At 58.3% G+C, this 57671-nt stretch carries 51 protein-coding genes and 4 pseudogenes (1 of these 55 running past the window's edge); 20 read left to right on the top strand and 35 right to left on the bottom strand.

The window, feature by feature from the left end; genetic code table 11:
• The 5 genes from HY298_04140 to HY298_04120 all read right to left on the bottom strand — a co-directional run.
• Positions 1–792: the beginning of a hypothetical protein gene (locus HY298_04140; protein ID MBI3849469.1), read on the bottom strand. The gene continues 2313 nt to the left of window position 1, outside the view; only the first 792 of its 3105 coding nucleotides appear in the window; its start codon is at positions 790–792; its stop codon lies beyond the left edge, outside the window.
• Positions 793–1651: 859 nt separating this feature from the next.
• Positions 1652–2941 (bottom strand): Gfo/Idh/MocA family oxidoreductase, encoded by a 1290-nt coding sequence (locus tag HY298_04135; protein MBI3849468.1) that lies wholly within the window; start codon positions 2939–2941, stop codon positions 1652–1654.
• A gap of 16 nt (positions 2942–2957) precedes the next feature.
• Positions 2958–3290 (bottom strand): DUF4404 family protein, encoded by a 333-nt coding sequence (locus tag HY298_04130; GenBank protein MBI3849467.1) that lies wholly within the window; start codon positions 3288–3290, stop codon positions 2958–2960.
• A gap of 74 nt (positions 3291–3364) precedes the next feature.
• On the bottom strand, positions 3365–4006 hold the full coding sequence (tmk, locus tag HY298_04125; protein MBI3849466.1) for a dTMP kinase: 642 nt from the start codon (positions 4004–4006) through the stop codon (positions 3365–3367).
• 98 nt (positions 4007–4104) lie between these two features.
• On the bottom strand, positions 4105–5550 hold the full coding sequence (locus HY298_04120; protein MBI3849465.1) for a cysteine--tRNA ligase: 1446 nt from the start codon (positions 5548–5550) through the stop codon (positions 4105–4107).
• 263 nt (positions 5551–5813) lie between these two features.
• On the opposite strand from HY298_04120, the gene HY298_04115 reads away from it, so the two are divergent.
• The 4 genes from HY298_04115 to HY298_04100 all read left to right on the top strand — a co-directional run bounded on the left by HY298_04115 (position 5814) and on the right by HY298_04100 (position 14209).
• Positions 5814–6734: a serine acetyltransferase gene (locus HY298_04115; protein MBI3849464.1), complete on the top strand. Its 921-nt coding sequence runs from the start codon at positions 5814–5816 to the stop codon at positions 6732–6734.
• 392 nt (positions 6735–7126) lie between these two features.
• Entirely contained in the window at positions 7127–8332 is a 1206-nt protein-coding gene (locus tag HY298_04110) for a Gfo/Idh/MocA family oxidoreductase (GenBank protein ID MBI3849463.1), read from the top strand.
• Positions 8333–8388: 56 nt separating this feature from the next.
• Positions 8389–11604, top strand: a complete 3216-nt coding sequence (locus tag HY298_04105; protein MBI3849462.1) for a hypothetical protein — start codon at positions 8389–8391, stop codon at positions 11602–11604.
• A 19-nt stretch (positions 11605–11623) separates the two neighbouring features.
• Entirely contained in the window at positions 11624–14209 is a 2586-nt protein-coding gene (locus HY298_04100) for an acetylxylan esterase (protein MBI3849461.1), read from the top strand.
• A 106-nt stretch (positions 14210–14315) separates the two neighbouring features.
• Here the strand turns inward: HY298_04100 and HY298_04095 are convergent, their stop codons facing one another.
• The 10 genes and pseudogenes from HY298_04095 to HY298_04050 all read right to left on the bottom strand — a co-directional run bounded on the left by HY298_04095 (position 14316) and on the right by HY298_04050 (position 28100).
• On the bottom strand, positions 14316–17198 hold the full coding sequence (locus HY298_04095; protein MBI3849460.1) for a hypothetical protein: 2883 nt from the start codon (positions 17196–17198) through the stop codon (positions 14316–14318).
• A 25-nt stretch (positions 17199–17223) separates the two neighbouring features.
• Positions 17224–19662 (bottom strand): hypothetical protein, encoded by a 2439-nt coding sequence (locus tag HY298_04090; GenBank protein MBI3849459.1) that lies wholly within the window; start codon positions 19660–19662, stop codon positions 17224–17226.
• 567 nt (positions 19663–20229) lie between these two features.
• Positions 20230–23868, bottom strand: a complete 3639-nt coding sequence (locus HY298_04085; GenBank protein MBI3849458.1) for a VCBS repeat-containing protein — start codon at positions 23866–23868, stop codon at positions 20230–20232.
• Between the two features lie 387 nt (positions 23869–24255).
• Positions 24256–24659: pseudogene (locus HY298_04080) on the bottom strand (KilA-N domain-containing protein).
• Complete coding sequence (locus HY298_04075) at positions 24637–25338, bottom strand: hypothetical protein (GenBank protein ID MBI3849457.1); 702 nt, start codon at positions 25336–25338, stop codon at positions 24637–24639. Before HY298_04075 ends, HY298_04080 begins: the two are co-directional and overlap by 23 nt.
• 95 nt (positions 25339–25433) lie before the next feature.
• Positions 25434–26525, bottom strand: coding sequence for an ABC transporter ATP-binding protein (locus HY298_04070; protein ID MBI3849456.1), 1092 nt, complete (start codon positions 26523–26525; stop codon positions 25434–25436).
• A complete protein-coding gene (locus HY298_04065) occupies positions 26515–26889 on the bottom strand; it encodes a hypothetical protein (protein MBI3849455.1) in 375 nt (124 codons plus the stop codon). Before HY298_04065 ends, HY298_04070 begins: the two co-directional genes overlap by 11 nt.
• An 86-nt stretch (positions 26890–26975) precedes the next feature.
• Positions 26976–27344, bottom strand: a complete 369-nt coding sequence (locus tag HY298_04060) for a DUF5615 family PIN-like protein (protein MBI3849454.1) — start codon at positions 27342–27344, stop codon at positions 26976–26978.
• The gene (locus HY298_04055; protein MBI3849453.1) at positions 27341–27658 is read right to left on the bottom strand and encodes a DUF433 domain-containing protein; all 318 of its coding nucleotides are present in this window, start codon (positions 27656–27658) and stop codon (positions 27341–27343) included. Before HY298_04055 ends, HY298_04060 begins: the two co-directional genes overlap by 4 nt.
• 20 nt (positions 27659–27678) lie before the next feature.
• Positions 27679–28100 (bottom strand): annotated as a pseudogene (locus HY298_04050) (ABC transporter ATP-binding protein).
• 164 nt (positions 28101–28264) lie between these two features.
• Between HY298_04050 and HY298_04045 the strand changes: the two are divergent.
• Genes HY298_04045 through HY298_04020 form a run of 6 tightly spaced genes read left to right on the top strand, consistent with a single transcriptional unit; the run spans position 28265 to position 33130 of the window.
• On the top strand, positions 28265–29881 hold the full coding sequence (locus tag HY298_04045; protein MBI3849452.1) for a hypothetical protein: 1617 nt from the start codon (positions 28265–28267) through the stop codon (positions 29879–29881).
• Positions 29882–29884: 3 nt separating this feature from the next.
• On the top strand, positions 29885–30637 hold the full coding sequence (locus HY298_04040) for a diphthine--ammonia ligase (protein ID MBI3849451.1): 753 nt from the start codon (positions 29885–29887) through the stop codon (positions 30635–30637).
• Positions 30638–30663: 26 nt separating this feature from the next.
• Positions 30664–31191, top strand: a complete 528-nt coding sequence (locus HY298_04035) for a hypothetical protein (protein ID MBI3849450.1) — start codon at positions 30664–30666, stop codon at positions 31189–31191.
• Positions 31192–31218: 27 nt separating this feature from the next.
• Positions 31219–31995 carry a hypothetical protein gene (locus HY298_04030; protein ID MBI3849449.1) on the top strand — a complete coding sequence of 259 codons (777 nt, stop codon included), beginning with the start codon at positions 31219–31221 and terminating at the stop codon, positions 31993–31995.
• The gene (locus tag HY298_04025; GenBank protein ID MBI3849448.1) at positions 31923–32084 is read left to right on the top strand and encodes a DUF1289 domain-containing protein; all 162 of its coding nucleotides are present in this window, start codon (positions 31923–31925) and stop codon (positions 32082–32084) included. Before HY298_04030 ends, HY298_04025 begins: the two co-directional genes overlap by 73 nt.
• Complete coding sequence (locus tag HY298_04020; protein ID MBI3849447.1) at positions 32081–33130, top strand: cobalamin-binding protein; 1050 nt, start codon at positions 32081–32083, stop codon at positions 33128–33130. The genes HY298_04025 and HY298_04020 overlap by 4 nt, the downstream gene beginning before the upstream one ends.
• A gap of 40 nt (positions 33131–33170) precedes the next feature.
• Here the strand turns inward: HY298_04020 and HY298_04015 are convergent, their stop codons facing one another.
• Both HY298_04015 and HY298_04010 read right to left on the bottom strand, forming a co-directional pair.
• Entirely contained in the window at positions 33171–33530 is a 360-nt protein-coding gene (locus HY298_04015) for a hypothetical protein (protein ID MBI3849446.1), read from the bottom strand.
• Positions 33457–36312: a relaxase domain-containing protein gene (locus HY298_04010; protein ID MBI3849445.1), complete on the bottom strand. Its 2856-nt coding sequence runs from the start codon at positions 36310–36312 to the stop codon at positions 33457–33459. The genes HY298_04015 and HY298_04010 overlap by 74 nt, the downstream gene beginning before the upstream one ends.
• A 140-nt stretch (positions 36313–36452) precedes the next feature.
• On the opposite strand from HY298_04010, the gene HY298_04005 reads away from it, so the two are divergent.
• The 9 genes from HY298_04005 (at position 36453) to HY298_03965 (ending at position 42450) form a co-directional block, all read left to right on the top strand.
• Entirely contained in the window at positions 36453–37133 is a 681-nt protein-coding gene (locus HY298_04005) for an NERD domain-containing protein (GenBank protein ID MBI3849444.1), read from the top strand.
• 221 nt (positions 37134–37354) lie between these two features.
• Positions 37355–37633, top strand: coding sequence for a hypothetical protein (locus tag HY298_04000; GenBank protein ID MBI3849443.1), 279 nt, complete (start codon positions 37355–37357; stop codon positions 37631–37633).
• A gap of 2 nt (positions 37634–37635) precedes the next feature.
• Entirely contained in the window at positions 37636–37890 is a 255-nt protein-coding gene (locus HY298_03995) for a hypothetical protein (protein MBI3849442.1), read from the top strand.
• Between the two features lie 454 nt (positions 37891–38344).
• A complete protein-coding gene (locus HY298_03990; GenBank protein ID MBI3849441.1) occupies positions 38345–38776 on the top strand; it encodes a hypothetical protein in 432 nt (143 codons plus the stop codon).
• Entirely contained in the window at positions 38773–39465 is a 693-nt protein-coding gene (locus tag HY298_03985; GenBank protein MBI3849440.1) for a hypothetical protein, read from the top strand. The genes HY298_03990 and HY298_03985 overlap by 4 nt, the downstream gene beginning before the upstream one ends.
• 5 nt (positions 39466–39470) lie before the next feature.
• Entirely contained in the window at positions 39471–39836 is a 366-nt protein-coding gene (locus HY298_03980; GenBank protein ID MBI3849439.1) for a hypothetical protein, read from the top strand.
• On the top strand, positions 39833–41311 hold the full coding sequence (locus HY298_03975; protein MBI3849438.1) for a type IV secretion system DNA-binding domain-containing protein: 1479 nt from the start codon (positions 39833–39835) through the stop codon (positions 41309–41311). The genes HY298_03980 and HY298_03975 overlap by 4 nt, the downstream gene beginning before the upstream one ends.
• A 58-nt stretch (positions 41312–41369) precedes the next feature.
• Complete coding sequence (locus HY298_03970; protein ID MBI3849437.1) at positions 41370–41942, top strand: RES family NAD+ phosphorylase; 573 nt, start codon at positions 41370–41372, stop codon at positions 41940–41942.
• 43 nt (positions 41943–41985) lie between these two features.
• Positions 41986–42450: a hypothetical protein gene (locus HY298_03965; protein ID MBI3849436.1), complete on the top strand. Its 465-nt coding sequence runs from the start codon at positions 41986–41988 to the stop codon at positions 42448–42450.
• A 509-nt stretch (positions 42451–42959) separates the two neighbouring features.
• Here HY298_03965 and HY298_03960 read toward each other — a convergent pair.
• The 18 genes and pseudogenes from HY298_03960 to HY298_03875 form a co-directional block, all read right to left on the bottom strand.
• Positions 42960–43259 carry a hypothetical protein gene (locus HY298_03960; GenBank protein MBI3849435.1) on the bottom strand — a complete coding sequence of 100 codons (300 nt, stop codon included), beginning with the start codon at positions 43257–43259 and terminating at the stop codon, positions 42960–42962.
• A 17-nt stretch (positions 43260–43276) separates the two neighbouring features.
• Entirely contained in the window at positions 43277–44638 is a 1362-nt protein-coding gene (locus tag HY298_03955; GenBank protein MBI3849434.1) for a glycosyltransferase family 4 protein, read from the bottom strand.
• A gap of 102 nt (positions 44639–44740) precedes the next feature.
• The gene (locus HY298_03950; protein ID MBI3849433.1) at positions 44741–45367 is read right to left on the bottom strand and encodes a hypothetical protein; all 627 of its coding nucleotides are present in this window, start codon (positions 45365–45367) and stop codon (positions 44741–44743) included.
• A complete protein-coding gene (locus tag HY298_03945; protein ID MBI3849432.1) occupies positions 45367–46647 on the bottom strand; it encodes an exosortase/archaeosortase family protein in 1281 nt (426 codons plus the stop codon). The genes HY298_03950 and HY298_03945 overlap by 1 nt, the downstream gene beginning before the upstream one ends.
• 364 nt (positions 46648–47011) lie before the next feature.
• A complete protein-coding gene (locus HY298_03940) occupies positions 47012–48772 on the bottom strand; it encodes a carbamoyltransferase (GenBank protein MBI3849431.1) in 1761 nt (586 codons plus the stop codon).
• A gap of 174 nt (positions 48773–48946) precedes the next feature.
• Complete coding sequence (locus HY298_03935; protein MBI3849430.1) at positions 48947–49177, bottom strand: hypothetical protein; 231 nt, start codon at positions 49175–49177, stop codon at positions 48947–48949.
• Positions 49167–49556: a hypothetical protein gene (locus tag HY298_03930; GenBank protein ID MBI3849429.1), complete on the bottom strand. Its 390-nt coding sequence runs from the start codon at positions 49554–49556 to the stop codon at positions 49167–49169. The genes HY298_03935 and HY298_03930 overlap by 11 nt, the downstream gene beginning before the upstream one ends.
• Positions 49557–50101: 545 nt before the next feature.
• Positions 50102–50323: pseudogene (locus HY298_03925) on the bottom strand (type II toxin-antitoxin system HicA family toxin).
• Positions 50316–50567, bottom strand: a complete 252-nt coding sequence (locus tag HY298_03920; GenBank protein MBI3849428.1) for a type II toxin-antitoxin system HicB family antitoxin — start codon at positions 50565–50567, stop codon at positions 50316–50318. Before HY298_03920 ends, HY298_03925 begins: the two are co-directional and overlap by 8 nt.
• Before the next feature lie 689 nt (positions 50568–51256).
• Complete coding sequence (locus HY298_03915; GenBank protein ID MBI3849427.1) at positions 51257–51469, bottom strand: hypothetical protein; 213 nt, start codon at positions 51467–51469, stop codon at positions 51257–51259.
• Positions 51466–51813, bottom strand: a complete 348-nt coding sequence (locus tag HY298_03910) for a hypothetical protein (GenBank protein ID MBI3849426.1) — start codon at positions 51811–51813, stop codon at positions 51466–51468. The genes HY298_03915 and HY298_03910 overlap by 4 nt, the downstream gene beginning before the upstream one ends.
• Before the next feature lie 357 nt (positions 51814–52170).
• The gene (locus HY298_03905; protein ID MBI3849425.1) at positions 52171–52398 is read right to left on the bottom strand and encodes a hypothetical protein; all 228 of its coding nucleotides are present in this window, start codon (positions 52396–52398) and stop codon (positions 52171–52173) included.
• 86 nt (positions 52399–52484) lie between these two features.
• Complete coding sequence (locus HY298_03900) at positions 52485–52778, bottom strand: hypothetical protein (protein ID MBI3849424.1); 294 nt, start codon at positions 52776–52778, stop codon at positions 52485–52487.
• A gap of 512 nt (positions 52779–53290) precedes the next feature.
• Complete coding sequence (locus HY298_03895; protein MBI3849423.1) at positions 53291–53701, bottom strand: type II toxin-antitoxin system VapC family toxin; 411 nt, start codon at positions 53699–53701, stop codon at positions 53291–53293.
• Entirely contained in the window at positions 53698–53937 is a 240-nt protein-coding gene (locus HY298_03890) for a hypothetical protein (protein ID MBI3849422.1), read from the bottom strand. Before HY298_03890 ends, HY298_03895 begins: the two co-directional genes overlap by 4 nt.
• 246 nt (positions 53938–54183) lie before the next feature.
• Positions 54184–54474: a helix-turn-helix transcriptional regulator gene (locus HY298_03885; GenBank protein ID MBI3849421.1), complete on the bottom strand. Its 291-nt coding sequence runs from the start codon at positions 54472–54474 to the stop codon at positions 54184–54186.
• Positions 54471–54823: pseudogene (locus tag HY298_03880) on the bottom strand (type II toxin-antitoxin system RelE/ParE family toxin). Before HY298_03880 ends, HY298_03885 begins: the two are co-directional and overlap by 4 nt.
• An 880-nt stretch (positions 54824–55703) precedes the next feature.
• Positions 55704–56486, bottom strand: a complete 783-nt coding sequence (locus HY298_03875; protein ID MBI3849420.1) for an exosortase/archaeosortase family protein — start codon at positions 56484–56486, stop codon at positions 55704–55706.
• Here HY298_03875 and HY298_03870 point away from each other — a divergent pair.
• Positions 56476–57671 (top strand): hypothetical protein (locus HY298_03870; GenBank protein ID MBI3849419.1); only part of this gene is annotated, 1196 nt, incomplete at its 3' end. The genes HY298_03875 and HY298_03870 overlap by 11 nt on opposite strands.

The raw sequence follows: 57671 nt of genomic DNA, 5'->3' as shown, positions 1-57671 counted from the left end.
ATTATCAAACGTGCTGTCCGCGTTCGCGGTCCACTCCAGATTGAGGTTGCCGATGCCGGAAACTCCGCTGGGATGTTGCGTGCCATTAACATCGTCTCGCAGGACGGCCCTGGCGAACGGTTCCAAGAGATCAGTGCGCTCATACATTTCTTGGATTAAGAGATCTCCTGGGGCACTCTTAAAAACCAGGCGATACCCCTTGGTCCCATCGAGTTTGGGCGTCAACGCCGCACCGCCCGTACTGATATCGGGTGTGGTGGCGACGACTTCACCAGTAAATTCTACGGGCAGCAGCAGGCCCTGCACTGCAGTTGGCCCGCCGGACGCAAAGACGGTGATGTAACCAGAGGTTGTACCCGGGCCGGGCGTCGCCGTCCTCGCGATAATAAATGGAGCCATTTGGGCAGTGTCATCCCAAGTAATCACATCCGACGCGACAAAAAAATCCGTGTAGGTGGCGTCATTTCGGATGCTCGCGCCGCGGCTGAACAACCCGAGACTATTGGTCGATTGGTTGTCAAGTATCCGGTAGAAGAAACCACCTTGAGGGTCGGGTGGAAAAGAAACCTGCCTCGTTCCCGGGCTGCCTTCGTACGGCGTCCAACCCACATCATTACCGTCATTAAAATCATCCGAGACCGTCAACTGCGCTTGAGCTGTCGTGATCACAGAAAGAACGGCCAGCAAGGCAATGGCGTTTAGTTTGAGCGAACGAGTGCGTTGGTTCGAGCCGAACGGCTCCGAGACGGATTTGAGAGTCGATAATTTCAATTTGAGAGTCGATAATTTCATATTGGCAATATGCTTTTCCACCGAGTTACAGGGTTCGTGGAAAGAAAAGCGGATGGCGTGCCACAGAACCTTTAATTTTTCTTACTGCCTCTAAATCAACAAATTATTTTTTCCGAAGCTTGAATCTCGGGGAAATGGGCGGGCAAGAATCGTGCAATTTGCAAGCGCGCTTCTTGCATTTTGCAAGAGCAGAGTCCAGATCGTCGGCGAGTTCACTGCCAGCTTTCGCTTCTTTAGCAGGCAGGAAACCACAACTTCCCCTCCCACGGTGTCCCCAGTTCAGTATGTGCTGGCTAAACCCTTCCAACGTCAGCCGCACCGTTCGCGTTTGAATAGCCAGTCGTCCACATGGAACCGCTCTGCGCGAAGTGGTACACGGACTCGTGTGATCCGGCGCTGGTGTCCATGAAGGGCTGGCGACCGATGAAGTGCTCACGCGGCAGATCAAACAAGGCATTGAGAACCTCCACTGGATCAAAGGTGCAGACTCTATCCGCAGGCAGGCGCGCCGGTGGAACGCTTGACCGCGAAATCACAGCTTGTCATCCGCTCCACCTGCATTGGCCGTGTGCGCATTGCACGCCACCGCAATCCTGCTGGCGGCCAACAGCGGGGTCGCCCCCAAAAAACATCCCCACGCCCGTTATCCGCCACGTCAAACCAGGCGTCGCCACAAATGGTGTCGGTGATCTGTGTCAGTTCGCGCGAGAAGGGCTGCTCCGTTGGCCGGTCGTTTGCGGCAGCTACAATCGCTGGCTTTCGCGAACATGCGGACCAGGTGTTGTCCGCGCTCCGACGCAACGTTGACACCATGTCGGCGAGAAGCCGCGGAGTTCCCCGCACGTTGGCGACTGCGTTTCTAAACCTTCGGCTCCCAGCCCGGACGGTATTCACGCCTCCATAGTTCGGAGGCCTCGCGATCCCCGCTGATCTTGTGAGTCTTGGGATCGAGGTTGATGGTATGACCGGTGCGCCAGGCGATGTTGCCCAAATGACAGAGCAGGGTGCTCTTCTGGCCTTCCTCGATATCGGAGCGAGGACGTTTGCCGTCGCGGATGCAATCGAGAAAGTTGGCGAAGTGGTCTTTGTCATTCCACTTGCCGGGGATTTCGCGGAGGACTTTGTTGTTGAGGTCGTAGATTTTGCAATTGTTGCCCGCGATGACGAGCGAACCCTTCTCGCCGTAGAAGTTGACGCCGAATTCGGCGCCCTCGAATCCGCGCGGATGGCAACTATGACATTCCCAAGTCGCCCCGCTTTGGCCGAAGTCGAACGTGGTCGTGTAAGTGTCGGGTGTTTCCTGATCGTCGTGGAAATGGTAGCGGTTGCCGCCGCAGGTGACTCGCAGTGGATAATCCACACCGAGACCCCAGCGGGCAAGGTCGAGGCAGTGAATGCCATTGTTGCCCAACTCGCCATTGCCCCAATGCCAGTGCCAATGCCAGTTGTAATGGACGAGGTTGTCCTTGTAAGGCCGCTCGGGCGCCGGGCCCTGCCAGAGAGCATAGTCGAGCCAGTCGGGCGGCGGCACTGCTTTGCCGCGACCAATGGTACCGCGCGCGGCATTGTACCAGGAGCGGGCGAAAAAAACCTTGCCGATCTCGCCCGCGTGCAAGCGCTCAATCGTTTCGATGGTCCACGGCCAACTGCGCCGTTGATTGCCCATCTGGCCAACGCGATTGTGTTTGCGCGCCGCCGCAACCATCAACTCCCCTTCGTGCGGATTATGGCTGCCGGGCTTCTCCACATACACATGCTTGCCGGCTGCGCAGGCGAGAATCGTGGCTGGCGCGTGCCAGTGATTCGGCGCAGCGATTGACAAAGCATTGACGGCAGGGTCGTCAAGGATACGGCGAAAATCCTTCACGCCTTGCGGCTTTCTGGACTGCTGCTTCGCGACGGCAGCGACGCCTTTGTCCAGCGCGCGGCTGTCCACGTCGCAGATGTAGGCGATCTCGGTGTTCGGCAGGGAAAGGTAACTGTTGATGTGGGCCATGCCGCGGCTGTTGCAGCCCATGATGCCGACGCGGATCTTTTCATCGGCTCCCGGGGCTGCGCGCAGACTGGAAACAGCGTTGGCGACGGAAATTGCGGTTCCCAGAACGGCACTCTGCCTTAGGAATTGGCGGCGATTGACGGTGCTGTTCATGAAATTGAAGACCCGGTCAAATTCCCAGATTGGACAGCGTGTTGCTGATGGCGTTGACGATTTGCACGAGCCGGGGGTGCGACTTCTCAAAACCTTCCACGGACGATTTCAAGCCGGAAAGCGAATGTTTCAGCAGATCGGGGTTTTGCTGTTCACGGGTGGCTTCATGCGCGGAAAGTTCCGTGAAGCCAGTGATACTGCGGGCCTGGTCGGCGTTGGTCTTGGACAGATTTGCGACTTCCGACTTCAGCGTTCCAAGCAGATGCAGCAACTCGGACTTCTTGTCGCCGCTGATGGATTCGGCGTCTTTGATCTGGGCCTCGATTTTTTCAACGGTCTTCTCGATCATGGTGACTCTCCGTTCGAATGAATTCTTTCGACAAAGTTAACCAGTTCAGAAATAAAACGCGAGCCGAAACATGATCAGCGTCCAAGCAGCGTGGACACTTCTTTCCAAATCGCCGCGCTGACAGTCTGCACATCGTCCCCTGCGTCAATGACGCGCACGCGTTCCGGCTCGGCGGCGGCAATCTGTTGATAACCCTTGGCCACACGCTCGAAAAACTGGTGGTCGGCCTCTTCCATCCGGTCGCGCAGAAACGGAAGCGTCGATTGACGCGAGCGGCGACGCGCTTCGCTCGCCTTGGCAGAAATACGCAACAGCAATGTGAGGTGCGGTCGCGTCTCGCCGACAGCGAAATCAATCATGGCCTGGACCGCCTTCAAATCCAGTCCGCGTCCGTATCCTTGATAGGCCGTGGTGGAATCATAGAATCGGTCGCACAAGACAGCTTCTCCCCTGGCGAGGGCGGGGCGGATGACTTCGCGCACGAGTTGGGCGCGGCTGGCGTTCATCAGCAGCAGTTCTGTCTCGGCCGTCATGGCGGCGTTGTCCGGGCTGTGCTTGAGCGTGTGGCGGATTTCCTCGCCAATGGGCGTGCCGCCCGGTTCGCGCAGGAGTCGCACCGTGCGCCCTGTCACGCGAAGGTGTTCGGCCAGCAAGGCAGCCTGCGTCGATTTGCCGCTGCCTTCCGTGCCCTCGAACGTGATGAACAAACCTTTCATTCTCGTTGGAGTTCAAGCTTTAGCTTGCCTGAGCCTACGCTGCAATGTGTTTACACCTGACACGCTAAAGCGTGAACTCCAGCTTGTCTCGACTGTGGTCACAACTTTTTCAACTTCGGTCCTTTCGGCGTGTCTTCAATCACCCAACCTTTGGCCTTCAACTCGTTGCGAATGGCATCGGCGCGTTTGAAATCTTTGGCTTTGCGTGCCGCCTGCCGCGCCTCCAGCAGGGCGAGGATTTCGCGTGGCGCTTCGGATTCGGCGGCTGAACCGACGCCGAGGACGGAATTCACCTTCTCCCAAGCGGCGAGCGCGGCGGCAGCATCGGCAGGTGGGAGCGATTTCTCCACGAGGCGTTTGTTCGTTTCGCGCACCCAATCGAACACCGCAGCCCAAGCCGCGGAGATATTCAAATCCTCGTCAAGGGCGTCTGTGAAACGCATGACCAAGCCGGTCTGTTGGAGTTCACGCTTTAGCGTGTCATCCGAACGAGCTGAAGCTTGAACTCCAACCAGCTCGCGCAATTTGGCCACGCATTCATCAATCCGTGCCAGGGCCGTCCGCCCTCCTTGCAAGCCGTCCAAAGTGAAATTGAAAGTCTCCCGATAATGCGCGGTGAGCAGCAGATAACGAATCTCGCGTCCGGTAAAACCTTTCGCCAGCAAATCGCGCAGCGTGAAGAAATTGCCGAGCGACTTGCTCATCTTCTTGCCCTCGACCAGCAGATGCGCGCCGTGCAGCCAGTATTTGACGAACCGCTGTCCGTCCTGCTGCAACGCCGCGCCTTCGCTCTGCGCAATTTCATCCTCGTGATGCGGAAACCTCAAGTCTTCGCCGCCGAGATGCAGGTCGAAACTTGGCCCCAGGAATTTCATGCTCATGGCGCTGCACTCAATGTGCCAGCCGGGCCGGCCCTCGCCCCACGGACTCGGCCAGAAAACGTCGCCGTCGTCAGGTGCGCGGGCTTTCCACAGCGCGAAGTCCGCCACCGATTCCTTGGCGTATTCGTCGCTCTTGACGCGGTCGCCGGCGCGCATTTCATCGAAGTTCAATTTCACTAACTGGCCATATTGGCAGCCGCAACCGCGATATTTCTCGATGCTGAAATAAACCGAGCCGTCCGCCGCTTTATAGGCCAGGCCGCGCGCAATGAGTTTTTCAATCAGCGAAATGATTTCGGGAATGTGTTCGGTGGCGCGCGGAGTCTGATGCGGCATTAAGCAGTTCAGCGTCTTCAAGTCTTCAAAATACGCCGCTTCGTATTTACTGGTGAATTCCCGCAGCGTTGTTTTCGTTTCACGGACGCGCTTGATGATTTTGTCCTCCACGTCCGTGATGTTCATGACGTATTGGACAGAGAAGCCCTTAAATTCCAGAAAGCGCCGCACCAGATCGCCGAACACGAATGAGCGCCAATTGCCGATGTGCGCGAAATCATAAACCGTCGGCCCGCAGCAATACATGCCGACGCGCTTGCCCGCCGGATCGAGCGGCACAAACTCCTGCACTGAGCGCGACAGTGTGTTGAAAAACTTCAAGCCCATTTGCTGAACGCGACGCAGAGTAAGGCGGGGTCGGCGAAAGGAAAGCTGAAACTGGCGGCAACGATGCCCCTGCCGGATCTGATTCCCGGCGTACGGGATGCATTCCCCTCCAACTTGATCCGGTCCGACCGACAACGAACCTCAAACCGTGCACCACATGGAAGCGGACAAGAGTCCGGACTCCCGTGCGCCGGTGTTCTCGCCGTGACTCTGGAGTTTCCACGCCGCTTGCCTTTCTGGTGCAATTGCTAAATAGTGTTCCTGTGCAAGTCACGGTTACCCAACTTACCGAACGGCTGGTTTCCTCCTACGCGCGCGTGGGTGGCATCAACCATCTCGACGGCAAGAACCTGCCCTCCAAACGCGCCATCGCCCTGATCACCGTCGATTTGCTGCGGCTGCTCTTTCCCGGTTTCTTCGACGAGCAACCCATCCATTCGTCGGAGATCAAGGTCGAGACGGCGACGTTGATGGATTCGGTGCTCGGAAGGCTCGAGGACGAAATTTACAAAAGTCTGGAATACCATCCACCGGTTGACCTGGCTAAAAAGGACCTGCGCACCGCGGCGCACACCTTGACACTTGATTTTCTGAGCAGCCTCCCGCGCATCCGTGAATTACTCCAAACCGACACCGAAGCGGCCTACAAAGGCGATCCCGCCGCGTTGAGCAAGGAGGAGGTCATCGTCGCCTATCCGTGCATCGAGGCCATCGCGGTGCAACGGCTGGCGCATGAACTCTATCGTAAGAACATCGCGCTCATCCCGCGCATCATGACCGAATGGGCGCATGGCCGCACGGGGATGGATTTGCATCCTGGCGCGCAGATCGGCACCCATTTTTTTGTCGATCACTGCACCGGCACCGTGGTGGGCGAAACCGCGATCCTTGGCAACCACGTCAAAATGTACCAAGGCGTCGGCCTCGTGGCGAAGTCTCTCGCAGCGGGACAGGCCTTGCGCGGCCAGAAACGGCATCCCACCCTCGAAGACCACGTGACGATTTACGCCGGCGCGACGATCATGGGCGGCGACACCGTAGTGGGCGCCGGCAGCACCATCGGCGCGAACGTGTTTCTCACCAGCAGCGTGCCCGCACATTCACTCGTCGTGCAGGAAGGCGCGAACGTGAAAGTGATGAGCAAGAAAGACCGGGAGAAGAAAGAGGCGGAATTTCAGATTTGAGCCGTTGATTCGCTCATACGGCTCCGCGTCGTCGCGGAACAACGCCAACTCGAGCCGGCCTGGATTCGGCGTTCAAGCGACGCGGATGACGAACCGCTCCTGCAAAGCGCCGTCGAAGCCAAAGCGCCATTCCTTGTGACGCGCAACATTCGACCTGCCACGATGTTCTGCTTGACGCCGCCCGCGCCACCGGATAGCAAGCCTGCATGAACGGCGCTGCAGCGCAACGGGTGGGTACTGATTTGTTCAGCCTTCACACGAGCCACTCGGGCGCGCCTCTTCATCCAACAAAGCCATGCCGGGCATCCAAGGAGAATTCCAATGATCGAACTGGGATTGCGCGCGCACCATGCTCCAAGCCCACAAAAATACCTGTCACCCTTTCGCAAACCATGAACCATAATCCTCCTTCTCCCATCAATCGTCGCACCTTTCTCGCAGCCACGGCCGCTGTCGGCACCCTCACCCTGTTGCGACCATCAACTGCTTTCGGCGCCGAGGCCAACACGACAATCGAACTCGGCCTCATCGGTTGTGGCGGACGCGGCAGTTGGATCGCCGATCTGTTCGCCCAGTCGGGCAAATACAAGTTCGTGGCCTGCGCGGATTATTTTCAGGACAAAGTGGACGCCGCGGGCGAGAAGTTTGGCATCGCAGTGGGCCGTCGTTACACCGGCCTCTCCGGTTACCGACGTCTGCTCGAGAGCAAACTGGACGCAGTGGTGATCGAAACCCCACCTTATTTTCATCCCGAGCAGGCACTGGCGGCGGTCGAAGCCGGCAAACATGTGTTCCTCGCCAAACCAATCGCAGTGGATGTGCCCGGCTGCACAACGGTTGCCAAGGCCGGCAAACTCGCCACCGGGAAGAAACTTGTGTTCCTCGTGGATTTTCAGACGCGCGCGAACGAGCATTTCCGAAAAGCAGTGGGATTGGTTCAACAGGGCGCGATCGGCAAACTCGTCATGGTCGAAGCGTTTTATCCCTGGTCGGGTGGCGGACGCGGCGCGCCGCCAGCGACGCCCGAAGAACAGTTGCGCCATTGGTACTACGTGCTGCCGATCTCGGGCGACTTCATTGTCGAGCAGAGCATTCATTCGTTGGATGTCGCCACGTGGGTCATCAATGCCGATCCCATCCGCGCCCGTGGCACCGGCGGCCACAAGGTGCGCCCGGCGAACAGCATTTACGATCATTTCGCCGTGCAATACTTCTTCCCCGGCGACCTGGTGCTGTCGTTCACCTGCATTCAGAGCATTCCCTTCGCGAAAGACGAGATTCGTGTGCGGGCCTTTGGCGCAGATGGAATCTTCGACGCAGATTATTACACCGGCGTGATGATGCGCGGCAAAGAGGACGCCGTCCGTGCCATCGTCGGAGATCTTTACAAGGACGGCGCTGTCGCCAACATCAACGAATTTCATGAAGCCATTTTGAAAGGCGACTGTTCCAATTCGACCGTGGCACCTTCGGTGCGCTCGAATCTGACCGCAATTCTCGGCCGCGAAGCAGGCTACAAGGGTGGGGAGATTACTTGGAACGCCCTGCTGAAGAAGAACCAGAAACTGCAGCCAAACTTGAAGGGCTTGAAGGCGTGACAATCGCCGACCGGAAAAAAATTTGCAGCCTCGCGCCCGCCGATAACGCGAACGTCATGGAAACCAAATCTCAGGCGCGCCAGCTTGGTCGATCAGGCGTTGCACCTGGCCTAACCCGGCCCAATCCCTTGGACAAATCCGTGTTGCATATGCAACACGATTTTGTCCCGGTCGGTTCGGGGCGAGTTTGCGCGGTCAAAACCCGCGCGAGCCTATCGCCGCTCCTTCTCTTGTGCGGTCTCCTGGCACGTGCAACGGCCGGCCCCGCATTCGACGCCGCCCCATTTGGCCTGCCATTGCCCGAAGGCAACGGTGTGATGTGGGAAGACCCGCGCGAGATTCATCGCGTCATCGTCCACTTCAGCAGCCCGCCGCCAGCGCCGGACAAGGTCCACCTCGAATACTGGGGCAGTTGGTGGCCGGAGCGGCATTTGCCCAAGGACCGCGAACCAGGCGGCGCGGACATCGGCTGGATGGAGTTGGGCAACTGGTACAAATACGACTGGCGAACGGCGGACACGGACGCCGCGGCGCGAGACAGCGCGATTGAATTCACCTTTCGCCCGGTCAATGCGAAGGAATATCCGAAGGTCAAGGATTACCCAGCCGCGTTTCGTTACACACTCAAGCTGCGCGTGGTGTCGGCTGGTGCGCTGTCGGCGATCGAACGCATCGAAGCATTCACGGACTCGGTGCTCGAACCGCGCGACGTGCGCATTGTGTGGAGGGAAAAGCCTGGCACCGATCCGAAGCTGGAAGTGTTCAACGGCCAGATCAAAAGTTTGGACCGCACTTCAGCCCGGAGCGTTCGCGCGCGCGTGTTGGCCACGACGAATTCTGATCCGAACACATTTGACCGCACACTCGTCACGGTGCGCAAGGGCAAGGACGTGTTCACTTTCAAAGTGGACGACCTTGTTCAAGGTCCGCTGTTCCTGCCGCACCTCGGCGTGGCCGTTTTGCCCGACCGCGATACGCGCGATTACGCTGCCCTCGCCGCCGAGCAAAAGTCGTTGGGCGCCAAAACGCTCTACGACCGGGTCGCGGAAATGCCGGAGCAAACCTGGAGCAACGCCTGGGCCGGCATTCCGCACAAAAAATCCGACATTTATTTCCCGCTCGGACTGGACGGCGGGCGACAGCGTTTCCGGCTGCAACCGCATGGCGGAATCGATTTCCGCACCAACGACGAATTCCTTCGCCGGCGGCCCGGTGCCGACACGCCGCGGCTTAATTTGGAAGCTGGCGACGCCAGCGTCGGTTTCGGCCTCCCTGCCCGGCCGGCCTTCCGCACGTTGGAGGAGGAGAGTTTGCCCATCGTCACGACGCGCTGGGAACGCGAGGACGTGCGCATCGAACAAACCGCTTTCGTCACGGTGCTCACCGGCACCCACGCCGAGGCGCCGCCGCCGCCCGCTGACGCCTTCGCTGTCTGGTTGGCGCGGTTCGACTGTGTCAACCCCACCCATGAACCGAAGACCGTTACGTTACCAATAAACTGGAAGGCCGGCGGCAAGAATCTCTCGCTTCGCGCTGATGCCGAAGGCTTGCTCTGGGTTGGCGACAAGGTGCGCGGCCAGTTCATCGCCAACGCCGCCCCCGACGGTGACCCGACAAAGTTTCAATGGAACTGGACGCTCGCTCCCGGCGAATCGCGCTCGTTGATGCTGAAGATTCCCTACGTCGTCCTCACCGAACCCGCCGAGGAAGCTGCGTTGAAACGGCTGGACTTCGACGCCGAGCACAAGGAAGTGGCTGGTTATTGGCGGCAGCGATTGAATGAGAGCGCAAAACTCATCACCCCTGAGCCGATGCTCAACGAGTTCTACCGCTCACACGCCATGCATTTGCTGGTCAACTGCGAGCGCGAGCCGGGCAGCGACCGCCGGTTCGCCCGAGTTGGGTCGTTCGGCTACGGCGCGTTTGCCAACGAGTCCTGCATGATGGTCGTGGACCTCGACCGGCGCGGCTATCACAAGGAGGCGCAGGATTGCCTCGACGCCTGGCTGCACTACCAAGGCACGGTGGAATTGCCCGGCTCGTTCGAGTCAAAGGACGGCGTCCTCTACGGCGCGGGCGGCTACGAACACGGCGGCTACAATCAACACCACGGTTGGATTCTTTGGATGCTCGGAGAGCATTATCGCTTCACGCGCGACGAAGCGTGGCTGCGTCGCGCAGCGCCTGGCATCGTCAAGGGCGCTGACTGGATCATCCGCGAAACCGCGCGCACGAAAGTCCGCCACGAACTGGAGCGTGGCCTTCTGCCCGCCGGCAGCCTCGAAGACATTGGGGACTGGTGGACATGGCTCTCGACGAGTTGTTACACTTGGCGCGGATTGGATTCCGCTGTCTGGGCGCTCGAACAGATCAAACATCCCGACGCCAAACGCATTCGCGCCGAAGCCACCGCCTACCACACCGCGCTGCTAACCAACTTCCGCAAGGCCAGCGAACATTCCCCGGTCGTCCGGCTGCGCGACGGCACGGCGGTGCCAAAGGTTCCCTCTCACGTTCACCGCCGCGGGCGCAGCTTTGGTTGGATTTGTGAAACGCTCGAAGGCGCGATGCACCTACTCATCACGCGCGCGCTTGATGTGCATTCGCCGGAAGCGGAGTGGATTCTCAAGGACTACGAAGACAATCTTTATCTCTCCAACCAATACGGCTACACAGTGGACGACTTCGAGAAGCACTGGTTCAGTCGCGGCGGCATGTCCATGCAGGCCTGCCTGTTGCTGGACGTGGAGCCGTATCTCTACCGCGACGAACCGAAGCACGCCCTGCGCGCGCTCTTCAACGCGCAATCCGTGAGCTACTTCCCCGATGTGCGCATGAACACTGAGCACGCCGCGCCCTACTTCGACGACTGGCGAGGAGATCATTTCAAGAGCAGCGACGAAGCGAACTGCTGCGGCTGGCTGCGCTATCTTTTTGTGCGCGAGGAAGGCGACACGCTGCTGATCGGCCAGGTCGTACCGCGCGAATGGCTCAAGCCCGGCCAGCGCTGCGGTATCGAACGCACGGCGACTTACTTTGGCAAAACCAGTGTGCTCTACACCAGCGGTGAAAACCAAATCATCGCCCGGCTCGACGGTCCGACGCGCAATCCACCCAAACAAATCCGACTGCGTTTCCGCGAACCCAACGGACGCCCGCTCGCTTCGGTTACGGTCAACGGGAAGGCATGGAAGAAATTCAAAGGCGAATGGGTGGAGTTGCCGGGAAATATCGGGTCGGCGACGGTTGTGACCGCATACCGTTCCCGCTGATAGACACGCGCGCTGATTTATGAAAATCCTTGCGATGTTTCTTATTCTGGCGACGGCGCTGTCGCTACGCGCTCGTGCTGCTGAAACAAACCGCACGATGCGCTTCGCCGCTACCACATCCCGCGACGCAATTCGCTGGCAACACGACGCCCGCGAAAAACTCTTTGCCCTCATGATGGGCGGCGGCAAACCGAAATCTGTCCCACTTGACGCGAAAGTTATTCAGCGCATCGAAATGCCGGCGGGCGGGTACGTGCTCGAAGAAGTCTCGCTGCAAACGCTGCCGGATCGCCGGGTTCACACGTGGATGGCGGTGCCGAAAGACCGACGGAAAAAAGTCGGGGCGGTACTCGCTTTGCACGGCCACAGCGGCACGGGCAGCCAGATCGTGCGCGGAGAAAGTCTCTACTGGTATGGCCGCGCGCTGGCAGAGATGGGCTACGTAGTGATTTCGCCGGACATCGGTCAGCATGAATTGCAGCACACCAACTGGACGCTGATGGGCGAACGCGTGTGGGATGCGTTGCGCTGCATTGATTACCTTGAGACCCGGCCAGAGGTGGACAAGAAGCGCATCGCGGTCGCCGGCCTTTCGCTCGGCGGTGAGACCACGATGTATGTGGCGGCGATGGACCCGCGCATCAAGGCCGCGTGCAGCAGCGGTTGGCTCACGACTATTGACAACATGAAGCGCGGGCATTGTCCCTGTTGGAATTTCCCCAGGCTTGAGGAGCATTTTGATTTCGCCGACATTTTCGCGTGCGTCGCGCCGCGTCCGCTCGTGCTGGAAATTGGCGAGAAGGAGCGCGCGCCGGGCGGGTTCCCCGTGGACATCGCGCGAAAGGCGTTCGCCGAAATCCAACCTGCGTATCGGGTATTCAGGGCCGAAAAGGATTTGTTACTCGACATTCATCCGAGCGGCCATGTGTTCCACGGCGCATATTTCTGGAATCCGCTGCGGGAAAAAATCGGCGTCGCTTGGCCGTGGAGTCCCCGCACCCGTCCTGCGGACACCCTCTCCCCATCCGATGGGGAGAGGGACGGGGTGAGGGGCAAAGCTTTCACTGACGAACTTCTCCGCCGCGGTGAGATTGCCCGGCGCAATTTCTGTCGCGCTCTCGGAGTGCTGGATGGCTGGTGGGCCACACGCGACCCTGAGTCCGGGCTTTACCCGCGCCGCGTGGATCAACCCGTGTGGGCGCCGCAGGATAACGCCGCGGACATGTTTCCGTTCCTCTCGCTGACGGCTTACTTCCTCGCGCCCGAGCGGCTCGACGAAATTCTGCAAATCATTCCCAAGGAGAAAAGGCTTACCGACCACCTCGGCGTGCTGCCCGACTGGTATTCGATCACCAACCGCGCGTTCGTTTACACGAACGCAGACCTGCCGCGACTCGTCTTCAACGCGGCGGAGTATTGCAAAGACGGCTTGATCCCGATGACCGAAGTCATGGGCCGCGGCCCATGGGTGGACCGGATGATCGAACTGACCGACGCGATCTTCGAACGCGCGGCAATCAAAAGTGATTTTGGAACACTCCCGGCCGATGACACGGAGGTCAACGGCGACGTTCTGCAAACGCTTGCCCGGGTTTACGCGATGACGCGCGAAAAAAAGTATCTTGCTTGGGCCGAGCGCATTGTTGACGCGTACTGCTTCGAGGTGCTGCCGAAGAACGGGGGCTTGCCGGCTTACCGATGGGATTTCACGAAGCACGAAGCCATCAAAGACTCGCTCAATCTGAACGACCATGGCAACGAACTCATCGGCGGTCTGGCCGAGCTATATGTCATCACCAAGGAGTTTGACGCGGAAAAGGCCGCGCGCTATCGCGAGCCGCTGGCGGCGATGTTCCATCGTCTGCTCGCCAAGGCGCGCAACGAGGATGGGCTTTGGTACAACTTGATCCGATCTTCGACAGGCGAGTCGCTCAACAAAGAAACGCCGGATACCTGGGGTTACGCGCTCAGCGCCACGGCGGCGTTTGGCGCGGCGACCGGCGACAACCCGATGCTCGCGGCCGTGAAAGAGGCGCTGCACAACATTGACAAACCGCGCTATCTCGATTGGAACGGCGCCGACGCCTACGCGGATTCAATCGAAGGCGCGACTTATCTCCTCAACCGTTTCCCGACCCGCGAGGGCTTCGATTGGTTGGAGAAAGTCCTTCCGATCTTCCTCGGCAAACAACGCGAAAACGGCATCGTCGAGGGCTGGTATGGCGACGGTAATTATGCCCGCACGGCATTACTGGTCGCGCGCTTCTACACTCAAGGCACGATCTGCCGTCCGTGGCGGCCCGATCTGCGCTTCGGTACGGCGCGCGCAGGCGACGGATTGGTGATGGCGCTGCGGGCGGAGAAGGATTGGCAGGGCAACATCGTATTCGACCAGCCGCGCCACCGTCTCAACCTCAGGTTGCCCGTGAATTATCCGCGTCTCAACGAATGGTCGGAGTGGTTCACCGTCGAGGCCGACCGGCGCTACCGCGTAAGAATGGACAGAGCCAGACCGGAAACAATCGTTGGGGCGCAAATGCTTCGCGGTCTGCCATTGCAAGTGCGCGCGGGGGAAGTGCGCTGGATAGAGATTACCGCAAATTGATTGCTCGTCTGATTGGCAACCCGATCGGTTCGTTGCGAGCTTCCGGTGATGTGCCGCGATTGAAGTTCGAGCAGATCGCGAGTCTCATTCCGTTTGGAAGCCGACGCTATTGAGCCGGCACTGAGGCCGGTTTCGCGCCACGACCGCCGTGGCCGGGGCCGATTTCCAGGGCCTGCAAGAACGCCTCACCGCGCACCGTCTTGCCGCCTTCCAATCGCTCCGCGCCGGTGAGGCGGACTTCGATGATTCCGTTGCGTGGAGCGAGGTCGTTGAAGACCAGATCCACGGCGCGGTCAGGTCCGCCCGCCGTGGCGCGCACATCGAATCGCTCGACGACGCGCCGGCCATTGATACTGATGTCGAAGCAGTTCGTGCGCGAGTCCTGGCCGCGCGTCGCGGCGAACTTCAGCCGAGCGTAATACTTCCCCGGCCCGACTGTCGCGTTGACCCAGAAATTCGTCGCGTGAACGCCGTAGCGATACAACTCCGGGTCGGCGGTGCCGCGAATCGGTTCGTCCGTCGCGTGAGTCCACCAACATTCGCGGACGGAGTCCTTGAGGGAGGCCAGGCGGGTGACGAACTCGGTCGCCGGCCGCCAAAAGTGCCCGCGTGTATCACGCAAGTCCATCCGGCCGGTGTAGCCGAAAATCATCCGCTGAGTTTCCGTCGGCCCCTTGCCGCTCGGAAAATGATGCGCGCCGGTCGCCTTCGAAAACTGGATCCCGTCCACATAAACCCGCGTGCCGCTGGCGTACGGATTTTTATCTCCACGCGCCACGATCTTGAGTGTGTGCGCGCCGGCGGCCAGACCGTTCCGGTAGTAAAGCACCTGCTGGCTCCGGGGCGATGGATTCCAGCAATCAATCGGGGCGAGTTGCTTTTCACCATCCAGAAAAACATCTGCCAGCCCGCCTTGCGGATCAGCGCGGCCAATCAGTCGCACTTGATTGCCTTCGAACTGCGCTGTCAGCGTTGCGCCCGCGCTCTCCGCCACGTGGCACCGGCCTGGGAGCGCCGGCATCCGTGCCGGCGAGTTTCCCGAATTCCAACGCGCCGGCCAGGATGCCGGCGCTCCCAGGTTCATGGAGTATCCCGACGATTCCGAAATCATGCGTCGGGGCCATGAACCCACCCCTGACCCCTCCCAGGAGGGGAACTGCCGTCGCGCGTCCGTCGTTCTGCTCCCCTCCTCGGAGGGGTCGGGGGTGGGTCGGTTCATGGTGACGGAAGTTGTGTGTCTCTCAGTTGCGTCAAACGCAGGGGCGTCCGCTTCCTCCCGCCACGCGCCTTGGAAATCCAGCGCCGAATTTTCCAGCGCGCGTTGAGGATCCTTGCCGGTGACGACGATGCGTTTGGCCGCATCGTGGCGAATGGTCACCAGCGCGTCGCCATTCGGCAAACGTTTCACAGTGTAACCGTTGGCCTTCAAAACGCGGCGGGAGCGCAGTGGTTTATCGTCAGCCCGGATTTCCTTGGGCACAAACGCTAGCCGCAACACTTCCACTGTGTCCGTCGGCGCGTCGAAGGTTAAGTATTCAATCCGGCCCGCGCCGTAAATCACCGACGTCACGACGGCGGACGAGCGCATGATGTGGTTCTCCCGGCTGGCGCCGAGTTCCTCGGGCAACCAGGCCATCGCCGCCAACAGGAATCGCAGCGGCATCGGATGGGCGATGTTGAACCAACTGCCGTTGACGATGACGCCGCCGTCAATGTTGTCCTCGGTCTGACCGTTCTCGTGGCCGTCGTAGGTTTGCAGCACGACCTGGCGGAGCGCCAGTTCGCGCGCCCACGCGCTGCTGGATTGAACAGCGTATTGCGCGAAAGCCGGCGCCAAATCCAGCGGCGCGTACCAAAGGGATCGACGGCAGCAGCCACTGGATTCCGGATAAGCCCATGCACCACTGTAAACGTCGCCACTCGAATCCAGGGCGACACTGGTGCGGTTGAGAAAAACGGAGAGAATGTTGCGCGCATCCGTCCGCCAGTTCGGGAACCGCGCCGGGTGATCGAGCAGGTAACGCGCAGCATCCGGTGTAGTCAGGCAATTCTGAACAGGGTTGTCCCAATCCCAGAAGTAACGGCCCCAGGTGTCATCCACTGCCCAGGCCGGCAGCAGTTTGTCGCGGAGATAACGTTCGCCAGCCTCGCGCGCCGCGACCACGTGCGAGTCATTGTCCGTGGGGCCGAGTCGCCTCAGCTCGTCGAGAAACCCAAGGATCATTGTCACGCCGCCGGTTTGTTTGTTGTCCTTCCATGGTGAGGCTTCGGGATTCACGTAACGCGGCCAGGGATCGGCGTTCGGATTCAGGTTGCAATGCGCCACCAGCAGATCGCCCCAATGCTGCGCCGTGTCGAGCCAGCGCCGATTGCCGGTGACCTGGTAGGCGCGCAGCAAGGCTTGGCCCGTGCAGGCGACGAGGTCGAGCTGGATCATCCCGTTCGGATCGCAACGGCCATACGGCTTGCCCTTGACCGGCACGCTGATGAACACGCCGGGCCACGGATGCTCAAGCGGCGTGACGCACCAGTCCACGAGGAAGTCCGCCATGTAGGTCAGGTGCGCAATGGCCGCCGGGTCGCCGGTGTAGCGGTAGTAGTCCACGAAGCCGTTCAACACGCTGGTGGCGCGCTGGCCGATGTCGCCGTTGTCCCAGTCCTTGAGCGGGGCGGGCGTGATCACACCGTTGGTATCAATCTTCCATGCACCATTGAAAACATAGTGCGGGTAGGCCGCAACCGCACTGCTCGTCGTGGTCCACGGGTAACGCTTCAACGTTTCCGCCGCGATGCGCACGCGCCAATCACACTGGCCGTTCAGACCGCGATACCACGGCGCGATGACACCGCGCGCGTCCTCAACTGTTTCATGTCCGTAGTAACGAGGCTTAGTGGTCGCCGCGGGGAGCGATGTGATCGTGAAGAAAATCACCACGACGAACACGACTGAGCGCGCTTGCGGCAGGACTTGGAGCGCTTTGAGCCTCATGACAGAAGTAAACTTTTACCCCGCTTTAGCGGACATTCCACCCGAGCACTCGCACGGTGGGGTCCTTACCTTCGAGTTCGGACTTGGGAACGATGGCTTTTAGCGTGCGCGTCTCGCCCGGCAACAGGCTGACGTAGTTGTCGTCCCAGTACGAGGGACCCGCTTCGCGTCCGCCCGGCCCCTTCGTCACGGCCAGTTGCACGAGGAAAGCCAGGCCCGGTCCGGGATTCTTGAGCGTCGCCGACACCCATTCTTCTTCGCCGTGGGTTTCGTGGGTCGATTTCATTTCGAGAGTCACCGGTGGCAAAGTGTTTAGCAGAGTGAAATCGGCGGAGGATTTCGGTTTGGCGATGAAAGCCCCAAACTCAGGTCCTGAAGGTCCCGGGATGTCGGGCGTGGTGGAAAGCCAGTAGAGATTCTGCGACCGCAACGTTCCGGCCTGGTCGCGCAATTCGAGTTTGACGAAGAAGGTCTTGCTCAGTCCTTCCGGCCAAACGAGTTTGAAGGCCAGGGTCTTGCCGTCGGACTCGACGTTCACTATGGCCCTTTTCGCCAGCTTTTTAGTCAGGTCAAAATTGTAAACGGCCGCGGATACTTCCAGCCCGCTGAACGGTTGATAGAAGCTGTTGATGACGTAGATTCCGTCGTCGTCGTAGGCATACTGGACGTGCAACGGTTCGCAGGCCTTCTTGGCGCCGAAATAGGCGCCGGTGGGGCGCAGATACCAGTCGATATAGGCCCAGGTTGTGGCGGCAGGCCAGGCGGCGTCGTATTTCCAGGTGGTGATACCGGTGGCGGAGTATTTGTTGCGACCGTAGGCCTCGAACATGCCGCGGGCGCTGTTGTAGTTCATGGCGTAGGCCTTGTTGCAGAAATCATCGAAATTTTTGGGCGCGCCGTAGCCGCGCGCCATGGCCTTTTTGACCTCAGTGAAGTACTCCGCGCCCTGAGTAACCGTGTGAAACGACCAAGCCTCGGATTGCAGGGGCGGCCAGAGTTGGTCCTCGGGCATCATCTGACGCAGGCTGTCGCGCACGACAGTGATGCCGCCAATGCCGCCCGATTGAGCAAAGCCCCAAGCCCCGTCGTCTTTGCGCAGGTAGTAATGGGATGGGACGGCATAGGTCCACAGTTCAAGCGTGCCGGTGCGGGTGCCGCCCGTTTCCTTGCGCTCGGCGACGGCAAACGCTCCGGAGTGCGGCTGGTAGGTGCGGTGCACGCGATGGCGCTCGATCAAGTCGAGGTAGGCTTTGTTCAGCGATGGAGTGGGAAAGGTTTCGTCGTGACCGAGAAGATGCGCGAGGCTCGGGTGATTGCGGATGCGCAGCATCATGTCCTCAATGCAAGAGATGGCAAGCGCTTCATCGGGGATGTTGCGGCCGAAGATTTGTTGGGTAACCATGACCCCTAGTTCGTCGCAGCGATCATAGAAGTTCTCAGTCTCGCGGATGGAAAACCCTTCCGACCGCAACATGTTCAGGTTGGCCTCGTGCGCATACCGCACGAGCGCGGTGTAGCGGCGGTCGGAAAGGTTGAGCATCATGTCGCTCGTCATCCACGCCCCGCCGCGGATGAGGATGTCATGTCCATTGATCCGATACTTGCGCCATTCTTCGTCGTTGATAACCGTGTCGAGCTGGCGGATCCCGAAACGGACCTGCTGGGCATCCGAGACCTGGTTGTCCACGAGGAAACTCAGGTCAAGGGTGTACATCTCTGGTTTTCCCAGCGGATTGGGCCACCAGACGCGCGGGTTTCGGAGGTTCAACTGCGCGAAGGATTCCGGCTTGAAGAACACTTCCTTTGTTTCACCGGGTTTGAGCGTGACCTTCTGGGAGAATTCGCTGGACTCGATCTTGCCGACCAACTCGCCACTGACGGATCGGTCGGTGCGGTTCGTGACGAACGTAGAAACCGTCAGTGCCGCCTTATCCAGCGCTGGGACTTGCAGGTGGGTCTCCACATAGGCATTCCGCATCGTGATGGGACCCTGCACGCGAAGAAACACATCGGCCCATACGCCCAGGTTGCGGTCCGGCGGCTGCGGATTGTGATCGTCCCAGCCCGTCACTGCTTCGATTTGTTTGGTTCTGGCCGGCAGGTTCGTGAGCAGCCCAGAGGGGATCACCTGGACGGCGAGCACGTTCTTGCCGTCATAGTCAAGCTTGCTGCTGACATCAAACTCGAAGCGGCGGAACATGCCCTTCATCGTCTCACTGTCAGCGATGCGGTTGCCGTTCAGCCAGACGTTGGCCTTGTAGCTGATGCCGTCGAAATGGAGCGTCACCCAGCGCCCCTTGCTTTGGTGTGGCATGGAGAACTCCACGCGATACCACCAGGGAGCGCGAAACGGGCTGCCCTCCTTCATGATGAGCCAGTTGCCATCCAGATACCCCGGGAAAAGGCCGTTGTGGAAATGTTCTCGCCCGGAGCAGGAACCTTGGCCGACGATTGGACGGCCCATCCATCGCGTAATGGGGTCTCGGGAACCTGGCTCGCAGCTTGGCCGATAGCTTGTCCCGCCGCGGCAAGAAGAAATCCGGTGACCACCAACATTCCTGTCCATTGTGCGAACGACATGATCGAGTGCTCCATTCGGGGTTGCGGTTGCTTGGAAACTCGTTCCGCACGCCTCCCCCAGGAGTTCTGGCGGAATTTACCGAGAGTCAATCTGTCTGAACACAAAAAACCGCGCAAGAAGTTTTCCGGATGTCAGGCGGCCCACCGGCCAATGGCAGAGCTGTCAGGCAGTTTCTGCCGGCGGGCAAGCGGATTTCACAGATGATTCGGCGCGCGTGGACAACGAGCAAGGCAAACTCGGAACGTGACAGGCTTCATTGAAGCCGTTACCAATCGCTGACGATGCATGCGTCCAACACCGTTTCATGCCCGTAGTAAGGCGGCCTGGTGGTGGCCGCCGGGAGGGAGGTGATCGAGAGGAGAATCCCCACGACGAACACGACTGAGCGCGCTCGCGGCTGAAATTGGAATAACGTGCACAATATGACCTGGATAATCATTAACAATAGTTTCACCGGCTAATCGTGCCCGCCACCGCTTCCACACATTCGATCATCTCGCGGCGGAACGCGCGGATGGTCGCGTCGTTGTTGCTCGCGTCAATCACGTTTCGCCCCAACCCGCGCGTCATTTCTTCGAGGCTTTGGTCAATCATGCCAGGGAGGCTGAATTCAAGCAGGTGTTTGATCCGGTCGCGAGTGGCTGCTCCCAGTCTTGCATCGCCATCCGTCACGAGAAGTTTGCGCAGCGCCGCGAGGATGCGGTAATCTTCAATGCCTTCACGCACCGCTTCCCAACGGCGGCTGGTCACCGGCTTGGTGCGGCCCGGATAGACCAACTGATATTCCATGTCCACACGGCCCCACGGATCGCCGCCGAGGTTGTAACACCAGTAGCCAATGCCAGTGGCCCCATGCCGGAATGCCAGCAGTGCCGCGTTCCGGTAATCGCCGATGAGGTTCATGTTTTTTATGTTGGGTCCGATCGGGCGGGTGTAGGCGTAACCGCAGTTGTAAGACCACAACATCTTTCCGTTCCTGCGCACCACGTCCATCAGCGGGGTCTTCTCGGCCAGCATGTAGATGCTCGGCGTCCAGATGTCCATGACGGGCGCCATCGCCTGAAACATCGGCAACTCGCCGCCGCCATCCATGTAAAGCATGATACCGGGATTCACCGCGCGCACCTGCTTCCCGAAGGCCACGAGTTGATTGACCGCACTCCAGCCGACGCCACCTGGTTCGTCGAATGGATACAGCGCGAAATGATTCGTGTCGAAGCCTGCGCCGGCCAGGTGGGCGACCAACTCGGCGAGAAACTTTTTCAAATCGTCCAGGTGGCCGGCGCTGCCGACCTCACCCTTCAAAGCAGGTAAGCCCTGCAACAACAGCACGACATCCTTCCCGCGCAACCGGCCCAGCACCGGATCCAGCCTGCTGAAATCGGAGTTGGTCAGGTGGCCTTGCGCGTTGTATTTCGCCCCGGGGAGCGTAGTAGGGAAAACGTTGTTTCCATGCGCGAGCAAGTCGGGAAGGTTCGCCTCCTCTGGCGCAGCCCACGTGCAAAGGCGGAAGTCGCCCGACGGAACCATGGCGAAGTTCGGGACCCGCAGCGTGATTTCAACCGCTGTTTCCGGTGGCGGCACCGAATGCGGATGTGCGGGCGCGTCAAGCACCCCCGCGCCGTTGAGGGCCTGGAGCCGGAGTCTGAGCTTGTGTTCGCCGGGCTTCGCGCCGGCAAGATCCACATCCAGCCACAGCTCACGGCTCGCCAGCGACGGAATCACCAGCGTGGCAGTCTCGTCCAGTTCAGGCAGCGCGTCCCACGCGACTTCCCCGAGCGACGTCGGTACGCCGACCGAGCGATGCGGAGTCACGACGATTCCGTTGGTCAGCGGATCCATCTGCACGCGCACCAGCAATTCGTGATCGGTCACGTTGAACAGGTTCAAGGCAACCGGCTCGTGCTCACCCGGAACGGCGGTGCGCGCAAGGTGCAGCGGATTCGCCGCGCGGGCTGGCAACTGTTCGTCCACTTTGCGGTTCTCCCACATCGTGCCCTCGAATGCGATGAGGCTCGTCCCCGGACCCAGCGCCGTCGCTTGCCGAACGACTTCCGAAATGGCAAGTGACCGCTGGGCGTGTGCGACCAGTGCGGTGGTCTTTGCCAGCGCGGCCTGCACCTGGTCGATCGCGCTACCGGGCACGCCGTCCTGCAACGGCGCGACTGCTTTCGCTTCGAGTTCGAGCGACGACGCCTCGCGCAGCAACGCCCGCGCGGAGAGCGGAAGTGTTTGCTCCGAGGTGTCCGTCACCGATCGCAACGCTGTCAATGCTCGGGCGACCAGCGCACGCTCGTTGACGAACGGTTGTAGAACAATCGAACGCTCGCCGGAGGCCAGAGTGTGGCCGTCCGCTTCCTTGAGCGTCCAGTTGAAGTGGTAAGTTCCCGGTGCAATCATCGCGACTGGCATGAGCAACTCACTGTGCTTTCCGAGCACCGTGGTTGTGGCCATCTGTCGCGCGCCATCCGGCCGGATGCACACAGCGGTGGCCGTGAGCGGTTCAGATCCGGACTTGGGATACTGAATGATGAAACGAATGGGTTGGCCGGTGAACACTTCGTCGGCGGCGAGGTTTTGAGGCGACATCTGGATTGCCGATAACTGATCTCCTTCCGCCGCTCGTGGCGCAGGTTTCCCAACCTGCTGTATCGCCGACTTCCCAGTCGGCAGCGCGGTTGACACTCCACGCTCCGCAGGTTTGGAAACCTGCGACACAGCAGACTTGGAAGTCTGCGCTACGCTTTGGCGGAGCCCAAACCACGAGCCGCTATTGCGCACGTCGCCGCGGTAGGATTTCCAATGCGCGACCGCGTTGGTGGCCGCCGAGGTGCCGAGACAGAACGCAATACCGGACTCACCGCCAGTGATAAGCATTTCGAGGCCGGGCGAATCCGCCGACACGTCGCCGAAAGTTGGTGTCACATTGATCGTTCGGTTTTTGAAGTGGTAGCGGTAAATGAACTCGCCCGTGTGGTTTAGCACCTGGAGGAAACCGTCCTGGGTGCAAAGCGTGTATTCGAGTTTGCCGTCGCCATCCAAATCAATCATCGCACCCGGCGCGAGACTGCGACCCTGCATGTCGATCTCCCAGAGCAGCCGTCCGCTTTCATCGTAACGATAAATCACGCCGACCTGCGTGATCAGACATAAGTCCGCCCGGCCATCGAAGTCGAGGTCGCCGACGGAAATCGTGGAAGCTGCCGCCCCGCGCGTCGCGCGTTGCCAGAGAATTTCGCCTTTGCTGTCGAGGCAGAAAAACTGCCCGTCGCTCGATGCCACTGCGACCCGCCCGCGCCCGTCAGCCCCGGCGAAGATGACCGGTGCCGCCGTGGCCCACGATGGCGAGGAGCCACCGATGTTTCGTTCCCATAGCACTTGACCGCTGCCGTTGATCGCCGTGACGACGCCTTCGCCGGTGGCCACGACGATTTCCGGTTTTCCATTGCCGTCCAGATCACCGACAGCCGGGCTGACGGGGATGCCCTTCACTTTTGCCTGCCACAACGGTTTGCCGGTCGTCGCCAAAAACGCCCAGACTGTGCCCGACTCGTCTGTTTGAATCACTTCCGCCTTGCCGTCGCCATCGAGATCGCAGACCACGGAGGCGGACCAGGACGATGGGCCTTTCAATTGCGCGTGCCAGATTTCTTGGCCGTTCCCATCGAGACATGTCAACACGCCGCCGGTGTCCGCCACGTAAATCAACGACGGTTGTCCCGGCCGGGCGAGCACCGCCGGATAAGTCATGAAGCGCGTCTTGGTCCGCCAACCCCACAGTGCCTTTCCGCGTCCATCGCGCGCGAACAATTCCTCGCGCCCGGCGACCAGCACTTCGTCGCGGCCATCGCCGTTAATGTCCGCGACCATTCCCGCGCTTTCCAGAAACATCTGCAAATCCGTTTGCCAGAGCTGCGGGAGTTTGAGTTCCGTGGCCCGACTCACAGTCACGCTGGCGAGAAGAACGGTGAAACCAATCACGAGCCATGTGGCTGGCATCCGCCATCCTGGCGCGAGCATCGTGACGCGAGTCAGGAAACGGGTGGCTGGAGGCGACAGGTTTGGTTTGAGTGGGAATGGCATTTTCATTGATCGCGCAGTTCGCGACGGGTTTTCGTTGCGACAACACGGAAAGCATAACGACGAAGGGACACGGATTGCCAGACTGAACTGCGCGATAGACCGGCCCGATGGTTTGTTGTGGCCGAGGTTGCTGCGGCGAATTCGCTTGGCCCAAACGAAAGCCAGTCCGTTCCGCCGCGTGGACAATGTCTTCGGCGACTGCAATCCGGTCTGCTGGTGCGTGGAGATGGAGAATTATTCTTAACCACGAAACATACGAACGACATGAAAACTTCTCCCTCTCCGCGCTGGGGAGAGGGCCGGGGTGAGGTGCTTTCAACCGCTGATTCGATTCAACACAAAGACGCCAAGCTGCAAAGGCGCAAGGCTTGAGCCGCAAAAGCCATCACGGATTTATTTGTCTTTCGTGCCGGGCAACGCTTTCAAACTTGTGGAGGTCAGGACTTGCATCTGGCGAATGGCAATTTGATTGAGCCGTTTCAGCCGTTCACCCTGCGGCAATCCCATGTGAATGAACTCGGCATTCATGCCCTCCATGTTCGCGAGGACGAGAGGTGGGCAAATGTGCCGCCATATCGCCCCGGCGTGGCTTTGAGGCCGATGGCGTTGGTTTTCTCGACCCAATCCTTCACGTTGATTTTGTAGCTGTTGAGGCCCACCTGACTTTTAATTATGGCGAATTCGCCATAATTAAAACCGGGGTTGAAAACGGATTCCCAGATGCCAAGGAACTCGACCGTATTGCGGTTTCGCAACCAATCAGAGATAAAGAACTCACCGTCCTTCGCTTGAAGCATGTCCGTGAGCGAGATGTAGTCGCCATCCTTGCCGGAGCGTGTCGAAGATTCGCGGATAGGGCGTTCCTGCCTCGGCAGAAGGTTGCATGACCATGAGGCCTTTCAACTCAGGCCGTTTCAGCCAGCCCTCGCGCCCGCCGTAGAGTCCGCCGCTGAACACGGCGGGCTGCTTGAATGCCGTCGAGGTGCGGTTGCTGATGAACCGCTTGGGTACGCCCGGCGGCCACCACATGGCTGGAGCGAACCCATCGCCATTAATTGTTTCAACATCGTGGTCATCAAACGCCATCGTGTGGGTCATGTACCGGAGGCGGCTCTCGACCAGTTTCTTGCGCGTTGCGAACAACGGCCAGATTTGGCATTCCTCTGGAGTGTGTTCAAGCGACTCCAACAAGAGAGCAACTCGCACTGGCGCGGCGCTCGCGATCCAATCCAGGAAAGCGTCATCGAGGGGGTTGTGCACGATTTCAACCCAGACCTGGTCGAACTTCGTGCCACGAAACATGTCCGGCACTCGCGGCAACCACGGCGTCGTGACGCTGGCGAAGTGGATTCCGTTCGCCCGCAACCCTTCTTCAAAACTCAATTGCGTTGAATACGGCCAGTGTCGGCCTTGCGACCAGCTTGGGAATTCCAGATGAAGCAAAAGCACGCGTAGTTTCTTGAAGCCACGTTTCATCGATGTAAGCACGGTTCAGCCACTGCCAAGAGTCTTGCACTAGCAGTCAATAAAACGCGTTTGCTGGATTGCTCTTGACCAGGAGGTTCCGCTGCTCAGATTCGCTTTGGGGATTTCCAGACGGAATCGCCGTTGACGAGGCCTGAGTTGGAGTGCTTAGGCACCAAACCCTCCTTTGAATGATCCAAGACCTCCAGCGTCACGGCGTCCACACCGAAGATGAGCTTCATCTCGATATGCTCGATGTCGGCTCCAAAGTGCAGCTTGTAGAGGCCGGGCCTCAGAGGATTATCGAGCGTCAGCTCGATGAGGTAGTGGCCCGGTTCGAAGTCCCACAGCGGCTTGGAACGGTCGTCTTCGTGATGGACATGGAAGATATGCGTCCCGTCAAGCGCGCGAATGCCCGCGCCAAACGCTACACGCGCAACAGGTTTTGTGACTTCAATTTCGAGCGCCACCCGGATCGGCTGCCGCCAGTAAACGGAGAAATTGTTCACGGGCGGGTCCAGTAACCGGACCCGTCGCACGCGAATGGCTTTGCTGCCGATCACATAGTGGTCCTCGTCGGCAACCACTTTCTCGGCAACGTCCGCTTGGTTGCTGCTGAGATATTCACCCACAATGGCGTCCACCGGCCCGATGGCCTTGATCCGGCCAGCTTCCAGCAACATAGCGCGCGAGCAAAGCGCTTTGACGGTGCTCATACTGTGGCTCACGATCAGGACCGTCTTGCCTTCGCTCGCGATTTGTTCCATGCGGCCAATGCATTTTTTTTGAAACGCTTTGTCTCCCACCGCCAGCACTTCATCCATTAGCAGGATTTGTGGTTGCAGATGCGCTGCCACCGCAAACGCCAGCCGCACATACATGCCGCTGCTGTAACGTTTCACAGGTGTGTCCAGGAACTTTTCCACCTCCGCAAACGCCACAATCTCGTCGAACTTCCGTTTAATCTCCGCCCGGTGCATTCCCAAAATCGCCCCGTTCAAAAAGATGTTTTCCCGCCCTGTCAGTTCCGGATGAAACCCCGTCCCCACTTCCAGCAAACTCGCCACGCGTCCTTTGATCCGCACCCTTCCCTCCGTCGGCTCGGTAATGCGGCTCAGGATTTTGAGCAGCGTGCTTTTCCCCGCCCCGTTGCGTCCGATGACGCCCACCACTTCGCCCTGGCGCACTTCAAAGCTCACGTTTTTGAGCGCCCAGAAGTCTTCGGTTCGGGGAGCGCGACCGCCCCGGTTGCTTCCAGTCGGCGTCTCGCCGAGTGGCGGGTAGGGCGCATTCTCCCTCCAGGCTGGTAGCCTCCCCCTCCGGGCCGGAAGCCGCAACGCGCCGTTCTCCGGAGTTGTCTTTCGGCGAGGCGCCGAAAGCAGCAGGCGAGTCGCCTGCGCTCCCCAGTCCATCTGCCATCTTCGCTCTCCTCAAAAAATGAAACGGTGCCTTCATTTTTTGCGCAATCACATCCCGCAACGCCACATAGCGCTGGCGCTCGGCTTGGTGGCGAATGCGGCATTTTTTGCCGAGGTTTTCGACCGAGATGATGGTGTCGGACATAGAAGAAACGCTGAAATTCTGAAAAACTGAAATGCTAAAAACGGGCGCGGAACAAAAGTCGAAACACTGAAATTAGGGGTCAGCGGTCAAATAGTGCTGCCCCAATTGCTAAGGAATTCCACGCGGTTTTGCATTTCTTCGGCGGTGAATCTGTGAATCAGACGCAACAAGCGATATGTTTGCTCGCCGATGGAGTAGCGTTGCTGGTGTCCCAGAATGATACCGGAATGGCTTCTTCCGTCTCGCATCCAATCCGAATGAATCCGGTAGAAGTCGCGCCGGTTTGAACTATAAACAACCCGCTGGTTTTCGGCGGCCCAGCCAAGCTGTTCTTCGTCTGACTGCTTCAGCATGCCAACTTCCGCGGTCGAGACAACGTCCACCGAGCGCAAGCGCAACGCTTTCAGCAAATCTGTGTCACTGGAATCTTCGTCCAGGTAGAGCCGAATGGTCATTTCTGTACCGCCGCCTGCCGCTGCCGCGCCAGGTGCTCACGCTCAATCCGGTCCGACTCAGCTTCTTCCTCGGCCATTTCGCGGTCCATGGCTTCCTGATTGGCGTAATAAAACGCCAGGGCTACATGCACCTGAGCCAACGAGATGTGCCCGATCCGAATTGCGATTTCCTCCGGCAATAGCCCGGAATGATGCCACCGGACGATGGTGCGAACGGTGACGCCGGTCCCGGCCAGATGCGGCGTACCGCCCTTGATCCCCGGCGTGCGAGAGATCATGTCTCCGATTTCAACTTGAGTTGCAACAACGCTCATGTCCACAAGATGGTTGATTCCTTTCGCCCCGTCAATTCGGGATAAATACCCATGCCCACTTCCAACAAACTGGCGAGATGCGTCCTCTCACCTTCACCCGTCCTTCCGTCGGTTCGGTGATGCGGCTCAGAATCTTCAGCAGCGTTGATTTCCCCGCGCCGTTGGTCCCCGGTGAAATGGAAGTTCTGCATCGTCATTTCAAAATCAGGAAGGTGGAAATTGGGAAAGTTGAAAGTTGATGAAAATCTATTTCACGGGGCAGGCCGATGATCCCCACCACTTCGCCCTGGCGCACCGAGAAGGAGACGTCGCGAAGTGCCCAACAATCTTCGGTTCGGGGAGCGCGACCGCCCCGGTTGCCTCCACTCGGCGTCTCGCCGGTTTGATTGCGCTCGTCGGACTCCGATTTTTTCGGAGTCACTTCTCCGTCAATGAGAAGGATGAGGCCAGCCTGACGAACTGTTTTTCGTCAGGATTCGTTGGATGCCTTCATTCCCCGTATTGCCGGAGTCTGGAGGTTTTTTGCTTTCAGGCTTCGCGCTGGTCTCTCAACTAAAACCGTTCCGTGATTTTAATTTTCACGGAACAAATTGAAAGATCAGCTTAATGAAAATCCGTTCGCTGGCAGTCGCCAGCCTGTTCGTCCTATCCGTCGTCTCCGTCCGCGCGCAATTCGCCAGTTCCATGATTGATTACAATTCCGGCACCGGTTTTGCCGCCGGCTACACCAACACGTCTGCTGCGCTCGGTGCGCCTGCGTCCGGCAGTTCCGTCACGCCGTTCGGCCCGCCGTTTGCCAAGAGCCAGCTCGTGTCCATCGGCACGAACGGCTCGCTCACGTTGCGGTTTGACTCGCCCATCATCAATAATCCCTCGAATCCGTTTGGGCTGGATTTCTTGATTTTCGGCAACACCTTTTTCGCCATCACCAATGGAAATTTTTCCGGCGGCGGCATCACGTCCGGCGCGCTCGGCGGCAACAACACCGGCGCGACCCGCGTGGAAGTCAGCGCGGATGGCGTGAACTGGTTCACGCTCAACCCCGCGCTCGCGCCCACGGCGGACAATGTTTTTCCGACCGACGGTCTTGGCGATCCGCGCCTGCCCGTCAACCCAACGCTGACCGGCAGCAGCTTCGGCGGTCTGGGACTCACCGGCATCCGCGCGCTCTACAACGGCTCCGCCGGCGGCACCGGCTACGACCTCGCGTGGGCGCAGGACACAAATGGAAATTTCGTCAATCTGCCCATCGTACGCTACGTCCGCGTGAACGTATTGAGCAGCAAATCGGAAATTGATGCGCTCGCCGCCGTGCGCGGCGGCACGCCGGTCTTTGCCGATGATTTTTATGCGAACCCGTTGGCGAACGGCTGGAATATTTTCGGCGACACTAATTTGTTCGGTTGGAATTCGACGAACCAAAACGTCGAGGTCACTTGGGATTCCACGCAGCCCAACAGTTATCTATATCATCCGCTCGGCACGATTCTCGCCAAGGACGACGCCTTCACGGTTTCGTTTGATTTGCAATTGAGCGACATCGCCGTCGTCAATGGCGGCGGACAGGTATCCGTCGGGCTGCTGAATTTCTCCGAAGCCACGAACGCCAGTTTTTCCCGGCCCGCCGCCAACACGCCGGACTTGTTTGAGTTCGATTATTTCCCCGACACCGGCTTCGGCGATTCCATTGCCGCCTCGCTCGCGGACATGACGGTGAATGACATGAACTCGACCAACTTTTATTTCACCTATGACGACCAGCCGATGCTGCCCGGCGTCACATATCAGGTCACGCTCACGCACACCGCTGGTTCGCCCGCCATCAGCGGCCAGGTCTTCACCAACGGCGTCCTTTACACGGCGCTGCCGTTTGTCTATGCCGGCCCCATCACCGATTTCCGGCTTGATACACTGGCCGTCAGCAGTTTTCACGACGACGGTTTTGGCGATGACATCCTTGCTCACGGCACGGTAAACAATTTCGTTGTCAATCTCCCACCGCCGCCGGTGCAAAATCTTACCGGCGCGTTCAGCAACGGCCTCTGGCAGGCGCAATTCATCAGCCGGAGCAACTGGCTCTACACGCTCGAACGCACAACGAATTTTGTTTCGTGGACTGACGTTTCCGCTGCCGCCAGCGGCAACGGAACAAATCTATTTTTGCCGGACACGAACGCACCGGTGGATAAAGGCTTTTATCGCGTGCGGGCCGGACGCCCATAATATATGGTCAAAAAGAAAATCATCTTCTGTTGGAGCGGCGGCAAAGATTCCGCGCTCGCGCTGAACCGCATTTTGCGCGACGAACATTATGAAGTTGTCTCGCTGCTCACGACGTGCAATGAGCATTTCCAGCGCGTCTCCATGCACGGCGTGCGGCTGAAATTGCTCGACGCGCAGGCCGAAGCCATCGGCCTGCCGCTTGAGAAAGTCTTCGTCAGCCAGCGCAGTTCCAACGAAGAGTATCAGAAAAAAATGTCCGCCTGCCTGCTCGCGCACAAGGCGCGCGGCGTCACTGGCTGCGTCTTCGGTGACATTTTTCTCGAAGACCTCAAGCGCTGGCGCGAGGAAAATCTGGCGCGCGTCGGCCTGCACGGGATTTTCCCACTTTGGAAAATTGATTCGCGCGAATTGATCCGTGAATTCATTTCGCTCGGCTTCGGTTCGGTCATCTGCTGCGCGAACGATGCGTATCTCGGCGAAGATGCCGTGGGCCGGAACATTGACGCAGACTTTATCGCCACGCTGCCGCCGGAAGTTGATCCCTGCGGCGAGAACGGTGAGTTCCATTCGTTCGCCTTCGCCGGGCCGGTTTTCAAACAGCCGGTGCGGTTTACAGTCGGCGAAAAAGTTTATCGCCCGGTTGAAGTGACACATCTGAGCGATTCCAATTCATCCTACGTCTGCCCGTCCAGTCCGCGCCGCACGAAGGGCTTTTGGTTTTGCGATTTGCTACCTGATAAAACTGAAACAAATTAACCGACCACCAACCAGAAAGAAAAAATATGAACAAACCTCGATTCACCATGCTCGCGGCAATGATCCTCGCGGCTGCCGCCTCACGATTGATTCCGCATCCACCCAACTTCACGCCCATTGCCGCCATCGCGCTCTTTGGCGGCGCGCAATTCTCCAGCAAGCGCACCGCGTTCCTCGTGCCGCTAGCCGGACTGTTTTTGAGGGACCTCGTGTTCGGATTTTACGCGATCACGGCGGTGGTTTACGGGAGTTTCGCGCTCACGGTCTGCTTTGGATTTTGGGTGCGCCACCGTCGCTCGGTTCAACGCATTGCGTTCGCTGCCGTCGCGAGCGCGATATTGTTTTTCGTGCTGACGAATTTCGGCGTTTGGGCGATTGACAATTTGTATCCGAAAACGTCCGCCGGATTGGTGGATTGTTATGTTGCCGCCATACCATTCTTCCGAAATATGTTGCTGGGTAATTTGCTCTATTCGGCACTGCTTTTCGGGGGACTCGCCTTCGCGGAAAATCGTTTTGTCCGGCTACGCGAACCCGCAGCGGGTGTCGCCTGATGCGTCCATAGAGCAATCACTTATCCCATGCAAAGCGCAGCAATGCTCTGGACCGGAGGCAAGGATTGTTCAGTGGCGCTTTATGAATCCGGGCAGGACGGTTATGATGTCCGTTGCCTCGTTACGTTCGCACCATTGAATCCGAATTTTTTGGCGCATCCGCCGGGCTTCATCAAAATGCAGGCGCAAGCACTGGCACTGCCACATCATATTTTGTCCATCACCGAACCCTTCGAGAAACGTTACGAAGCCGCGTTGTGCGAATTGCGGGATAAAATGGGCATCAGCACTGTCATCACCGGCGACATCGCGGAAGTGAACGGAAGTCCGAATTGGATTCGTGAACGCAGCCATCCGGTGGGAATGAATGTGCATACGCCGTTGTGGGGCCGCGACCGGCTCGCCTTGCTACAACAGCAACTGGCCAACGGATTCAAGGTAATCTTCTCGTGCGTCAACACCCGCTGGCTCGCGGCGGGCTGGGTGGGCCGCGAGTTGGATGACGCGGCCATTGCAGATTTGCGTAACGTTCGCGACCAAACCGGCCTCGATCTCTGTGGCGAGGAAGGCGAGTATCACACTCTCGTCACGGACGGGCCGACGTTCACACGTCCAATCCGAATTTGCTCCCATGCAAAACGCACCAAAGATTTGCTGGCCTACATGGAAATTCACGAGTTGGAACTTGCTGCGCCGGGACCATCGAATCTCCATGTATTGACGTTTGCCAAATGTCGGAAGACAAAACTGTCTGCACCGGCTGCCATCGGTCGTTGTCTGAAATTGCCAACCGGAGAGTCTTGACTGACGCAGAAAAGATTCGGGTCGTCGCCGCGGCACAGGCAAGAGAGGCGACTTCGGAAAGCAAGACAACCTTTGAGCAAATCCCATGAACCACCCGCGCATTGTTTCCTTTCTGCCCGCCGCGACCGAGATGGTGTATGCGCTGAGTCTCGGCGACCAGCTCGTCGGCGTCTCGCATGAATGTGATTTTCCGGCGGCGGCAAAAATGAAACCCGTCATCGTCCGGCCTGCGCTCGCTTTGGAAAAAATGAGCCTGCGCGAAATCGATGTCGCGGTGGCTGAACGCATCCGCAGTGGCGGCAGCCTTTATCAAGTGGACGAAAATCTATTGTGTGAACTGAAACCGGATTTGATTCTGACGCAACACTTGTGTCAGGTCTGCGCCACGTCGGGCAATGATTTGACGGTCGCGCTGAAATTGCTCCAGCCCAAGCCGGAAAGTTTGTGGATGACGCCGCACTCGCTGGCGGAGATTTTTGAAAACATCCGCGAGTTAGGCCAGGCCACTGGACGGTCAAACGCAGCGGAGACATTCATCATCGAACGCTGCGAACGGCTGGAAAAAATCGCCGCACTAACCAATAACATTTCCCGCCGACCGCGCGTGTTCTGCATGGAATGGGCTGATCCGGTTTATTGCGCCGGACATTGGGTGCCGGAAATGGTTGAACTCGCCGGTGGCATTGACGCGCTGGCGCGCAAGGGAACGGATTCCGTGCGCATCCAATGGACGGACGTTTTGAAATGGTCGCCTGAAATCCTGATTTTCTCGCCGTGCGGATTCAATCTTGAGAAAACGCTCGAACAAGTTTCACATCTGGAATCGCAGCCGGGCTGGTCGGAACTTCCGGCGGTTCGCAGCGGACGAGTTTATGCCGTGGACGCGAATTCTTATTTTGCCCGGCCCGGCCCACGCGTCGTTGATGGCGTTGAACTGCTCGCGCATTTGATTCATCCGGAATTATTTGACTGGAATGGCCCGGACGATGCCTTTCGCGCGATTTCAACGTCGAATGCCACTCCCGACCCGCTCCGTTCCGCTTCCGGTTTCAGAACGCCCGTTCAGTGCGTGGAACCTCCAAAACCATTCGGCCGGGATTCAGGACATCAATTTCGACTCAGTGCCAATGGGTGAACTGTCAAGCACGACTAAACTGATAGTTAGATTTGCGTCCTCACTCCTTGACCTCTTGGAGGTGTTGCTTGTCTGACGGTTGCATTTCGGTCACGACAATTTCGGCAACGACCGGCTGGCCGTCAGGAACGAGCGACCGCTGATTGCCTGGCAACGCAGCGAGGAATGACAATTCCATCCGTTGCATCGCAGTCTCGATGCGGCGCAAAGAATGGCCGCGCAACGAGACTTCATGCGTGGCGAACACCAAGCGCAGGCGCTGCTCCTTCCCATCGCTCTTGAGTTCGGCGAAGGCGAATTGGTCAAACGGCAGCAGCAGGCTTTGTTCAGCCGACAGTTCGACTTTGACCGCGCGAGCGTTCGGATCGCTCGCCCAACATTCGGGTGATTTTGTGCTCATGTGTTTGTGTGGGTTGATTGTGGTGACGACGAGACAGCTTGAGGCGGCAGAAACTGTCCGCCGCGCGACGACCGAAGCGAAGCATGTAGCCGTGAAGGCGATCCCAAAGGCGAGCACCGCGCCGGGGCGCGACCCTGGGCGCGAGTTCCAACGCCAACGGCCTGTGGCCGGAGCGAGTCATATTCTCGCGGAGTTGTTCCTTGTCCGGTGTGAAGATGCGAATGCCGCGTCGTCCGCGCGAAATCGTCACATACCATTGCTGGGAGTTTGTTGCCGCCTTAATGGTCGAATCGGAGAACAGGACGTAATCCACCGTCTTACCTTGCGAACCGTATGAAGTGACGGCGTAGCCGGGGAGGAATTCACGAAAGTTCGAATCCAGGACGCGGCCGTCGGTGAGTTCAATTGCGCCATCAGGACGAACCGCTTTCACCGCCACCAGTTCGCCATTGGTGACGCGACCACCGGAAGCCAGTTTGCGATTTGCTTTCAGGTGCAGGCGGTCACCAGCGGCAAGTGCCAGTTCGCGAAGCTGACACACCGAAATACGGTCGAGCATCTTGTTCGACACGGTGACGAAACGCCCGCCGACCTCGACCAACACTCCAGATTTCACGATGCCGGCCAGCTTTCCTTTTGCGCCTGGCTCGGCTTCGCGGATCTTCTGATTGAATATCACGACAGCATCATCCGGGTAAAATCGTTCATCGCGCTTCTGCGCGTTCGTCAGGTCGAGCTTGTCCAGCGCCTGAACCGTTGTGTCGTTTCGGCCGAGCAATCCCTTTGCCTTCAGCGCATCGCGCACGCGCGAGTTGACGTGATGAACTTCCGCCCAGGTCTGCGAAACCACGACCGCCGAAGCGCTTTGCTCTGCGAGATGGATATATTCCTCGGCAAGTTTGTCGGCTTGAGTGCCCAGGCCGCAGGCTACGACTGCGCCCATCTTGTCGAGCCTTTCAAACGATTCGCTCAACTTCCCAGCCGCCGCTGATTCGACAGCTTTCCGATACTGCCTGATCCGAGTGCGTTCATCGGAGTCCTTGCCAAGCGCCGGGTCTTGCCGGCGAATCTTGTGCAGTTCGACCGGACGAACGCCGGAGTGTCGCTCGATTGCGAGCAGAGCATCCGAAGCCTCGACCGCCCCATGCTGTCGCGTGTCGCCGGAAAGGATTACGCGCGCATTCCGTTCGCGAGCCAGGCGCAGCAGTTCGAGCATCTGCCGTCCACCAATCTGCCCAGCTTCGTCCACGACCACGACCGCGCTCTCGGCGAGTTCACGTTTGAGGAGAAAACTTGCGATTGTTGACGGTGACGGCAGCCCGGCCTTCTCCATGTCCACGACTTGCTGACGTTGCGGGGCGAGGACGACGACTCGAAGGCCCGAATGTTGAAGTTGCTCGGCGAGTTCGCGCAGAACGAAACTTTTGCCAGTGCCCGCGCCGCCTCTAAAAATGGCCACGGCATTGGTCGAGGAAAGCAAAGCATCGAGTGCCTGACGTTGTTCGCCGTCGAGTTGTGCATTCACCGGACGCGGATTCGTGACCAGCGGCCAGGAATCGCCGACGCCTTCTTTCGCGGTTTGAACAATCTCCCATTCGCGCAGCAGCACTTCACGCAACGTCACTTCTCCCGGGCGCGCTTCGTCCCGGATGTAACCGCGCTGCCGGGTGAAATCCGTCAGTTCAGACACCGAGAAAGACTCGCCTCGCGCGCGGCCCAGTGCCTCCTGCCACAACTGGCACTCAAGCACGACGGAGTTTCGGTCAAACAAATGTTCCTCTGCCCATTGCACGGCATCGGCCAAGGACACCCGGCTTCCGTCCGATAAACTTTGCGTGGACTGATTACGCAGGCGGCTGATTGCTTGCCGCTCCTCTCGCGTCAACTGCGATTCCCACAAGGTCAGCAATTCGTCCCGGCTCAAGTCTCGCTGCTTGCGTGCCCGTTCTGCCGTCGCAAGCAGCCGACGAGTGGCCATCACGTCTCCGCCCGCGATTTCGGGCTTTTCCTCCAACAGCTTTACCAATGCTCTGTCAATCTCCGCGCGCCGTTTTGAAAACCGCTCACAGAGCTCGTCCGAAACTCCCTCAACTTGAAAGTCTCCGCGCGCCCGGTTGCAAATCTGGTAGCCGAACCCACGCAATTCGCGCGCGAGTTCGTGATAGTAGGCATTCTCGGCGAACTTCCGGGCGCGCAAGAGTTCGTAATTTTGGAGAGCCTTCCACCGATACTCCACAGGATCGAACGTCGCGTTGAAGACGATGCAGTGTGTGTGCAGATGCGGATCAAGAGCGCGAGACGTGTCGTGAGTGAACAGCGCCGCCGCAAAGTTGCCCGTCAACCGGTCGCCCTGAGCGCCATCTGTCCGAACCCGAGTCGCTGCGAACGCCTCGAATTCCCGGACTGCCGCGTTTACGGCTCGCGCATGTGCTTCCAGAATCCGTTCGTCTTTGCCGACGAACGCCGCGATGGACACCGACTTCGGCGGTGAAAACGTAAAGTCGAAGAATATCCTCCGATTGGCCGCGTTCTCGCCGTCCTCGATCCGCGTGGTGTTCAGTCGCTGGGTCAGCGTTTCACCCGTGGAGGGATTCTGATTTTCGCACAGCCGCAGAAAGTCATCGGCTCGGACTTTGCCAGACAAGCCGAGTCGTTCCGCACCCAGCCCGATCCATTCGCCGGCCACACGCTCCCCTTCGTTGTAGTAATCGCCAACGCAGAGGTGTTCCTCGAAGTATTCCCGCGCGTTCTTGAGGTTGTATTGCGTCTTTGCCGTGACCACGAGGGGACACTATCACGACGGGCGGGCCGCTTTGTGTATCACATACATCTCCTCGTCCGAGTCAAAGGAGACGCTTCAAATCGGCGGACCTCAACCCGCACTTGTCAAATCCACCCCCATTGGAAAGACTTGGATTCAGTATGTTCGGCGTGCTTAAAGGTTGGTTCGGAGAAAAGCTGACCACATTCGGCATGTGGTTGCGCTTGGATAAAAATATCTACCGGCGCATTGATGACATCATCCTTCCGTCAGGGAACGGAACGACTCAGCTTGATCATGTTTTGGTTTCGACTTTTGGCATTTTTGTTATCGAGACGAAGAACATGCAGGGATGGATTTTTGGCGATGAGAAGGACAGCACCTGGTGTCAAAGCATCTACGGGCACAAAAATCGGTTTCAAAACCCGCTTCGCCAGAATTACCGTCACATCGAGTGTCTCGCTGAGTTCTTGAAATTGGAGCGACGGTTCTTTCACTCCGTCGTGTTCTTTATCGGAGAATGCGAATTCAAGACACCGTTGCCAGCCAATGTGCTGTGCTCGGCTTTGGGCAGCTACATCACGAGCTTCAATACCGCGCTGCTTACCCACGAGCGGGTGTCGGAAACCGAGGGCAAACTCAGGGAAGTGAAGGCCACGAGTGGCTTGACCAAGTCGGATCATCTGGCGTCATTGAACCAACGGCACGCATCCACGGATGTGTGCCCCAAATGCGGCGGGCGAATGGTTGCCCGCACAGCCAAGAACAGCGGCAAACAGTTTTTGGGTTGCGCCAACTTTCCAAAATGCCGCCACACCATCTGGCCAAAGGGAGAAACATGATTCAGAGCAACCCCACCGATTCCAACCATTCAGGAAGTTGGATATAGCCACCGGAACTGCGCCAGATTCAATCTCCGAGGGTTTGTTCCATTTTCGCCCCATTCTCTGGCGGGAGCTTCTGCACCCTTGCCGAGACCGCCCCCCGGACATGACACGGACTGTGCGCGCATCCTGTGTAGCAGCTACACCAGCTCCAAGGCGGGCTGTGCTCAACTACCACCATGAGCACGACCGCGACTCTGAGACCGGGCAACCAACTCTGGGGCATTTACCACACGGCTCGAGAGTATGCCCGCGTGATGGGTGATCCACTTCGCACCGTCGTTGAAGCACCCACCAAACTTGCCGCCGAGGAAGCCGCCGCGCGACTCGGCTTCAGTGAACCGTGGGCGCATCCCGTCACGTCAGAATTAGCGCAGCGGGCACAGTGGCTTCCCAAACGGCGGCCAAACTACCGGCAACGATGCGCCCACCAACCCTCACGCGGCATCCGCATCTGACCATGCAAACACCAACGACAGCTCAAATCCGTACCGCCATTGAAGTGCTGAAAAAGTTCGGCGAACACATCAACACCAACACTGCCAATGCGGTAATCGCGCTGCACGAATCACCGCACTCCGACCGACAGGCAGCGCAAATGGGATCTCAGACGATTGACCAAACCACGCGCATCGAGACCGTGGCAGCGCAGTTGGAGAAGTGGCGCGACGATCTGCTGCAAGAGAGGAGGCAGTGTGTTTCTCATCATGTTTAATACAAGGCACGCGTTACCCCTTCGTGCCGAAGGTTTCCAGGTCCGCGAGGCAGTCGCGGTGAATACGGCGAACAGCCACGCGATATGAATCGCTCACGACCACAAACGCGGCCATTCCGCGAACGCGAGCAGGCCAAAAACAGATCGCAGACGCAATTTATCCATGTCCGCGAACAGTCCGCGAACTCGGCCAGTCCACGCGCAAAGACACGGCAGCAAACAGTCCGCATCCGCGACCAAGCAACAACTTCAACTGGCCGCGACCGGGAATCGGCAGCGGACACAAACTGTCAGCAAACAGTCCACAGGCTCGCACCGTCCACGACCGTAATCTCGCCGCTGACCAACATTGGCCGTGAACCTCGACTGGCAGAACAGTCTCCGAGCCGCCGCTTCGTCGTGTCCATTTTCCCGCTCATCAGTTTCCCGGTTCGCATCCGAATCATTCCACCCTATGTCCTCATTTGACCCAACCACAGTCCGCAAGGCGGTCGAAGAATTTACGCCGCGCCGTCCGCAGAAATTCCAGGATTTGCTCCCGGCAAAGGAAGTCATCACGGAGTTGCGACAGAAGCGGGCATCGTATCGCTCCATTGCCGATCTGCTCACGCAGCATTGTCTGCCCACAAGCAAAACCGCCATCGCAGTGTTCTGTCATCAGGTGCTCGGTGAGAGCGTCCGGCCACGCAAACGGCCAGGGCGGAAGCGATCGCCTGTTTCCACGCCCGCGAACAGTGACGGGACAACCCTTGAATCAGCGCCGGCCAGCGAAGTCGGCGCACCGGCTGAATCGTCCGCGAATCCCGAAGGCGGCGAAGCTCCGCAAACCCGCAGTCGCGGACCGCGCATTGCCCAAGTTCGGATTCTCAAACCTCAAAGCACATGAAACGTCTCGACCTCATCCTCAACGGCAAAGGCGGTGTCGGCAAAAGCTTCTTCGCCGTCAACTTCGTCCAGTTCCTCAAGGACAAAAGCATCCCCCATGTCGCAATTGATTCCGACAACGAAAACTCGACGTTGAAACGGTTTCATCCTGACACCTGGTTTCTGGATTTGGACAACCGCCGGGAACTCGATGGCATCTTCGCCGCGCTGGAGAACGCCAGCCTCGTTGTCATGGATTGCCGCGCCGCGTCCACCGACCTGTTTATTGATTACTTCGCCGAGATTGACCTGCCCGCCGTCCTGTCTGCGATGGGCGCGACGCTCACACTCATCATGCCGGTGAATCACGAATCGGACAGCGTTGATCAGGTGCAACGCCTAGCCGATCAATTCGGCAAGAAGTGCAACTACGTGGTGGTTCGCAACGCCGCGCACAGCGATAGCTTTGCATTGTTCGAATCGTCTGAAGTGCGCGCACAGCTAAAAGACAAATTCGGCGGACGGGAAATCGCCATGTCCCGATTGCAGGATTGGCTGGTTGAAGCGCTCAACGCGGAAAACCTGACCATCACGGCGGCAGCGAAGCATTCCTCTTTCAGCCTGTTGGACCGTCAACGGCTGCAAACGTGGCAGCGAAAGCTTTACGCCGAAATCGAATCCGTCGCTGGCTTGCTGCTGCCCGCGAAGTAATTCCCATGCCGAACACCGAACAACCCAACTTCGACGAAGAGTTCGACGAGGCCGTCGCCGAGTGGCGCGATAAACATCGGCTGCGAGAAGACGACGCGGTGATGCTCCTCGTCGAGTTGTTCCGAATCCACCAGCGACATTGGGATGAACTCCGTCGCCGTGAAATTCCATCTTTTGAGCAGTTCCGTGCAGACATCACGAAGCTCGTTGAAGCCGCACGGACATTTCAGGGACAGGCAGCGGCCTTACTCGAAATGTTGCGAGACCAACCACCGGCCCACCGTGCTGCAAGAATCACTCGCGCCGCCGCCATCTTCGCCACCATCGCAGGATTGCTCGCTGGTTATCTCATCGGGAGGGCTTGGCCGTGAAACTCGATGTCATTCCGTTCGGTCCAATAATGCCGCCGCCAGACCTCATTCTCGCATTGAGGAATCCGCAATACTGCTTGGTCGCGGGCGGCATTCTGCTGGCGCTCATCGCAGCCTGGCTCTTGTTCGTTCCGCGTAGCCGCAAAAACTGCGTTGCCCGACTCGGTGGTTTGAGATGGAAGCGGACTCAATTTTGTCGCGGCTGGCTCATCACCGGCGACACCGGCTCTGGCAAGACCAGTTCCGGGATCAATCAGCTTGCCCACCAGGTCTTTCAGAACGAGCCGACATGGGGTGGACTTTGCATTGATGAAAAGGGCGTGTATTGGGAAACCCTTTCAGCGATGGCTCGACACTACGGGCGCGAGCACGACCTGATTCACTTGCAAATCCGCTCGAATGACACCGACGCGGAATGGACGCCGCCAAATCGTTACAACTTGACCGGCGACCGCAGCATCCCTTTCACGACCTACGCCAAATTCATCGTGGACACCGCCACGAGTCTCGGCCAAGGCGGAGACAAAGGCTTTTTCAAGAGCCAGGCGCAAACCCACATCGCCCACGCGCTCGAAATGCTCTTCGAGTTGAGCCGCCCGGTGACGTTGCTCGCCGCCTTTGAGTTGTTATCCAACCGCGAAAGTCTTGAGGAAGAAATGGAAAATCTTGAATCCCTTCTCGAAACACCACGCCGCGTCGCTGTGTATGCCCATTTCGCGAACCGCTTTCTCAACCAGCCCGAGGAACAGCATGGCGGCGTCCGCGAAACGATCGGCAATTACCTTCAATACTTTTTGACCCCCGAAGTCGCCGAGGTTTTCTGCACCGAAGAAAGCACCTTCGATTTCGCCACTATCGACCAGGGCAAAATCATCCTCACGACGATGCCGCAGAAGTTTCAGACCGAGCGGCGCTACGTGAACACGTTCCTCAAGCTGCTTTACTACAGCCACGCCCTTCGTCGCTTCGACAAGGCCAAGGCCGAACGTGCTGATGACAATCTGCTCATCCTCTGGGCCGACGAAGCGCAGCGATTCATGACCGCGAACGAAGACGGGACGAGCGACTACAATTGCGTGGACGTGATCCGCGAAGCAGGCGCAACCGTTGTCGCCGCTGCGCAAAGCACAACCTCGCTTGTGCCGCCATTGGGCAATGACAAAGCCAAAGTGCTCACCTTGAACCTTCGCAACCGTCTCATCTTCCGCGCCGCCGACGAAGCCGATGCGGTTCAAGCCGCCGATTTCCTCGGCAAGAAGCGCGTGGTGAAACGCTCATGGGGCCACAGCGCCGGAAAGCACAACGTGAACTACTCCGAAACCGAGGAACACAAAATCAAACCGCACAAACTCCGCAATCTCCGCGATCACGAGTGCGTGCTTGTCCACTGCGAGCGAGGATTCAAGAAGGCAGTTCTGTCGCCACTTGAGCCGGATGGAACCGTCTCCGTTTGGTTCAAGAATCGCTGGTTCTGATGGGACCGAAGAATGATTGAAAAAGGTGCTGTGAAACTGCATTCATATACCCCTCATCATGGCGATTAAAGTGCATCCAGAGTTTGACGAGATAGAGCAAGCGATTCAGAAGCTCGCGAAAAAGGGCAAACCATTTTCGGCAGTCTGCTATCGTTGCACCGAACCGCAATTCGCTGACCAAATCATTTCCGGTTTGGGCAGTCAACTACATGGTGCGCGGTGGACTCCCAAGAATTCCTTTCCCGCTGTTTATCTGTGCGAGACGGTCGAAGCCGCACTACAGGAGTATTGGGCACGCGGGCGACGAATGAATCTTCCAGATCACAAATCTCTGCCGATGGTCATGGCGTGGATCAAGGTGAAGACCGCGAGTCTGCTGGACACGACTGACGCTGAAGTCGCAGCAGCCATCAACCCCTTCCTCGATACGGACAAAATCCACTGGCGTGCTATTCAAGACCGGCGGGAAGCCGCTTCTCAGGCGATTGGCCGGGCAATTCATGAAGTTTGCTTTTCGGGACTCATCGCCGCATCCCAAGCTTCACCAGGAAGCAAAAACATCATCATTTTCCCGAAAAAGCTCAAAGCACCGGAAATGTTAAGTGATCCCAACCTGAAACCGCTGGATTGAAATAGTTCTTGAAGTATTTCATAATCTAGCCGATAGTGAATACATGAGCACAGCGGTCAGAGAACGGCCTGCCAAAGCAGGCCAAGTGAAGCGGGGCCTGGAAAAGGAGCGCGAGAAGCTTTTTGCCAAGCTTCAAGAAATCAACCACGCCATTCAAGAAGCTGAGACGGACACCGAGAAGCCGGGAAAATTGACCCTCGCTAAACTGAGGACGGCTTTGGGTTGGAGCCGCAATCAACTGGCGCACGTAATGAACGCTTCCGACCGTGCCCTCGTCAATTGGGAGCAGGGAGACCCCATCAGCCCGGTTTACGCGGCGAAGCTGCGGGAGATTCAGAGCGTTTACAACGAACTCAAGCAGTTGATGAAGCCCGAAGAAATCGGCTCGTGGTTGCTGGCCGAAATGGAGGAATTTGAAGGGCGCACTCCAGCGGACTTAATCAGCAAAGGCGAGACGGGTCGTCTTTGGGCGTCGTTGTTTTATCTCCGTTCTGGAATGCCGGATTAAATGCCATCGGCAAACGGAACGTCAATTACACCGAAAGGTGTTGCTCGTTCCTGCGCTCCAGCTTGACACTCCTCGCCCCGCCAAGATTTCTGCCGCCAGGAATTGCGCGCGGCTGAAATTTGACGTTGGAGTTCCAAACGGCTTGCCCACTTCCCGGCGAAGTCGCAATGAAACCATTGCGGCTGAGAATCACCACGCTGCGAAATAGGTGCCGCTTCAGCCGCATGCGGATTTCCTCCCTGTCTTCGTGCCATGGTGGTTTTCCGAAAAAATGAAAAAAGCCCCACGCCGTTTCCGGCGTGCGGCTTAGAGGGGCGGCGTTTAGACCGCGACTGCTTCTGCGGGGACTTGCGTGATGATCTCGACGTGAGGAACGCCGCCGGCGTTTATCGCCTTTTCGATTTCGTCCTACCGGACCGTCTGCGTTTCGTCAAGCACTCCCGATGAGCGCCACGCGGCATTGAAGGACTGCTCGGCGCATCGCTGTTCAAGCCCGCGCGACCTTCAAACTAATCGTCCCTGGTTTCGTCCTGGGCTTCAGCGCAGCGCGCCAGGCCGTAGAGCACCACAACTACCAAATCTGTAGCCGGCAACAGTAGCACGGCACCGATGGCCAGAATGATTTTTACTTTGTCACGAGATTTCCACTGCTCACTGCCATTAGATTTCCAAAGGGTGGAGAAGTGATCGGTCGCGGAGTTCGGAGCGAGGAGGGAGAAGCACTGGCATTGTGGGGTGACGGCGTTTGAAGATTGATGCGTCACCGCGCGCCCAGCGCTTTGGAAGTCTGCGTGGATGAAAGCGGGCACATCCGGCGGTGCTGGTCCTACCCGGGTTCCAGCTTGCGCACCAGTTCCGGCAATAAGAGGGCCCGCGAAAATTGCGCGCTCACCGCTTCGTAAGGTCCGGATTCACCACGCTGGTTTTCCCGGGCAATCCGCCGGATCTGCGCCACGCATTCATCCACTTCGCCGTGACCCACCCGGGCGCAGACGCGCGAGTTCAACGCCGCCAGAATCTCCGCGAGATGACTCGCCTCCGGCCCGATGTAAAGCACGGGCGAGCCGACCGCCAACACGTTGTAAATCTTGCACGGATGAACCAGCCCCACGAACGGATCGCCCATTACCACGACGTGCAAATCTGCCGCGGACAGCGAACCCGCCAATTCACCGAGCGGTTGGTAGGGAAGGCACCGGATGGTTGAGAGTTGAGGGTTGATTGACTCAGTTCCAAAAGTTGAGAGTTGAGAGTTGAGAGTTGGAATTGGACGAGACAAGCTCGAAGTGATCTCTGTTTTCAGATTTCCACTTTCAGATTTCTCCCCTCCGCTTTCCGCCCTTTCCGGTTTCTGCTTTCTGCTTTCTGCTTTCTGCATTTCAGATAACGCCTGGATCTTCAAGAATTCGCTCCCGCCACCAACAAACACGAAGACGAATCGTTCCTCACAACCGAGCTGTTGCGCCGCCTCCAGCAACGTGTCCAACGGATGACACGGACTGTGGTTGCCAGAATACATGACGACGAACTTTCCGGCCAGCCCGTGCGCTTTGCGAAACCGCTCCCGGCCCGCAGCGTCGAACCCCACCTCGTCGTCGTGCGACCACGGCGGGATCACAATAATCTTGTCCGGCGCAATCCCTTTGGCCGCGATGCGGTCGCGCATGAACCGGTCGAGCGCAATGATCCGGTCTGCCCGTCGCAGACTGAAGCAAGACATCCGGTCAAGGATTCTCCCCGCCAGCGAATCCGCGCGCAGCCAACCCGCGGCGATCGCTTCGTCCGGATTAAAATCCATCACCCAATAACAGAACCGCGCGCGCCACCACCGGGCCATCCACGCCCCGATGAACGAAATCAATGGCGGCGACGTCAGCGCCACCACCCTGTCCTGGCGCCGCAGCAGAAGGAGCCGGGCGCAACACGACGCGATGAAGCTGGCAAAATCCACCGCCCGCCGCCACTTGGCCTGCTTGCCAAAGCTCGTGGAAAACACCCGATGAATCTGCACGCCTTTCCAGGTCTCCTTGCGCGGGAAGATCATTCTGGGATCATCATAAGCCCGCCGCCCGCACAGCACCGTGACCTCGTGCCCGCGCCGGGCCAGTTCCACGGCCAGATCGCTCAGGTGCTGCGCCGTCGAGACGACGTCCGGATGAAACGTCTGATTGAGGAGGAGGATCTTCAAAGGAAAGTTGAGGGTTGAAGGTTGAGAGTTGAGAGCCCGATGTTCGAAGTTCGAGATTGGAGGTTGAGGGTTGAATATTCTGCACCCCGCCCGACCTCCGTCCTACTTCGTCGCAACTCCGACCTGAACCAGTCCAGGCAACTTCTCTTCAAAGAGGCGAAGGGCCCGCCCGGGATCATCGAATCCGCTGATCGCCACTTCGAAATTCCGTTGGCCAAAATTTCGGCTGCCCGCCAGCGCGGCCTGCAACCGTTCACGATGAGTCATCCTCAGGAAACCGGAAACGCCCGCCACTTCCACGTCCTCCGTGCCGGAAAAAAAGACGTGCAACGGTTTCCCGTTGGCTTCGAAGAGGTATCTTCGGAATGCAATGTTGAAACCCGGTTGCACTGGCACGACCACCGGCGCCAGCTCCCGCCGCATGACCAGCCCGCTGGCCTGCAGACAAATCTCCGGATTGTGGCTCTTGGCCAAAGCCACCCTCATTCGATCGTAAAACGAACGCCCCGGCAACCAGCGCAGATAGAACGCCTGCCACACACTTCGATCCGCCTCCACCCACGCGCCCGCATGTCCTTCGTCGTACTGGAGCATGTTGCTCACCGTTGCCGGAAACGTCTTCGCTTCAAACGTCGGATTGCGTTCCGGCCAGCGAACGGACCACGCCACGGCTTTGACACCGCGAACCTCGTGACTGCGAAACCAGACTTCCGTCGAAATCTCAACCATCACCACCCACAGCGCGACAGCGCCAGCCAGATGCCGGAGATCGGCAATCGAGGATCGAAGCTCAGAGGTCGGACCGCTGGCTTCCGGCTGCTGACTTCCGCCTTCCGTCTTGTTCGAGGTTGAAGGTTGAGAGTTGAGAGTTGAAGGCGTTGAAGGAGAAATTGAAGATGGAAGATCGGAGCTTGGAAGTTGGAGCTGGGAGCTGGGAACTGGGAGTTTGGAGGTCTGACTTCCGACCACTGACCACTGACCACTGACCACTGACCACTGACCACTGACTTCTGACTTTCCTGGCCCGTGAAGTCTTCGGCCAACTTCACCGGGCCGTCTTCCGTCCTCCGTCCTCTGCCTCCTGCCCTCCGCTTCCCCAGCCACACTCCCAAACCCCAGAGAAACAGAAAACACGCCACGAGAATGGTAACACCCGCGGGATCATGCCACTTCTCGATAGCTTGAGTCCCGTCGCGGGACGCCACCCACGTCAGCAGGAACATCCGCGCCAGGTTGAACAACATTGCCGAAACCAGTCCCCCGACCACCATCATCAGCCGCGGCGCAACACGCAGCCGGTAAAACTCGCCGAAGAACAGCGACACCATCAATGTCGCCTGCACCGAACGTATGCCGCTGCACGCCTCGTCAATGCCGACCATGCCCGTGCTGACTTCGATGACGTTTCCGCGCGCCAGGGCCGGAACGCCAAACCCATTCAGCAACTCCACCACGGCCGCCGAGTTCAAACGGGTCAAGTTCTGGATGACGGCGCTTTCCACCGGCGTGGGCCAGGGCACCGCCACGAGAAAAAACACAATCGGAAACGCAAACTGTTTCACCCGGCTGGCACCACCCGTGAGATAGAGCAGGAGCAGAGTGACCGCGACCGCTTCCATGGCCAGTCCGTAACTCGCGGCGCGCCAAACGGGATTCGCCTCCTGTAAAATTCGTGTCGCCCACAGCAGCACGCCGCCGACAAACAGAAGCCAGACGGTTGGGCTCCCAAAGTTGAGAGTTGAGAGTTGAGAGTTGAGATCCGCCTTCCGCTCGCCGACCTTTTGGACGTTCGAGGTTGAATGTTGAATGTTGAATGTTGAACGTTCGATGTTTCCCGGCTCCACCGCTCCCGGCTCCGCGCTCTGCGCTCTGCGCTTCCCGGTCTGCCAGCGTTCCCACGCCAGATAAATGCACAAAACTGGCACCGCCCACCCGTAATTGTATTGCCCGAAAAACGTCCATTGCGCCCCCAGCAGATAAATGACCGGCCCCCAGAGCGCCGCGAGCATGAGGAGCCACGACGCGGTGTCCGGAAACCGTAGGAGGCGAGGTGATGAGGCTCTATTCAAACGCTGAAACACTGAAATGCTGAAATCGTAGGAGACGAGCTAACGAGGCTCACTCTATAAAAGTTGAAAGTTAAAAATTGAGCGTTGAAGGTTGAGAGTTCCTGAAAAGTTGAAACACAAAATCAAAAGCGCCGATAAATCGGACGCACTCCAAACGCTGCGCGAGTGTTTAGCCGTGCGCTGTGATTTAGCATTTCGGATCTCCGATTTCAGCCTTTCAGCTTTTGGTCTGCCTCTGCGTCCATGTTCCCTCCATCTGCGGTTAAAAATTCCGAAACTGTTTTCTGCTTTCTACTTTCTACTTTCAACTTTTCAAATTTCCCTTCCCCGGCTTCGCGGTCACAAACGGCCCCAGACACAGCACGTCCATGTCCGTCCGCATAAAACAATCCACCGCCTGCTGCGGCGTGTCCACCACCGGTTCGTTCTCGTTGAAACTCGTGTTGAGCACGGCGTGAATGCCGCTCTTCCCCGCAAACGTCTGGATCAACTCATGATACAGCGCGTTCTGCGACGGCTTCACCGTCTGCAGCCGGCCAGTCGCATCCTGGTGGCAAACCGCCGCGAGGGCCGTGCGCTTTTCCGGCCGGATTTTGACCACGTGCATCATGAACGGGCTTTCCACCGCCTGCTCAAAATACTCCCCCACTTTTTCCGCCAGCACCGTCGGCGCAAACGGACGGAAGGCTTCCCGCCGCTTGATCTTTTGATTGATCAAATCCTTCATGCCCGGCCAGCCCGGATGCGCAAGAATGGAACGGTTGCCCAACGCCCGCGGCCCCCATTCACTGCGCCCTTGATACCAACCCGTCACGTGCCCGGCGTCCAGATGCGCCGCCGCCCGCTCCAGCAAAGCCCCGCGCTCAAATCGCTCAAACCGCAGCCCGCCCTGGCGCAATGCCTCCGCCATCGCCGCCTCCGAATGTTCCGGCCCCCAATACGCGTGATCAATCATGCCCGCGCGCGGCTGTTTCAGAATTGCATTCCACACGTACAACGCCGCGCCCAGACCCGTGCCATCATCCGATGCGGCGCATTGGATGTAGCTTCGTTGGAAAGGCGTGTCCCGCAAAATCCGCGAGTTGCACACACCGTTCAGCGCGCAGCCGCCGGCGGTGACGAGATTTTCCGTGGGCACGCGCCGATGCAAATGCCGCAAGCACGCCAGCACCGCCTCCTCGAAGTGCGCCTGACAGGAGGCCGCGATGTCTTTCTCCCGCTGCGTGATCTCCGCGCTCCGGTTGCGGGGCGCGCCGAGTTTCTTCACCAAGGCCGCCGAGTAAAGCGGCGGCAGCAGAATCTCCCCCTTCTCATCCGTGCATTCCTCGAGGTTCCGGCCCAGCGGCACAAAATAATCCCCGTTGAGCCGGAACTGTCCGCTGCCATCCAGCCGCAACAACTCCCGCATCAACTCCTGGTATTTTGGTTCACCGTAAGCCGCCAGGCCCATGACCTTGTATTCCTCACCGAACCGGTCAAAGCCGATGAACTGGCAGAGCGCCGTGTAAAAATAACCCAGCGAATCCGGCATGAACACGCGGTCGAGAATCTCGATCCGATTCCCCGCGCACCGCGCCAACATCGCCGAGGTGAAATCCCCCGCCGCATCATAACTGAATCCCGCAGCCACATCGAAGTCGCTCGCGTAATACGAACTGGCGAGGTGCGCGAGATGATGCTCCACGCGCGCCACCTGAAACCGGCAATCCGTTTCCGGCACCCCGCACGCCGCGGCGACCAGTTGCTGGACACTTTGCATCCGGGCGCGTCGCTGAAAATGCGTCATCACCCCGCGCGCGGACTTGAGCGGTGAACGCAACACATGCGCCGCCTTGGCCGTCAGGTTGGCGTTGCTGTCATTGCCGATCGCCAGGTAATCGATGTCGCGCACCGTCGCGCCCGCCATCTGGAGCACGGCTTGCAAGGCGCGCCCGGGAAATCCCGCCTGATGTTTGCGGCGCGCGCCGAGCCGCTCCTCCGCCACCGCGGCAATCAGCCTGCCATCGCGCAACGCGCACGCGGAGGCATCCGGGTGAAAGGCGTTAAGGCCGAGGATCAAACTCATAACGAGGAGAGTGTAGAAGGCAGAAAGTAGAGAGCAGAAATACTGAAATCGGACCGGGGAGCGTACGCGGCTCGCGTGCCGTTTTACGCGACCTCGCGGAAAACCCGGAGCGGGAAACGGAAGTCTTTAACCGCAGATGAATGCTGATGAGCGCGGATACAGAAACGACCGGCATTACTTCAGTTTTGGCCACTGCTGTTTCAGCTTCATTCGACGGAATTCCTTGTAGTCGTCGTATAGAACGTCGAGGACGTCTTCAGCCCGAACTGGCGGATTGGCTCTGGCGGCGGCCTGAGCGAGCAGATCGTAAAGTTTCTTGCGCGCCGCCGGTTTGTCTTTCTCCGCGCACGTTTGCAAGTCGTAGCGAGCTTCGTGAATCGCCTCGATCTGCGGGTTACGCGACATCGGGAAAAACTTCTCTCAAGATTTGTTCCCGCTTTTCTGCCGGCATTCGCTCATGCCAGCCACGGTAATCCGCACTCAGCAGTTCAACCGTGGCGGCCACGGATGCCGGCGTGATTCCTTCAACGTTTTCGGGCAGACCGATTTGTTGGACGAGCGATAGCAAATGCTCCCCATCGGCAATCAAGCGTTGCAGCAAACTCTTGTGGACTGCCAGATCTTCCGGAGTCGGATCCTGAAGAAACATGCGTTCGTCCTCTCCTTTGCGGAACAATTCGATTTTCTTGTACCATACGGAAATCTCCGCATATACCCGCAGTTGCGGGTCATCGCCCAGAATCAAATGCTTTGCGGGACTCCATTGAGCTTCCAATGCTGTCATAAGTTGAACGTTAGACTGCTTGCGGCGGAATGGCAATGCGTTTACTCACGCCAAGATAGCAGAAAATAGAGAGCAGAAATACTGAAAACAGAAATCGTAAGAGACGAGGTGATGAGGCTCTAATCAAAACAGTTGAGAGTTGATGGTTGAGAGTTGAGTGTTGGCCCCGACCTCGGCTATCCGGATTGAGAGTTGAATGCTGAATGTTGGATGTTGAGACTCCGAAACACTGAAATTGGAACGGGGAGCGCGCGCGGCTCGCGTGCCGTTTTACGCGACCTCGCGGAAAACCCCGAGCGGGAAACGGAAATCTTTAACCGCAGATGAACCTTTCCACTTTCCTAATTTCAGCATTTCAGCATCTCAGTTTTCAGCATTTCAACTATCAACTCTGAACTCTTAACTCTCAACGGTTCTTGATCAGAGCCTCGTCACCTCGTCTCCTGCTTTTCCCTCCGCATCTGCGTCCATGTTCCCCCATCTGCGGTTAAAAACTCCGGGCCGCCTTTTGAAATCTAATCCGAAGATTGGCCGTGAACGCGTTCTTAATCCTGACCCAGCCATTCCTCACGTGAGATTCCCGCCTGTTTGAGCAGCCGGCTTAGAAAGCCCGGCCCGAGGTCGCCTTCGTGTTCGTTGGGAACGATCAACGTCAGGTTTCCCCGCCTCATCTGCGGGTGTTTTCCCCCGGCTTAGGGGCCTTCAAAGCCCAGTTCACGCAACCGCTGGATGAATTTGCGACGGGAAACCGGAGCAAGTTTAGGCATGGGTGGCTGCCCCGATCCCGTTTAGATTGATCCGGGCAATTTCGGGTATTTCCATTCCCAGCCGGAGCCGAAGAGCGATCCAATCGCTCAACGCTTCCCGCAGTTCACGCTGGCAGCCAGCCAAGGTTTGATGCCGCGCCCAGACACCTTGCAGCCCGGGTATTTCACCCCAGTAAGAGGCGTCGTCCTCGATGATTTCGTACGCGGCCAGCTCCATCGCAACGTCCAGGAAGTGTGCAAGCATGAAAGCAGTTTACGTCAAACCAGCGGCAGGTCAAGAGCTGCCGGATTCGGGGTTTTGATCAAATCTCTGACGGATCTCCGCGTGGGTCATCCTCAGAATCGCGCTTCCTGCCCGTAAGGCGCCCAAGCCGGAGCTCACATTTTCTCAAACACTGACATGCTGAAACACTGAAACGCTGAAAACGGCTCCCGATTCTTTAACCGCAGATGGACGCCGATGAACGCAGATCGTGGCTAAACACTCGCGCAGCGTCTGGAGTGCGCCGATTCAGCGGCGCTTTTCATTGTCCGCATTTCTGCTTTCCCAATTTTCAATTTCAGCTTTTCAGCTTTTCAGAGTCCGTCCTCCGCCTACCGTCCACCGACCACCGACTACCGACCACTGACCACTGACTTCCCTGGCCCGTGAAGTCTCCCCTGCCCCGTGGAATCTGTTTCGTATTCCACTGGGGATTGACCCGTGGAATCTATTCCCTATTCCACTGGGGATCGGCCCGTGAAGGCTTTCGCTACTTCACCCGGCTACTTCACCGGGCGCCCTCCGCCTCGTTCAATGTTGAAGGGTTGAGGGTTGAGGGTAGAAAGTAAACAATCTGAAATACTGAAAGCTGAAATCCGGAAAGCAGAAAACGAAGCCCGAACTCAGAAATGGGGAGCTTGGAAAGTCGAAAGCTGCCGGAAACGAATCTGCTAATTTCTGCGGAGATACTCTTTGCACAGTTTAACCATCTCAAAACGAAACGCATCGTAGGTCACATTCCGGCCCTCTTGCTCGTAGAGCATTTCGAGCCGCGCATAAAACTGGCGGCGCGCCCGTAGTCGGTCAGGAGAGGTGCGCTCAAAAGCGTTGGCGTAACGATCGTAGAGTTCAGCCAGGGCAGCGATTTCCGCCGGGCTGATCATGGGCGGTGCAACGTCCGCAATTCTTCCGCCGCGCTGCGAATATCCAGAATATGGTCGTAGGCCGCGGTGCCGAGCGAGTGTTGCTGCGACAATTGAAATACTTTTCCCGCGAACAGGTCGCAGGTCTTTACCAGGCTTTCCCAAAGTTCGGCGGTTCTGGCCACCTCGGGTTCCCGACGCGCCATGACCGCGGTAAAGGAATAAAGCTGCTCCAATTGCGACTCCAACCTGAAAGCCTCGCGTTCGATTTCTGCGCGGTTATCCCGGGCGCTGCACACGCGCTCTTCAAATTTCTTCAGCGCATTGTTCTTGATGGTGTCGAGATCAGATAACTCAAGTGTCATGCTGACAGATTAGTTTTATGGGCCGCTTTTTCAAGCCCAAAGACGTTGTTCCGCTCCGCGCTGTTTGCTCCGCGCCGGAAGCCCGCCCTCCGCCTACCGTCCACCGCCCACTGACTACTGACCACCGCCCCGTTCGATGTTGAGAGTTGAGGGGTAGATCGAAGATGGAAGATTGGAGATTGGAGCTCGGAGGGCGGTGGTGGTCTGTTGTCCGTGGTCAGGCAGTCTCCTTGCTTTCTGCTTTCCCAATTTCTACTTTCAGCTTTGCGGATTTTCCCTGCCTCCCATCCCTGGCTTTCCAAACCACTCCCCAAACCGTTGCCCCCGGGTATGATCGCGCGTCGCCCGCAGTGATTCCTAGAGCCCGGCCAGCGCCAGACCTTGAATGATTTTGCGCGAGATGTCGCGCCGACGTTCCAGCGACCGAACCTCGCCGCGCTGTTGCGAAATCGCCGCCTTGGGCGCCGTGTAGAGCAGGTCGCAGACAAACACCGTGCGCCGGTCTAAACCATCCGCCACGTCCAACACCGTTTCCAGCGGCGTCGGCGCAGGATCGCCGGAATAGAGTGTCTGCCCTTTGAGCACAACAAACTACTGTTTGCGGTTCAACCGTTCCTGATTGGAGAGCAGGATGCACGGATGACCGTCCCAGGTCCAAACTTCCCAGGCATTCAATCGCGCACTCCCTTGGCCTGGGCCTTCACCAGCCGGTCAACACCGCCTTCGTCGCGCTCGGGGCGAGAGTAAATACGCCGGAGCACCTTTTCGGGCAGCGGGTCCACGTTCGTGACGCGGCCGCTCTTGCTGGACAAATCCGCACGCACCCACGGCAGGCCTTTGCGAACGCAAAGCGAAACGATGCGGCTGAACGAAACCTTGGTCTGAGCGACCAGTTCGTCCACGGCGCGGGCGTCCTCGCTTGGCAGTCGGAAGGGATGCTTGCGATCTCGCACTGTTGAACTCATTGCAAAAGAATATTCGCCCTTTCCCTAAAGTCAACCCTTTGGCCGGAACCGCCGCTCACGCATTTCCGTCCTCCGCCTCGTTCGATGTTGAATGTTGGATGTTGAGACTCCGAAACACTGAAATTGGAATGGGGAGCGCGCGCGGCTCGCGTGCCGTTTTACGCGACCTCGCGGAAAACCCGGAGCGGGAAACGGAAATCTTTAACCGCAGATGAACGCCGATGAACGCAGATGCACACAAAAACATGAAATGTTGAAAGTAGAAAATCTGAAATCCTGAAATTGGAGATCCGAAATGCTAAATCACAGCCCACGCCACAACACTCGCGCAGCGTCTGGAGTGCGCCGATTCAGCGGCGCTTTCCATTTTCCCCATTTCCCTTGCCCCGTGGAATCCATCCCGTATTCCACTGGGGATTGACCCGTGAAGTCCGCCTCGGCCCGTGAAGTCATTCCGCTACTTCACCGGGCTACTTCACCGGACAGCTTTTTTCTTTCTGCGTTTCCCTGCTCTAATTGGGCAAGTAGTCAATGCCCTCCCGCTTTAGCTTATTGATCAGTGGCGCATCTTTAGTCCACAACGGCAGCCCACGCGCGTAGGCCACCGCCACATACCCGGCGTCGTAAGCGGATACGTTGAGCTTTTCCGCCAGAATCCACGTCGCGCAGCCCGCCACTGGATTGACAGCCAGCGGGATGATCTCATAACTGTCCAACACGGTCAGCCACGCGCTGGCATCCGCCTTGGTGGTGCGACCCTCACGCATGGCACGGCGCAGCGCCTCCATCACTTCCTGGAAGAAATTTGGCGCGGTGAAGGCGTCTTCTCCGGCGGCCAACCTTGTTTCCAATGGTTCAAAGGGGCGGAATTCGTCTTCGAAGTGGAGCGCCAACGCGGCGCTTGCGTCAATAAACAAGCTCATTTCCTCCCTCTTTGGATCAGCTTGGCCACGCTCAGCCGTGGAAGTCCCTTCGGGTTTAATAAGATGGTCTTGCGCCGCGTGCGCCACTGCGCCGTCAGAATCTCCGAATGTCGTTGGACGGATTCCAACTTCGCCGTCGCGGACCGTTGCTTGACGGTGAGGGTTTCAACCCTGGATTGGGCTTTGCCGGCCAGGTGGCCCGGCTTTTTTCGTACGTCAGCCAAAGTTACGCTCATGCCGATACAGTCTCACAATTCGCCGGTGTGGGCAAAGCGGAAAACCAGCGCACGCTCAACCCGCCAGCAGCTTTGCCCCTTTCTGCTTTCCTTGCCCCGTGGAATCTGTTTCGTATTCCACTGGGGATTGGCCCGTGGAATCTATTCCCTATTCCACCGGGCTACTTCACCGGGCTACTTCACCGGGCTACTTCACCGGGTTACTTCACCGGGCAGTGTTTCCGTCTTGAAAGTTTTTTCCGGCAGTCAAGGTTTGGCCTCGACCAATTCGAGGCGCAAAGTCTTGCCGAGTGCCCTCGCGACGCGCGCCACCGTGGACAAGCGGACGTCTTCCGCGTGGTTCTCCAGCCGGGAAATTGCGGATTTCTTGGTGCGGGTGATCTTCGCGAGCGTTGCTTGGGAAACCCCCGCCTCTTCGCGGACTTGCCGGAGCATCACCCCAATCTTGAACTCCTCGTAACCGGCGTCAAAATCGTGGGCAAAGACCTTGTCGGCGCGTTTGCGCTTCTCAATGTATTTCTCGATGTCGTCTTTCATGGCTTTTTCTTTCGGCTCAAGTAATCCCGGCGCCGTTGCTCGGCCAACGCAATTTCCCGCTCGGGCGTCTTTTGGGTCTTCTTGGCAAATCCGTTGGTGAGGATGATCAGCCTGCCCGAATCCCAAAAGCCCAACAACCGGAAGGCATCGCCGCCGAACTCGGCCCGCACTTCCCACAAATCCTCAGTCCCCTCCAACTTTTTAAGTATTGCTGTGGCACACGAGGTAATTCCCGCACGACCTGCAATACCCAGGCGACCTTCCGGGCTTGCTTCGACCCGAGCGAATCGAGAAACGCTTCGACCGGACACCCGCCACCCGCTGTGCGGTAGAAGTGAATCTCACGCATTACAATGAGTTAACACCAATGTGAATGCGATGTCAATGTAGTCGAAGGAAAAACTGCCACCGGCGCTACCACCACCCAACGGCGCACACGGTCGGGCGAAGACAGTTTGGAGACAGGAGATTGGAGAGTGGAGAACGGAGAACGGAGAGCACCGCTTGGAGCTTGGAGTTTGGAGATTCCTCTGCTCTCTGCTCCCCGCTCCCTGCTGAATGTTGAATGTTGAATGTTGAGAGTTCGTCGGCTGTTCCGCCTACCGGCTACCGACCACTGACTACTGATCACCGACTACCAGCCCCGTTCAATGTTGAGAGTTGAATGTTGAGAGTTGAATGTTGAGAGTTGAATGTTGAGAGTTGAATGTTGAGAGTTGAATGTTGGGTGTTGAGGGGTAGATCGAAGATGGAAGATGGGAGAATGGAGATAGGCGCTCGGAGCTTGGAGATCCGTCCCCCGGCTACTGACCACCGGCTACTGACCACTGACTACTGATCACCGACTACCGTCCTCATCGTTTCAGTTTTTTTATCTCTCCTTTCCACTTTCCTAATTTCAGCATTTCAGCATCTCAGTTTTCAGCATTTCAACTATCAACTCTGAACTCTTAACTCTCAACGGTTCTTGATCAGAGCCTCGTCACCGCGTCTCCTGCCTTTCCCTCCGCATCTGCGTCCATGTTGCCCCATCTGCGGTTAAAAACTCCGGGCCGTTTTCTACTTTCTGCTTTGCCGATTTCTAATTTCAGCATTTCAGTGTGTTTGGACACAATCCGGTTTGGATCGCCACCAAGTACCCACTCGTAAACGGATTTCATCTGCGTGGCAACCTTGGGCCAGGTGAAACGCGAGGCGACCAAGGAACGACCGTTGGAGCCGAAAGGCCTTTATTCATCGTTCGTATCCTGGATTCTTTTTGCACTGCTCGGCGGCAAGTAGTTTTCGCCGGTCACGACGCGTTTGCCGGTCTTGGCTTCGAGTTCCAGGCGGGCGCGTCTGGCAATCTTACCGCCGGTCTTGGCCGCGGCCTGGTTTTCGGCCATGCCGGTGGCGACTTCGATGACATTGCCGTGTTGCAAGGCAGGAGTGCCAATCCCATTCAACAACTCAACCGTGGTTGTGACATTCAAGCCAGTAAGGGATTGCACCAGGAAATTCTCCAGACCAGAAGGCCAGGGCACTGCCACCAAGAAAAAAACTATCGGAAAGAAGAACTGCCGCAGCCAGCCCATCCCGCCCGCCAAGTAAACAGCGGCCAGGTAAATGATAATGACTTCCAAAGTCCACGCCAAGCTGGTAAGTCGCCAGATGGGGTTGGCCTCATGCAGGAAGCGCGTGGGCAATAACAGGAAAGCGGCGAGAACTCCGATTGCCGTCGCCGCTCTAACGTTGGCAGGCGATTCCGGCAGTGGCTTGACGTGCCACCGCAACCAGAACAGGTACGCGCAGAGGAACGGCACGGCCCAGCCGTAATTGTATTGCTCGTAGGCCGACCACTGGGCGCCGAGATTGTAGCTAAGGGAGAACCAGAGCCAGGCCAAAGGCAGAAACCAGAGGCCGAGCTTTAACCACGGATGAACACCGATGAACCTAACGCGGCTTGCGCCGCAACCACAGTGAATGGCAGACAGGACGCCGCCAGTGCGATAGAACGTTGGTGTGAAAATCAAAGTCACCACCACAACCAGCGACGCCCCGTCGCCTTTTGTAACGCAACACGCCGCCGATGTCATCGGTGTTCTTTCCGGCTTTGACCGCCTGCGTCTCATGGGCACCTTGCGTCCACTTTATCAACCCAGCCTCATGATGCGCTATCTGAGCCGCGCGGGTGTTCTGCTCAAAGACTTCGCCGCCTTCGCCGCCGGGTGGACCGAGCGTGTGCGCGCCGCCGCTCATCAACTGGCCGAGCAGTCGGGTCGCCCGCTCACCTATTTGCCCGGCAGTGCCCAGCGCAAGGAACTGCTGGCCCGCGACCGGGCCCGTCGCGACGGCCTGACCACCGGCCTCATCGGCTTGTGGAGCGTCGTCGAACCCTGTCTGACCTACTTTGTGCGCCGTGATCGGGAGCAAAAGAAATTGGTGTTGCGTTTGGCGCCGGGCAAATGCCTGCACTACTACTTTTATTTCCTCCACGAACAACTGGGCCTGTTGCACCTGCGCCTGCAAACGTGGTTTCCCTTTGCCCTTCATCTTTGTCTCAACGGTCGCCACTGGCTGGCCCGCCAACTCGACCAGGCCGGCCTCGGTTACGTCCAGCGCGACAACTGCTTTACCTGGCTTGCAGACCCCGCCCGCGCCCAGGCGCTGGCGCACACGCAACTGCAAAACTGCTGGCCGGTGCTGCTGCAACCGTTGATCGGGCAATGTCATCCTCATGCTGCCCAACTGTGCCGTCCGCTGGCCCTGTCCTACTACTGGAGCGTCAGCGAAAGCGAATACGCCACCGACATCATGTTCAAAAGCCCTGCCGCCCTGGCGCGTCTTTATCCGGCGCTGGTCCAGCAAGGCATCCAACATTTTGGCAGCACCGACGTGTTGCGCTTCCTCGGTCACAAAACCCAGGCCAACGGTCGGGTGCATGGCAATCATCAAGGCGAAGTGTTGAGCAGCCTCAAGCATCGGCCTGAAGGCCTGCGTCTCAAACATCAGGCCAATGGCAACTCGGTCAAACTCTACGACAAGCAGGGCAGCGTGCTGCGGGTCGAGACCACGCTTAACCGCCCCCACCAGTTCCGGGTCTATCGGGCCAGCGAACGCGATCCCGAAGGCAAGAAACGCTGGCAAGTCTTGCGTAAGGGCGTCGGCGACCTGCACCGGCGAGCCCAGATCTGCGAAGCTATCAACGGACGCTACCT

It is taken from the genome of Verrucomicrobiota bacterium, from assembly GCA_016200005.1.
In the GTDB taxonomy this organism is placed as follows: domain Bacteria; phylum Verrucomicrobiota; class Verrucomicrobiia; order Limisphaerales; family PALSA-1396; genus PALSA-1396.
Note: the sequence above shows the minus strand (reverse complement) of the source record. Positions and strands in the feature narration are given on the sequence as shown.

Excerpts from the sequence above, each read along its gene's own strand:
- HY298_04135 (MBI3849468.1), bottom strand. The coding sequence starts at position 2,941 with ATGAACAGCACCGTCAATCGCCGCCAATTCCTAAGGCAGAGTGCCGTT.
- HY298_04130 (MBI3849467.1), bottom strand. The coding sequence starts at position 3,290 with ATGATCGAGAAGACCGTTGAAAAAATCGAGGCCCAGATCAAAGACGCC.
- tmk (MBI3849466.1), bottom strand. The coding sequence starts at position 4,006 with ATGAAAGGTTTGTTCATCACGTTCGAGGGCACGGAAGGCAGCGGCAAA.
- HY298_04120 (MBI3849465.1), bottom strand. The coding sequence starts at position 5,550 with ATGGGCTTGAAGTTTTTCAACACACTGTCGCGCTCAGTGCAGGAGTTT.
- HY298_04110 (MBI3849463.1), top strand. The coding sequence starts at position 7,127 with ATGAACCATAATCCTCCTTCTCCCATCAATCGTCGCACCTTTCTCGCA.
- HY298_04105 (MBI3849462.1), top strand. The coding sequence starts at position 8,389 with ATGGAAACCAAATCTCAGGCGCGCCAGCTTGGTCGATCAGGCGTTGCA.
- HY298_04100 (MBI3849461.1), top strand. The coding sequence starts at position 11,624 with ATGAAAATCCTTGCGATGTTTCTTATTCTGGCGACGGCGCTGTCGCTA.
- HY298_04095 (MBI3849460.1), bottom strand. The coding sequence starts at position 17,198 with ATGAGGCTCAAAGCGCTCCAAGTCCTGCCGCAAGCGCGCTCAGTCGTG.
- HY298_04090 (MBI3849459.1), bottom strand. The coding sequence starts at position 19,662 with ATGGGCCGTCCAATCGTCGGCCAAGGTTCCTGCTCCGGGCGAGAACAT.
- HY298_04085 (MBI3849458.1), bottom strand. The coding sequence starts at position 23,868 with ATGAAAATGCCATTCCCACTCAAACCAAACCTGTCGCCTCCAGCCACC.
- HY298_04075 (MBI3849457.1), bottom strand. The coding sequence starts at position 25,338 with ATGAAACGTGGCTTCAAGAAACTACGCGTGCTTTTGCTTCATCTGGAA.
- HY298_04065 (MBI3849455.1), bottom strand. The coding sequence starts at position 26,889 with ATGTCCGACACCATCATCTCGGTCGAAAACCTCGGCAAAAAATGCCGC.
- HY298_04060 (MBI3849454.1), bottom strand. The coding sequence starts at position 27,344 with ATGACCATTCGGCTCTACCTGGACGAAGATTCCAGTGACACAGATTTG.
- HY298_04055 (MBI3849453.1), bottom strand. The coding sequence starts at position 27,658 with ATGAGCGTTGTTGCAACTCAAGTTGAAATCGGAGACATGATCTCTCGC.
- HY298_04045 (MBI3849452.1), top strand. The coding sequence starts at position 28,265 with ATGAAAATCCGTTCGCTGGCAGTCGCCAGCCTGTTCGTCCTATCCGTC.
- HY298_04040 (MBI3849451.1), top strand. The coding sequence starts at position 29,885 with ATGGTCAAAAAGAAAATCATCTTCTGTTGGAGCGGCGGCAAAGATTCC.
- HY298_04035 (MBI3849450.1), top strand. The coding sequence starts at position 30,664 with ATGAACAAACCTCGATTCACCATGCTCGCGGCAATGATCCTCGCGGCT.
- HY298_04030 (MBI3849449.1), top strand. The coding sequence starts at position 31,219 with ATGCAAAGCGCAGCAATGCTCTGGACCGGAGGCAAGGATTGTTCAGTG.
- HY298_04025 (MBI3849448.1), top strand. The coding sequence starts at position 31,923 with ATGTCGGAAGACAAAACTGTCTGCACCGGCTGCCATCGGTCGTTGTCT.
- HY298_04020 (MBI3849447.1), top strand. The coding sequence starts at position 32,081 with ATGAACCACCCGCGCATTGTTTCCTTTCTGCCCGCCGCGACCGAGATG.
- HY298_04015 (MBI3849446.1), bottom strand. The coding sequence starts at position 33,530 with ATGAGCACAAAATCACCCGAATGTTGGGCGAGCGATCCGAACGCTCGC.
- HY298_04005 (MBI3849444.1), top strand. The coding sequence starts at position 36,453 with ATGTTCGGCGTGCTTAAAGGTTGGTTCGGAGAAAAGCTGACCACATTC.
- HY298_04000 (MBI3849443.1), top strand. The coding sequence starts at position 37,355 with ATGAGCACGACCGCGACTCTGAGACCGGGCAACCAACTCTGGGGCATT.
- HY298_03995 (MBI3849442.1), top strand. The coding sequence starts at position 37,636 with ATGCAAACACCAACGACAGCTCAAATCCGTACCGCCATTGAAGTGCTG.
- HY298_03990 (MBI3849441.1), top strand. The coding sequence starts at position 38,345 with ATGTCCTCATTTGACCCAACCACAGTCCGCAAGGCGGTCGAAGAATTT.
- HY298_03985 (MBI3849440.1), top strand. The coding sequence starts at position 38,773 with ATGAAACGTCTCGACCTCATCCTCAACGGCAAAGGCGGTGTCGGCAAA.
- HY298_03980 (MBI3849439.1), top strand. The coding sequence starts at position 39,471 with ATGCCGAACACCGAACAACCCAACTTCGACGAAGAGTTCGACGAGGCC.
- HY298_03970 (MBI3849437.1), top strand. The coding sequence starts at position 41,370 with ATGGCGATTAAAGTGCATCCAGAGTTTGACGAGATAGAGCAAGCGATT.
- HY298_03965 (MBI3849436.1), top strand. The coding sequence starts at position 41,986 with ATGAGCACAGCGGTCAGAGAACGGCCTGCCAAAGCAGGCCAAGTGAAG.
- HY298_03950 (MBI3849433.1), bottom strand. The coding sequence starts at position 45,367 with ATGGTTGAGATTTCGACGGAAGTCTGGTTTCGCAGTCACGAGGTTCGC.
- HY298_03945 (MBI3849432.1), bottom strand. The coding sequence starts at position 46,647 with ATGCTCGCGGCGCTCTGGGGGCCGGTCATTTATCTGCTGGGGGCGCAA.
- HY298_03940 (MBI3849431.1), bottom strand. The coding sequence starts at position 48,772 with ATGAGTTTGATCCTCGGCCTTAACGCCTTTCACCCGGATGCCTCCGCG.
- HY298_03935 (MBI3849430.1), bottom strand. The coding sequence starts at position 49,177 with ATGTCGCGTAACCCGCAGATCGAGGCGATTCACGAAGCTCGCTACGAC.
- HY298_03930 (MBI3849429.1), bottom strand. The coding sequence starts at position 49,556 with ATGACAGCATTGGAAGCTCAATGGAGTCCCGCAAAGCATTTGATTCTG.
- HY298_03920 (MBI3849428.1), bottom strand. The coding sequence starts at position 50,567 with ATGCTTGCACACTTCCTGGACGTTGCGATGGAGCTGGCCGCGTACGAA.
- HY298_03915 (MBI3849427.1), bottom strand. The coding sequence starts at position 51,469 with ATGATCAGCCCGGCGGAAATCGCTGCCCTGGCTGAACTCTACGATCGT.
- HY298_03910 (MBI3849426.1), bottom strand. The coding sequence starts at position 51,813 with ATGACACTTGAGTTATCTGATCTCGACACCATCAAGAACAATGCGCTG.
- HY298_03900 (MBI3849424.1), bottom strand. The coding sequence starts at position 52,778 with ATGAGTTCAACAGTGCGAGATCGCAAGCATCCCTTCCGACTGCCAAGC.
- HY298_03895 (MBI3849423.1), bottom strand. The coding sequence starts at position 53,701 with ATGAGCTTGTTTATTGACGCAAGCGCCGCGTTGGCGCTCCACTTCGAA.
- HY298_03890 (MBI3849422.1), bottom strand. The coding sequence starts at position 53,937 with ATGAGCGTAACTTTGGCTGACGTACGAAAAAAGCCGGGCCACCTGGCC.
- HY298_03885 (MBI3849421.1), bottom strand. The coding sequence starts at position 54,474 with ATGAAAGACGACATCGAGAAATACATTGAGAAGCGCAAACGCGCCGAC.